Origin of the sequence: Acinetobacter sp. UBA1496, from assembly GCF_002324975.1 — a bacterium.
In the GTDB taxonomy this organism is placed as follows: Bacteria; Pseudomonadota; Gammaproteobacteria; order Pseudomonadales; family Moraxellaceae; genus Acinetobacter; species Acinetobacter variabilis.
Genome location: NZ_DCRI01000019.1, coordinates 1 through 57671, shown reverse-complemented (window position 1 = coordinate 57671; position 57671 = coordinate 1). Strand labels below are relative to the sequence as shown.

General features: G+C 42.5%; 54 protein-coding genes and 2 pseudogenes (1 of these 56 running past the window's edge). 11 read left to right on the top strand and 45 right to left on the bottom strand.

The window, feature by feature from the left end:
- On the bottom strand, positions 1–662 hold the 5' portion of the coding sequence (locus B3143_RS01910; RefSeq protein ID WP_034702321.1) for a TerC family protein. The gene continues 862 nt to the left of window position 1, outside the view; 662 of the gene's 1524 nt are visible here — the first part of the coding sequence; it begins with the start codon at positions 660–662; the stop codon falls past the left edge of the window.
- 961 nt (positions 663–1623) lie between these two features.
- Between B3143_RS01910 and B3143_RS01905 the strand changes: the two genes are divergently transcribed.
- A complete protein-coding gene (locus tag B3143_RS01905; RefSeq protein ID WP_005236095.1) occupies positions 1624–2088 on the top strand; it encodes a MarR family winged helix-turn-helix transcriptional regulator in 465 nt (154 codons plus the stop codon).
- Between the two features lie 82 nt (positions 2089–2170).
- Here the strand turns inward: B3143_RS01905 and B3143_RS01900 are convergent, their stop codons facing one another.
- The 5 genes from B3143_RS01900 to B3143_RS01880 all read right to left on the bottom strand — a co-directional run bounded on the left by B3143_RS01900 (position 2171) and on the right by B3143_RS01880 (position 9615).
- Positions 2171–2833, bottom strand: a complete 663-nt coding sequence (locus B3143_RS01900; RefSeq protein WP_034702319.1) for an SOS response-associated peptidase family protein — start codon at positions 2831–2833, stop codon at positions 2171–2173.
- Between the two features lie 92 nt (positions 2834–2925).
- Positions 2926–4368: an aldehyde dehydrogenase family protein gene (locus B3143_RS01895; protein WP_034702316.1), complete on the bottom strand. Its 1443-nt coding sequence runs from the start codon at positions 4366–4368 to the stop codon at positions 2926–2928.
- 475 nt (positions 4369–4843) lie between these two features.
- Entirely contained in the window at positions 4844–7009 is a 2166-nt protein-coding gene (locus tag B3143_RS01890) for a malate synthase G (protein ID WP_286739310.1), read from the bottom strand.
- A gap of 363 nt (positions 7010–7372) precedes the next feature.
- Positions 7373–8524, bottom strand: coding sequence for a cell division protein ZapE (gene zapE / locus B3143_RS01885; RefSeq protein WP_034702312.1), 1152 nt, complete (start codon positions 8522–8524; stop codon positions 7373–7375).
- Between the two features lie 83 nt (positions 8525–8607).
- Positions 8608–9615, bottom strand: a complete 1008-nt coding sequence (locus B3143_RS01880) for a helix-turn-helix domain-containing protein (RefSeq protein ID WP_034702310.1) — start codon at positions 9613–9615, stop codon at positions 8608–8610.
- 144 nt (positions 9616–9759) lie between these two features.
- Here B3143_RS01880 and B3143_RS01875 point away from each other — a divergent pair.
- Both B3143_RS01875 and B3143_RS01870 read left to right on the top strand, forming a co-directional pair.
- Positions 9760–11256 (top strand): annotated as a pseudogene (locus B3143_RS01875) (flavin-containing monooxygenase).
- Between the two features lie 65 nt (positions 11257–11321).
- Entirely contained in the window at positions 11322–12230 is a 909-nt protein-coding gene (locus B3143_RS01870) for a lysine exporter LysO family protein (protein WP_004783979.1), read from the top strand.
- Between the two features lie 75 nt (positions 12231–12305).
- Here B3143_RS01870 and B3143_RS01865 read toward each other — a convergent pair whose 3' ends face one another.
- From B3143_RS01865 to B3143_RS01725, 29 genes are all read right to left on the bottom strand, one after another.
- Positions 12306–12527 (bottom strand): hypothetical protein, encoded by a 222-nt coding sequence (locus tag B3143_RS01865; RefSeq protein WP_034702308.1) that lies wholly within the window; start codon positions 12525–12527, stop codon positions 12306–12308.
- A gap of 87 nt (positions 12528–12614) precedes the next feature.
- Positions 12615–13295, bottom strand: coding sequence for an orotidine-5'-phosphate decarboxylase (gene pyrF / locus B3143_RS01860; RefSeq protein WP_004783982.1), 681 nt, complete (start codon positions 13293–13295; stop codon positions 12615–12617).
- 241 nt (positions 13296–13536) lie between these two features.
- On the bottom strand, positions 13537–13902 hold the full coding sequence (locus tag B3143_RS01855; protein WP_004783984.1) for a lipopolysaccharide assembly protein LapA domain-containing protein: 366 nt from the start codon (positions 13900–13902) through the stop codon (positions 13537–13539).
- 22 nt (positions 13903–13924) lie between these two features.
- Positions 13925–14230: an integration host factor subunit beta gene (locus B3143_RS01850; RefSeq protein WP_004783986.1), complete on the bottom strand. Its 306-nt coding sequence runs from the start codon at positions 14228–14230 to the stop codon at positions 13925–13927.
- 164 nt (positions 14231–14394) lie between these two features.
- A complete protein-coding gene (rpsA, locus tag B3143_RS01845; protein WP_004783987.1) occupies positions 14395–16071 on the bottom strand; it encodes a 30S ribosomal protein S1 in 1677 nt (558 codons plus the stop codon).
- Between the two features lie 110 nt (positions 16072–16181).
- A complete protein-coding gene (gene cmk, locus B3143_RS01840) occupies positions 16182–16865 on the bottom strand; it encodes a (d)CMP kinase (protein ID WP_034702305.1) in 684 nt (227 codons plus the stop codon).
- A gap of 14 nt (positions 16866–16879) precedes the next feature.
- Positions 16880–17314, bottom strand: coding sequence for an SRPBCC family protein (locus tag B3143_RS01835; protein WP_004783989.1), 435 nt, complete (start codon positions 17312–17314; stop codon positions 16880–16882).
- Positions 17315–17376: 62 nt separating this feature from the next.
- Complete coding sequence (gene tadA / locus B3143_RS01830) at positions 17377–17892, bottom strand: tRNA adenosine(34) deaminase TadA (RefSeq protein WP_004783990.1); 516 nt, start codon at positions 17890–17892, stop codon at positions 17377–17379.
- Positions 17893–17898: 6 nt separating this feature from the next.
- Complete coding sequence (locus B3143_RS01825; RefSeq protein ID WP_004783991.1) at positions 17899–19020, bottom strand: enoyl-CoA hydratase/isomerase family protein; 1122 nt, start codon at positions 19018–19020, stop codon at positions 17899–17901.
- Positions 19017–19730 carry a uracil-DNA glycosylase gene (ung, locus tag B3143_RS01820; protein ID WP_004783992.1) on the bottom strand — a complete coding sequence of 238 codons (714 nt, stop codon included), beginning with the start codon at positions 19728–19730 and terminating at the stop codon, positions 19017–19019. Before ung ends, B3143_RS01825 begins: the two co-directional genes overlap by 4 nt.
- 45 nt (positions 19731–19775) lie before the next feature.
- A complete protein-coding gene (locus B3143_RS01815; RefSeq protein ID WP_034702303.1) occupies positions 19776–20372 on the bottom strand; it encodes a 6-pyruvoyl trahydropterin synthase family protein in 597 nt (198 codons plus the stop codon).
- Positions 20373–20530: 158 nt separating this feature from the next.
- Positions 20531–21502: a type II secretion system minor pseudopilin GspK gene (gene gspK, locus B3143_RS01810; RefSeq protein ID WP_079281007.1), complete on the bottom strand. Its 972-nt coding sequence runs from the start codon at positions 21500–21502 to the stop codon at positions 20531–20533.
- A 14-nt stretch (positions 21503–21516) separates the two neighbouring features.
- Complete coding sequence (gene gspJ, locus B3143_RS01805) at positions 21517–22143, bottom strand: type II secretion system minor pseudopilin GspJ (RefSeq protein WP_034702301.1); 627 nt, start codon at positions 22141–22143, stop codon at positions 21517–21519.
- The gene (gene gspI / locus B3143_RS01800; RefSeq protein ID WP_171064816.1) at positions 22140–22616 is read right to left on the bottom strand and encodes a type II secretion system minor pseudopilin GspI; all 477 of its coding nucleotides are present in this window, start codon (positions 22614–22616) and stop codon (positions 22140–22142) included. Before gspI ends, gspJ begins: the two co-directional genes overlap by 4 nt.
- 97 nt (positions 22617–22713) lie before the next feature.
- Positions 22714–23262, bottom strand: coding sequence for a type II secretion system protein (locus tag B3143_RS01795; RefSeq protein WP_004783997.1), 549 nt, complete (start codon positions 23260–23262; stop codon positions 22714–22716).
- A gap of 9 nt (positions 23263–23271) precedes the next feature.
- Positions 23272–23886 (bottom strand): TetR/AcrR family transcriptional regulator, encoded by a 615-nt coding sequence (locus B3143_RS01790; protein WP_004783998.1) that lies wholly within the window; start codon positions 23884–23886, stop codon positions 23272–23274.
- Between the two features lie 40 nt (positions 23887–23926).
- Positions 23927–24700 carry a TatD family hydrolase gene (locus B3143_RS01785; RefSeq protein ID WP_034702299.1) on the bottom strand — a complete coding sequence of 258 codons (774 nt, stop codon included), beginning with the start codon at positions 24698–24700 and terminating at the stop codon, positions 23927–23929.
- 27 nt (positions 24701–24727) lie between these two features.
- Positions 24728–25069, bottom strand: a complete 342-nt coding sequence (locus B3143_RS01780; protein WP_005236142.1) for a PilZ domain-containing protein — start codon at positions 25067–25069, stop codon at positions 24728–24730.
- Positions 25070–25086: 17 nt separating this feature from the next.
- Positions 25087–26067, bottom strand: coding sequence for a hypothetical protein (locus tag B3143_RS01775; protein ID WP_004784001.1), 981 nt, complete (start codon positions 26065–26067; stop codon positions 25087–25089).
- Positions 26068–26081: 14 nt separating this feature from the next.
- Positions 26082–26843, bottom strand: a complete 762-nt coding sequence (kdsB, locus tag B3143_RS01770; protein ID WP_004784006.1) for a 3-deoxy-manno-octulosonate cytidylyltransferase — start codon at positions 26841–26843, stop codon at positions 26082–26084.
- A gap of 12 nt (positions 26844–26855) precedes the next feature.
- Positions 26856–27860: a tetraacyldisaccharide 4'-kinase gene (gene lpxK, locus B3143_RS01765; protein ID WP_286712813.1), complete on the bottom strand. Its 1005-nt coding sequence runs from the start codon at positions 27858–27860 to the stop codon at positions 26856–26858.
- Positions 27861–27863: 3 nt separating this feature from the next.
- Positions 27864–29591 (bottom strand): lipid A export permease/ATP-binding protein MsbA, encoded by a 1728-nt coding sequence (gene msbA / locus B3143_RS01760; protein WP_004784013.1) that lies wholly within the window; start codon positions 29589–29591, stop codon positions 27864–27866.
- Positions 29591–30013 carry an ExbD/TolR family protein gene (locus tag B3143_RS01755; RefSeq protein WP_004784014.1) on the bottom strand — a complete coding sequence of 141 codons (423 nt, stop codon included), beginning with the start codon at positions 30011–30013 and terminating at the stop codon, positions 29591–29593. The genes msbA and B3143_RS01755 overlap by 1 nt, the downstream gene beginning before the upstream one ends.
- A gap of 10 nt (positions 30014–30023) precedes the next feature.
- Entirely contained in the window at positions 30024–30665 is a 642-nt protein-coding gene (locus B3143_RS01750) for a MotA/TolQ/ExbB proton channel family protein (RefSeq protein WP_004784016.1), read from the bottom strand.
- Between the two features lie 37 nt (positions 30666–30702).
- The gene (locus B3143_RS01745) at positions 30703–31590 is read right to left on the bottom strand and encodes a ParB/RepB/Spo0J family partition protein (protein ID WP_004784018.1); all 888 of its coding nucleotides are present in this window, start codon (positions 31588–31590) and stop codon (positions 30703–30705) included.
- Positions 31587–32369, bottom strand: a complete 783-nt coding sequence (locus B3143_RS01740; protein WP_004784019.1) for a ParA family protein — start codon at positions 32367–32369, stop codon at positions 31587–31589. The genes B3143_RS01745 and B3143_RS01740 overlap by 4 nt, the downstream gene beginning before the upstream one ends.
- 24 nt (positions 32370–32393) lie before the next feature.
- Entirely contained in the window at positions 32394–33026 is a 633-nt protein-coding gene (gene rsmG / locus B3143_RS01735; protein WP_004784021.1) for a 16S rRNA (guanine(527)-N(7))-methyltransferase RsmG, read from the bottom strand.
- 85 nt (positions 33027–33111) lie between these two features.
- The gene (murU, locus tag B3143_RS01730) at positions 33112–33801 is read right to left on the bottom strand and encodes an N-acetylmuramate alpha-1-phosphate uridylyltransferase MurU (RefSeq protein WP_034702293.1); all 690 of its coding nucleotides are present in this window, start codon (positions 33799–33801) and stop codon (positions 33112–33114) included.
- A complete protein-coding gene (locus tag B3143_RS01725) occupies positions 33802–34815 on the bottom strand; it encodes an aminoglycoside phosphotransferase family protein (RefSeq protein ID WP_004784023.1) in 1014 nt (337 codons plus the stop codon).
- Positions 34816–34936: 121 nt separating this feature from the next.
- On the opposite strand from B3143_RS01725, the gene lptC reads away from it, so the two are divergent.
- Both lptC and B3143_RS01715 read left to right on the top strand, forming a co-directional pair.
- Positions 34937–37408, top strand: a complete 2472-nt coding sequence (lptC, locus tag B3143_RS01720; protein ID WP_004784024.1) for an LPS export ABC transporter periplasmic protein LptC — start codon at positions 34937–34939, stop codon at positions 37406–37408.
- Complete coding sequence (locus B3143_RS01715) at positions 37408–38715, top strand: peptidylprolyl isomerase (protein ID WP_004784026.1); 1308 nt, start codon at positions 37408–37410, stop codon at positions 38713–38715. The genes lptC and B3143_RS01715 overlap by 1 nt, the downstream gene beginning before the upstream one ends.
- A 101-nt stretch (positions 38716–38816) precedes the next feature.
- Here the strand turns inward: B3143_RS01715 and hfq are convergent, their stop codons facing one another.
- The 4 genes from hfq to tsaE form a co-directional block, all read right to left on the bottom strand.
- On the bottom strand, positions 38817–39341 hold the full coding sequence (hfq, locus tag B3143_RS01710; protein ID WP_004784027.1) for an RNA chaperone Hfq: 525 nt from the start codon (positions 39339–39341) through the stop codon (positions 38817–38819).
- Positions 39342–39432: 91 nt separating this feature from the next.
- A complete protein-coding gene (gene miaA / locus B3143_RS01705) occupies positions 39433–40377 on the bottom strand; it encodes a tRNA (adenosine(37)-N6)-dimethylallyltransferase MiaA (protein WP_004784028.1) in 945 nt (314 codons plus the stop codon).
- 6 nt (positions 40378–40383) lie between these two features.
- Positions 40384–42354 (bottom strand): DNA mismatch repair endonuclease MutL, encoded by a 1971-nt coding sequence (mutL, locus tag B3143_RS01700; protein ID WP_004784029.1) that lies wholly within the window; start codon positions 42352–42354, stop codon positions 40384–40386.
- Entirely contained in the window at positions 42347–42823 is a 477-nt protein-coding gene (gene tsaE, locus B3143_RS01695) for a tRNA (adenosine(37)-N6)-threonylcarbamoyltransferase complex ATPase subunit type 1 TsaE (protein WP_034590094.1), read from the bottom strand. The genes mutL and tsaE overlap by 8 nt, the downstream gene beginning before the upstream one ends.
- A 129-nt stretch (positions 42824–42952) precedes the next feature.
- Here tsaE and B3143_RS01690 point away from each other — a divergent pair, with 129 nt between their 5' ends.
- The 3 genes from B3143_RS01690 to B3143_RS01680 all read left to right on the top strand — a co-directional run bounded on the left by B3143_RS01690 (position 42953) and on the right by B3143_RS01680 (position 44865).
- Positions 42953–43861, top strand: coding sequence for a pseudouridine synthase (locus B3143_RS01690; protein ID WP_004784031.1), 909 nt, complete (start codon positions 42953–42955; stop codon positions 43859–43861).
- 113 nt (positions 43862–43974) lie between these two features.
- Positions 43975–44322 (top strand): type II toxin-antitoxin system RelB/DinJ family antitoxin, encoded by a 348-nt coding sequence (locus B3143_RS01685; protein WP_004784032.1) that lies wholly within the window; start codon positions 43975–43977, stop codon positions 44320–44322.
- A gap of 99 nt (positions 44323–44421) precedes the next feature.
- On the top strand, positions 44422–44865 hold the full coding sequence (locus tag B3143_RS01680; RefSeq protein ID WP_004784033.1) for a GNAT family N-acetyltransferase: 444 nt from the start codon (positions 44422–44424) through the stop codon (positions 44863–44865).
- 10 nt (positions 44866–44875) lie between these two features.
- Here B3143_RS01680 and B3143_RS01675 read toward each other — a convergent pair whose 3' ends face one another.
- Entirely contained in the window at positions 44876–45583 is a 708-nt protein-coding gene (locus B3143_RS01675; RefSeq protein WP_034702289.1) for a pseudouridine synthase, read from the bottom strand.
- 137 nt (positions 45584–45720) lie between these two features.
- Between B3143_RS01675 and B3143_RS01670 the strand changes: the two genes are divergently transcribed.
- Positions 45721–46173 (top strand): DUF441 domain-containing protein, encoded by a 453-nt coding sequence (locus B3143_RS01670; protein ID WP_034702287.1) that lies wholly within the window; start codon positions 45721–45723, stop codon positions 46171–46173.
- A 209-nt stretch (positions 46174–46382) separates the two neighbouring features.
- On the opposite strand, the gene B3143_RS01665 is transcribed toward B3143_RS01670, so the two are convergent.
- From B3143_RS01665 to hrpA, 5 genes and pseudogenes are all read right to left on the bottom strand, one after another.
- Positions 46383–48098 carry an AAA family ATPase gene (locus B3143_RS01665; RefSeq protein WP_004784036.1) on the bottom strand — a complete coding sequence of 572 codons (1716 nt, stop codon included), beginning with the start codon at positions 48096–48098 and terminating at the stop codon, positions 46383–46385.
- A gap of 87 nt (positions 48099–48185) precedes the next feature.
- On the bottom strand, positions 48186–50192 hold the full coding sequence (locus B3143_RS01660) for a hypothetical protein (RefSeq protein WP_034702285.1): 2007 nt from the start codon (positions 50190–50192) through the stop codon (positions 48186–48188).
- A 154-nt stretch (positions 50193–50346) separates the two neighbouring features.
- Positions 50347–51105 (bottom strand): annotated as a pseudogene (locus B3143_RS01655) (lysophospholipid acyltransferase family protein).
- Between the two features lie 14 nt (positions 51106–51119).
- On the bottom strand, positions 51120–52229 hold the full coding sequence (locus tag B3143_RS01650; RefSeq protein WP_004784039.1) for a beta-ketoacyl-ACP synthase III: 1110 nt from the start codon (positions 52227–52229) through the stop codon (positions 51120–51122).
- Positions 52230–52259: 30 nt separating this feature from the next.
- Positions 52260–56204 carry an ATP-dependent RNA helicase HrpA gene (gene hrpA, locus B3143_RS01645; protein ID WP_034702283.1) on the bottom strand — a complete coding sequence of 1315 codons (3945 nt, stop codon included), beginning with the start codon at positions 56202–56204 and terminating at the stop codon, positions 52260–52262.
- A gap of 362 nt (positions 56205–56566) precedes the next feature.
- On the opposite strand from hrpA, the gene ahpC reads away from it, so the two are divergent.
- Positions 56567–57130: an alkyl hydroperoxide reductase subunit C gene (gene ahpC / locus B3143_RS01640; RefSeq protein ID WP_004784041.1), complete on the top strand. Its 564-nt coding sequence runs from the start codon at positions 56567–56569 to the stop codon at positions 57128–57130.
- Positions 57131–57424: 294 nt separating this feature from the next.
- Positions 57425–57631: a KTSC domain-containing protein gene (locus B3143_RS01635; RefSeq protein WP_004784043.1), complete on the top strand. Its 207-nt coding sequence runs from the start codon at positions 57425–57427 to the stop codon at positions 57629–57631.
- The last annotated feature ends 40 nt before the right edge of the window (positions 57632–57671 follow it).

Below are 57671 nucleotides of genomic sequence, written 5' to 3'. Positions count from 1 at the left end.
ACACCAATACCAGAGTAGATATAGCCTTTCGGAATATGGAAACCGAAACCTTCTGCCATCAGGCTGATCCCGATCAGTAACAGGAAGCTCAAACATAGAATCACAACTGTCGGATGACGATTCACAAAGTTAGTCAATGGCTTAGACGCCAGTAACATCACGGCCATCGCGATAATCATGGCTGCCATCATGACATAGATATTATTGACCATACCTACGGCAGTAATCACTGAGTCTAATGAGAATACAGCATCCAAAATGACAATCTGAACCACAACGGCTGTAAAGCCCGCATATGCCACCTTGGTCGTGACCTGTATTTCAGGCTTGCCTTCAATTTTTTCATGAAGTTCGGTAACGGCTTTATAGAGCAGGAATAAACCACCAAAGAGCAGAATCAAATCCCGTCCGGAGAAGGTCCAGTTAAATAATTGAATAATCGGTTGAGTCAAGGTGACTAACCAAGAGATTGCGAACAGTAGGCCTAAACGCATCAACAAGGCTAAGGATAGACCAATCACACGGGCCTTATCACGCTGTTCAGGAGGAAGTTTCTCAGCCAGAATGGCAATAAAGACTAGGTTATCAATACCTAAAACGATTTCGAGAATAATAAGAGTAATTAAACCAACCCAAATTCCGGGGTCTAATAAAAATTCCATTAGAACACCATCCCGTTTGAGTATGTAAGCAACGAATATGGAAGATCAACGCACGGCGAGGGATCCATTTAATTTAACCTTTTCGACTTAAGATGTATCTATTATGCATAAACTTATGATTTTTGAACAATAAAATTTATGAAAAACTGTTGCACCGCTTTGCCTCTCCTCATTCTAAAATCTTTTAATTTTCAAATCATTGGCCTGAATCTGTTATGTTCTACATAACTCATTACAAATTAAAGAAAATTTAGGCTTCTTTTTGACCCTAAGCGCATTAAATCTATCTGATAGAAGCCTGAGATATAAATTACTGTTTCTCTTAATATTCATATCTAATCATGCATCATAAAATATTGAATCATCCACTATCCTGCTACGTCCCTTAAATCCACTTATCTAAAGACATATTTTAAATATGGATTTTTTTATTAAAATAGTTCATATACGTTATAAATAGTTAGTCGTGGGATCAAAAGATGCATAAGTTTCTCATCCAAAACGGTTTTATTAGATGGGTGACCAACTTAAATGTACTCGCTCTAGCTTTCGATCAGATTTGAGAAATCCGAATCTGCATCGTGCTACAGATTATAAAATCTATCAGAGCATTCATTTAAACAGCATCGATTTTGAATTGTATTTCCGCATACTCACCAAAAGTAAGATATGCGCAGGTCGGCCATTTATCCATATGGTTTGCCAATCTAGTTCTTATTCAGACTCTAAATTTAATCTGGAGTCTTAAGATTTGCATGTCATATCAATGCCATTCATCTGGATAAAGACAGTTACAATTTGCCCCGATTGATCTACAACACATAAATCACCTGATTTTTTTGATGTTAAGAAGATCTAACAAATGCAATCTCGTTAACATTTTAAAAATAAAGGTTGAAATATGTATAAACTTTTACATAAAATGTCAGTGCCCTAGAAAAATAAATAAAAGGAACATTTCATGACTAAAAAATATGCAAAATTTTTACCTTGTGCAGAACACTTTAATTTAGAAAACTTTCCATACTACTGGGTGACTCAAGTTCATGCCCAATATGTCCTAAATGTAGATCATGCACTTAAAAAGTATGGTGTCGATAATTCACGTCGCCGTATCTTGCTTGCTCTTAAAGCCAAACCACATGCCAGCGTTTCTGACCTGTCAGAAATGGTCGTATCTAAAATGTCGACAACCACCAAGATCGTTTATCGCTTAAAAGATGAAGGTCTGGTTGAGACCTATTCCTGTGAAGACGATGCTCGTATTACCCGTGTCGTGCTGACTGAAAAAGGAATGGAAATGACACATAAAATTAATGACCTGACCAATGTTGTACTGGAACAATCATTTGAAGGGCTAACCCCATTACAAATTGAAAAAACTATGGAAAGCTTACGCCATATCTTTAAAAATTTGGCTCGTTAAGTATTTTTCAATTTTGTATTTAGCTGGCGAGATCAATAACACCTTTTATAATAATTAACGATCCGCCATTGCTTTCTAGGCTTTAGGAATCAAAAAAGTTCAGCTGTGGACTGGCTTTTTTGATTCTTTCTTTTGGTACATGTGAACATTCGAACTCCTCTACTGGAAATCCTTGTACAAAGCTGCGAATATCCGGTTGCGTTAGATTCAGCCATTCATGTAAACGTTCATGTGGAATCACAATGACTGAACGTTTAATATTTCCCGGCTCATGAAACTCTTTCATCATGAGATGGTCTATTGCATCCATCGTAATCATACTGGCTGAACGTACGATTTCATCCTGCACCCGTGCAATTTCATACAGTGCCGCAATAAAGGTCGCCTTTCCATCTTTACGTCTGACGCCCCAGCGCTGTGGTTTATTATCAAAATACTTTGACTCATAAAATTCCGAGACGGGAATCACCCCAAACTTGCATTTGGCTGTCGCTTCTGCAAAGGTTGGTTTTTGCAGCAAAGTTTCATTTCTGGCATTGTAGGTTTTTGTCCCAATCGTTTTATCCTCTGCCCATTTGGGAATAAAGCCAAAGTTAACCAAGCGCCATTCCAGACCTTGATCAGATTGAAATAACAAGGGGGTAGCATAATTCGGATAGACTTCTTCCGGATATTCAAAGGGAATTTCCGGCAAGCCCAGATCATGTATTTGCTGCGAAGTTAAAGGCTTAAAGTTGGCACACATGCTTAATCAGACAGATCACTTGATGTTCTGATTATAGCTTGATGCCAAGCTTAAACCTGTATGGATTATGGATAAGTTTCTATCATTTAATATTATTCACTAGGTACAGTCAGCCAGTGAGTACGGGTGAATTCCTTAAAAATCCAGCGTCCATTGAAACGCCCAAGTCCAGAGTTTTTCTCTCCCCCAAACGGAGCATTGGCTTGATCTGCCACACTAATACTATTGATATGGGTCATACCGATATCAAGCTGTTCTGTAAAATGAACACCACGTTCAATATTCGAGGTACAAACCGCACTGGATAAGCCAAAACGGGTATCATTGGCCAGCTTTAAGGCATGTGTTTCATCACGAGCTTTCAGTATTGGTAGAATCGGTCCAAAACTTTCTTCCTGAGCCAGTGGAGATTCAGGTGCTACCCCAGTAAAGATATGTGGATAGACCAGATTACCTTCTATACCCCCTTCATATACTAGCTCTGCACCCTGCTCTTTTGCACTTTGAATAATCTGCTGATGTTTTTTGACCTGACTCTGATTGATGATCGGACCAATAATGGTTTCTTCTAAATTTGGATCACCTACAGCAACAGTTTTTACCCGTTCTAAAAGCTTTTCCACATAGGCATCATAGACGGACGCATCGACAATGACGCGATTAGTGCTCATACAGATTTGCCCCTGATGCATAAAGCGTCCCATAATTGTCAACTCTACTGCCAGATCAAGGTCTGCATCATCCAGAATCACCAGTGGCGCATTTCCGCCCAGTTCCAGCGCCAGACGTTTAATCCGAGGGCTGGCTAAGGCTTTGCTTCCTACATTTTGTCCAATTTCAGTAGAACCTGTGAATGAGATCATTTTTGGAATTGGGTGCTCGACAAAATAGTCACCGATTTCACTGCCTGCACCCGATACCACATTGAGCACACCTGCAGGTAAGCCAGCTTCTTCAAACAATTTGCCTAATAAGGTTCCACCTGTCACTGGTGTATCACTTGCTGGCTTGAGTGCCACACTATTTCCACAGGCAATCGCTGTTGCTACAGAACGCATGGATAAATGAAATGGAAAATTCCAGGGGCTAATGACACCAATCACACCCAAGGGTTTACGCAGTACCAGACTTTTACGTTGTGGATCTTTACTCTCCAGCTGTTCAGTCTTGATCTGCTCCGGAAATTTTTGGCTTTCCTGAATAATAGATAGAGCAGCGCCAACTTCCAGACCAGCCTTAAAACGGGTACTTCCAGACTCAAGAATTAACCAGTCAATAATTTCATCCTGACGTGCCTGAATTACCTGTTGTAGTTTTTGCAGGATTTGCTGTCTGAACTCTACTGATTTAATGACACCCTGCTGGAAGGCTTTATCAGCTGCCGCATATGCCGCATCAACATCTGCAGTACTAGCCGCCTGTAAAGTAAAGATCGTATCTTGGGTGTAGGGATTCAAATTCTGAATCATTTTCTGGGAACGACCGGGTTGCCACTGACCCGCAATAAATTGCTGATCCAAATTTTGATATGCCATGCTGTTCTTCCCTGCAATTTATTGATTTGCTTTTACTTTAGCAGAGCCATTTCAGGATGGAAGTGACAGCGACGAATTGTTACGCTTTTATCTTGAGCTTTCTAAGTGAATGGAAATTATTGATCCATGAATCTCATTCTTTGCTGTCTAAATCTTCCAGTACGTCAGCCCAAATACGATTCTTATAAGTTAAAAATTGAGAATTAAATTGAGTCTTAAATGCCATTATCCAAAGCTCTACAGCTATCCAGCATGAGGAGCTGTAAACGCTCATAGGAATTGCGATTGGTATATATAAAGCTAATATTCAACAGATAATTATTATTAAAGTTCTCTCCCTTAACCTTGCTCTGCTCTGTTTTAGGTGTTCAATCAGTTAATTTACATTCCAAAAATACATTTTTAACCTTAGATCTTATTTAAGATTTAAGAGCAATAAAAAAAGCCTCCGAAGAGGCTTTTTCAAGTTACAGGATTAGTCACCTGTATAACCTTTAAGTTTTAAACGTGCTGCATGTAGAAGCGGCTCTGTATAACCTGATGGCTGTTCACCACCTTTAAAGATCAGGTCAGAAGCAGCCTGGAATGCAATGCTGTTGTCAAAGTCAGCAGCCATTGGCTTGTACAGTGGATCATTCGCATTTTGCTCATCCACGATTTTCGCCATGCGTTGCATTACTTCTTCAACCTGTTCACGCGTTACAATTCCGTGACGTAACCAGTTGGCAACGTGCTGAGAAGAAATACGTAAAGTTGCACGGTCTTCCATCAAGCCCACATCATTGATGTCTGGAACTTTAGAACAACCTACACCCAGATCAACCCAACGAACGACATAACCCAAGATACCTTGGCAGTTATTTTCCAGTTCTTTTAGTTTCTCTTCTTCAGACCAGTTGGTATCAGTTGCAAGAGGTGGAGTTAACAAATCATCTAAAGGCAATGCTTCAGTTGCAAGCAATTCTTGCTGACGGTTTGCTACATTAATTTGATGGTAGTGAATCGCGTGAATCACTGCACCTGTTGGAGACGGAACCCATGCACAGCTTGCGCCTGCTTCAGGATGTTCAGTCTTGGTTTTGTACATGTCTAACAGCATGTCTGGTTTTGGCCACATGCCTTTACCAATCTGTGCTTTACCACGTAGACCCGTTTGCAGACCTACCATCACGTTACGGTTCTCATAAGCTGGGAACCATTTTTGGCCTTTGATTTCGCCTTTACGAACGAATGGCCCTGCTTCCATGAAGGTATGGATTTCATCACCTGTACGGTCCATGAAACCAGTATTAATAAAGATGGTACGGTCTTTTGCCTGAGCAATACCGTTTTTCAGGTTAACCGAAGTACGGCGTTCTTCATCCATGATACCGATTTTCAGGGTTTTCGCAGGTAAGCCAAGCGCCTGTTCAGCACGTTCAAACAGCTCAACCGCAAATGCAACTTCTTCTGGACCGTGCATTTTTGGCTTAACGATATACATAGAACCGGTACGTGAGTTCTTGATCGTATTCTCACCACGGATATCAGCCACAGAAAGCAATGGAGTTACCAATGCATCCATGATGCCTTCATAAATTTCTTCGCCATCTACAAGGATCGCTGGGTTTGTCATCAAGTGACCAACGTTACGAAGCAGCATCAATGAACGACCATGAACCTTGGTCTCACCGCCTTCAACATTTTTGAAAGTACGGTCAGCATTGAGTTTACGGGTAATGGTCTTGCCATTTTTCTCGATAGACTCTTCAAGCGTACCCTTCATCAAGCCTAACCAATTACGGTAGCCTTCTACTTTTTCTTCAGCATCAACTGCTGCAACAGAGTCTTCCAAGTCCTGAATCGTCGTTACAGCTGCTTCAAGCACAACGTCTTTTACGCCTGCTGCATCTGTTTGGCCAATTGGGCTGTTTGCATCAATCTGGATGATTGCATGCAGGCCGTTATTTTTTAGTACGATTTCAGTCGGCGCAGAAGCTTCGCCATTGTAACCAACGAATTTAGAGCTATCCGCAACAGTTGTGGTAGAACCGTCTTTCAGCGTTACAACCAGCGCATTACCTTCAACTGCATATTTGGTTGCATCAGCATGTGAACCTTGTGCCAGAGGGAATGTTTCATTTAAGAAGTTTTTCGCGAATGCAATTACTTTCTCACCACGTTTCGGGTTATAGCCTTTACCTTTTTCAGCACCATCTTCTTCAGAGATCACGTCGAAGCCGTATAAAGCGTCGTATAAAGAACCCCAGCGTGCATTCGCTGCGTTCAGGCAGTAACGCGCATTACGTACTGGAACTACCAACTGTGGGCCAGCCAATAGTGCAATCTCTTCGTCTACATTTTCAGTGCTGATCTGGAAATCTTCTACTTCTGGTAATAAGTAGCCAATTTCAGTCAAGAAAGCTTTGTAAGCTTGTAATTCAAATGTGTTATTGCGATGCCATTCATCAATTTTAGCTTGAATATCATCACGCTTAGCCAAAAGTGCTTTGTTTTTAGGGCTAAGATCAACAACGACTTGTTCAAAGTTCTTCCAGTATGTTTCGCTGTCCAAACCAGAACCTGGTAGTGCTTCATTTTCGATAAAATCGTAAAGTTCTTTAGCAATCGCTAACTTGCCTTTTTGAATACGTGCAGTCATTGTCTTTCCTGATATTGCTACTTTTTATACAAGAGATTCTAGTATACCGATTAAAATCTAGCTGAATAGTACTATCACACCGCAAAATAATGAGCATTTTTCTAATAAGAATACCCTCATATCCTTATTAAATGATGTCTCACACGATGCAATATCACCCTGCTAAATACCCTCATGACAGTGTATAAAGTTTTTGAAATGTAGAAATTAGACTTAAGTTCAGAATTTTGAATAAAAGTTGTCCGTTCTTTTTATACAAGGTCATATTTAGATCAAGATTAAGCCATGTTTGGCTGAACTTGTCGATCTTTGATGCAATGAAATGCATAAAAAAGCGCCGGTCATGACCAGCGCTTGTTGTATTTATTCAGGCTCGCTCGAAGCTATTTTCTCGATCTGGCGATGTTCAGAATGCAGGTATTCATCTGACTGCATTTCCAATAAGCGTGAACGAGTCCGTTCAATTTCGAAAGCCAGTCGCTCACCTTTATAAAGATCAACGATATTATCTTCTGAGGTCAATAGTAATTTGACTCCACGGTCATAAAATTCATCGACCAGATAAATGAAACGGCGTGTGGCATCATTCAGGAAATCGGTTAAATGCGGCACATTGCTGACTAATACCGTATTGTAAATATTCGCAATTTCAATGAAGTCAGCTGGGCTACGCGGTTTTAGACACAGTTCAGAGAACTCACACCACAAGACATCTTCAGTATGGGCTACAGTTTCCACAATACGGTTATTGATGATGATTGACTCTTGAGAAGAGATTTGGGTTTGAGTCAGTGCAGTATAGCGATGTGCCAACCAGTTTTTATTGTCATGCGTTAGTGGATATTTGAATAACTGTGCCTGCTTTAAGACACGTAAACGGTAATCCACACCGGCATCTACATTCAGAATGACACAGTTTTTCTTGACCATTTCAATGGTTGGCAGAAAACGGTCACGGTGAATCCCATTTTTATATAAACCATCTGGCGCAATATTCGAAGTCGCCACCAGCGTAATGCCACGCTCAAACAGCTTCTGGAACAGATCACTCAGGATCATGGCATCTGTCACATTAGATACAAAAAATTCATCAAAGCAGATCACCACAGCATCTTTATAAATCTGATCCGCTACCAGATCTAGCGGATTGCGCTGACCTGAAAGCTTGTTTAACTCACGATGCACATGCTGCATGAAATGGTGAAAGTGCATACGGGTTTTACGGCGAAATGGAATCGACTCATAGAACTGATCCATGAGCCAGGTCTTTCCACGACCGACTCCGCCCCACATATATACGCCTTTTGGCGAAGTCTGACGACGGAAGCGACGAAAGGCTTTTTTAGAAGCTTTGAAGCGCTGAATTAATTCCAGCCAGGTACGATTCAGCTCATGTACTGCCATGGCCTGTGCATCATCAGGCATAAACTGTCCTGAAGACAAAGCCTGTGCATAACGTTCTGCAGGAGAGATCGGACTAAAAGCGGTGCTGTGCTGTGAATTAAAATCGGACATAGGTTTCGTACTATTCAGGATCTGTTTAATTATAGCGGAGTTTAGAACGCACACTATAACACTTTGGCATTAACTAACTTAGGCTATTTTATATATTGCCGAGGACTTTGTCCAAACCAGCGCTTAAAGGCATGGTTAAAAGCAGCCGGTTCGGAATAACCCAATAACTCTGCAATCATTTCAATCGAATACTGTTTATATTCAATGAGTCGTAAAGCTTTATCTTTAATAATCTCTTCGCGAATCTGTTTATAACTGGTATCGAACTGCTGTAATTGATGGCGTAAAGTACGTTCTGGAATATTCAGAGCCTGAGCCGTTTCAGCCATACTCGGCATCAAACCGGTTTGCAACTCCAGATAATCCTGTACTCGCTGTACCACAGTTGGGACATCAGCATCTTCTGCCAGACGTTCCAGTTCAGCCAGACACTTTGCCTCATAAACTGCAAAGGTCTCCGCATCTGCTGAAGGAATCCGGATATCCAGAATGGCCTCATCAAACCAGAATGCAGCTCTTGCAACACCAAACTGTACCTGTGTTCCATAATAATCACGATAGATTTTCTGGGTAGCAGATTGTTCCGGTGCGGCGAAAGGCAGTTCAATCTGCAGGTCAGGTTTGGACAGGCCCATCATCTTGTAAATATCGCGAATGAACTTGAATGTACCTGAAATCTCAGCTTGCGCGACCAGCATTCCCAGATGGTCTTCCGTTTTCTTGGGATAATAGCAAAGCGCACTGTGGTACTCACTTTGCTCCAGTCCCAACTGGCCGGTAAGATGCGTCAATTGCTGAAAACGAATTACCTGATGCATCGCATCCCGTACGGTTGGACTGGTCACCAGCAACATCAGCAAAGGCCCATAACCTGCCAATGCATAATGCTGGCCGATCGATAAACCCTGTTCTGGCTGGATATCCTGACCCACCACCTTGAGCACATCATATTCCACGCTTGGGTGAATGATTGAAGTCGGATCAAGCGCATCAACACGCAAGCCGATATTTTGCAGTTTTTGATCGACCTCTATACCAGCCTTGCGCATGCCCTGGATCAGATACATCAGACTGAGAACAGAACGTTTCATAACTATACGAATACAATGTGATAGCTCTAGTTGTACTATAAAAATAAACCGTCGGCTATTGCCGTTTAGATCAATTTTATATCTAATAGCCAGTTAATAAATCAAGATAATTATCCATTATTAAAATAAGCAAGGAATGCGAAGATGCTGGACAATACACGCCTTACCCACACTCATCCTTATACCAAAGTGGCCATTATCGGTGCCGGTTTTGGCGGGATAGCGATGGCAATACGTTTACAACAGTAAGGCATCCATGATTTTATTATTTTAGAAAAAGATAGCGATTTTGGGGGAACCTGGCGCGATAATCAGTATCTGGGAGCGGCCTGTGATGTGCAATCACATATGTATTCCCTTTCCTTTGCACCCAAAACTGACTGGTCAAAACGCTATGCCGAAGCACCGGAAATTTTCAGCTATATTCAAGATTTAGTCAGTCATTATAATCTTCGGGCTTTTGCTCGGCTGAATACCGAAGTACTTGGGGTTCATTACCAGTAAGACCGATGCTTATGGTAAATCCATCTGCAGGATCAAAGCATTCTGGAAGCTCAGTTTGTAGTATTTGCCTCTGGTCCTTTACATGTTCCTCAAATTCCCCATATTACGGGCATTGAAAAATTTAAGGGTAAAATCTTTCACTCTTCTCACTGGGATCATCATTATGATCTCAAGGGAAAAAATGTTGCATCGATTGGGGCTTGTGGCAGTGCAATTCAATATATCCCTAAAATTGCACCCAAATGCAAACAGCTCTATGTCTTTCAACGTACTGCGGCTTGGGTTATTCCACGGGATGAGCGCCTATATCATGACCTGGAAAAAAAGCTGTTTTCCAAATATGAATGGTTCCGCAAGTTACACCGGATTCGTCTGTACTGGTCTAATGAGTCGCGTGTAGTGCCTATCGTTAAACCAACTGTCATGAAATATGCTCAGAAACTCGCAGAAGCTTATATTCGCTATCAGGTCAAGGACAAGGAAACTGCCAAGAAATTGACCCCAGATTACATCATGGGCTGCAAACGGATTCTGGTGTCTAACCAATACTTCCCTACCTTTAACCGTAAAAATGCGGAACTAGTGACTGAAGGTATTCGTGAAGTGACCGAAAACAGTACTATTACTGTAGATGGTAAAGTACGTCCGATTGAGTGCCTGATCTACGGTACCGGATTTATTACCGATCCAAGAATTTATCTGAAAAATTTCGATTGCACTGGCCTGAATGACATTCACTTAACTGATGTCTGGAAAGATGGTGCCGAAAGCTATTATGGAATCTGTGTTAAAGGTTTTCCGAATCTGTTCCAGCTATTAGGACCGAATACTGTGTTGGCACATAACTCAGTGCTTTTTATGATTGAAGCGCAAGTAAGTTATATCCTGCAAATGATCGCCCTAGTAGATCAATCACATAGTAATGCGATTGTGGCCAAAGATCAGGTACAGGAAAAATTCAATCAGGATGTCCAACATATGCTGGACAATACGGTCTGGCAATCTGGCTGTATCAGCTGGTATCAACAAGAAGGTGGGAAAAATTTTGCCTTATGGCCCACCTATACCTGGAAATACTGGCTCAAAACCAAAACCCTTAATGCAGCAGATTATTATTTTTTAAATAAAGCCAGTTAAAAGTCCCTCACATTCATAGGGCTAGCGATGGCATAATAAAGACTGATTTATCATACTTTTTTATTATGCAATCGCTTTGGTTAGTATCCCAGCTTCTGGTCTGTTTAGCGCTTGGTTTTGTTTTTGCAAAACGGCTTCCTGCTTCACTCACGAAAATATGCTTTAAGGTTCTTCCATATTTCAGTTATATTTTGCTGATTGCCATCGCTTTTGAGTTTTCTGAGCTTCTGACGGAATTACCTTACCCTGCCCAGATTCTAAATACCTCTATTACAATTGCTTTTCTCACCTCTATTGGGGCATTTGGCTGTTGTTATCTGCTATTTAAATGGGCAGATTTCCAGCCTTCTTCTGGACGAGTCTCGACTGAGCTAGTGATTAAATCACTAATCAATATCAGTTATGCATTCTTTGCCTTAGCTGCTGGCTATCTACTACATTATAGTTTCACTCAAATGGGGCTTTCTGTTCAAATCAGCACTTGGCATTTATTACTGGTCTTTATGTTTCTGATTGGACTGGATCTTGCCTACTCACCACTTGACCGCTCATGGTTAAACTGGAAAATCCTGCTGGTTCCGGCAGGTTGTATTGCTGGTTCATGCGTGGCTGCAATTGCCTATTCTTTCTGGAATCCGGATATTCATTTAAAAGACCTGATTATGCTGTCGCAAGGTTATGGTTTTTATTCCATGTCGGGTGTTGTCATCACGGAACTGAGAAATGCAGAACTGGGTAGTATTGCCCTGATGAATGACCTGTTTCGGGAAATTTTTGCGATTTTACTGATGTATTGTGCCGGCTGGCGTTACCCAAGATCAGCAATTTCTGCTGCAGGTGCGACTGCGATGGATGTGACTTTACCCATGGTCAAACAGGCTTGTGGCAATGATTTTATTCCACATGCCATGGTGAGCGGTTTTATTTTATCTATATTGGCGCCAGTAGCGGTAAGTGTGTTGGCGGTAATTTAAAAATACCTCCCGACCTCCCTTTCATAAAGGGGGATTTAGGGGGATTCAATTAGAAATAAAATAAACTACGGAATATTAAAAATTCAAATCAACCCTACTCAATGAATCCGCTACTGTCTCCATCATCTCTGAAGCGAGTTCTACAATATCTATGCTATCAAGGCCTGACATCCAGTCCCATGAACCCGACTGTGCCTGTTGTTTATATTTTTCCTGCTGTTCGAACTGTTCTGCTATTTTTTCCATTTCCAGCCTTTGTTCTAGCATTTTTTGTTCTGGTGTCTTTATTATTCTCATTTGAAATTCCTTTTTATTTTTATACAGCTTTTCTCAATGTATAAAAAAAGCCTTTCATATGAAAGGCTTTTCAGCGGGTAGCCGGAATTACAATGTTGCCAAAATATCTTTTAGAGTTTGACGAGGATTTTCCGACTTGGTAATTGGTCGACCAATGACCAGATGTGTTGAGCCATCCAGCATTGCCTGTTTTGGTGTCACAATACGTTTTTGATCGTCTGCATTTGAACCTTCAGGACGAATCCCAGGAGTGACCAGTGCAAAGTCTTGTCCAATGCTTTCACGCAGCATTTTCGCTTCTTGTGCGGAACAGACCACTCCATCTAAGCCACTGTCTTTAGTCAGTTGAGCCAGACGTTTTACATGTTCATTAGGTTCAATATCCAAACCAATGTCTTTCAGGTCTTCGCGTCCCATAGACGTTAATACAGTTACTGCAATAAGTTGAGTTTTATAGTTGCCTGCTTTTAAACGCTCAACACAGGTCTCCATCATTTTACGACCACCTGAAGCGTGGACGTTGACCATCCACACACCCAAGTCTGCCGCGGCACATACCGCTTGTGCAGTGGTATTTGGAATATCATGGAACTTCAGATCTAGAAATACATCAAAACCTTTATCCTGAAGTGCTTTTACAATGATAGGACCTTCATGAGTAAATAACTCTTTGCCCACTTTTACTCGGCATAAGGCAGGATCGAGCTGCTCTGCAATCCTTAAGGCATCAAATTGACTTTTAGCATCCAGTGCAACGATGATACTCATGAGAAGACCCTTCAAATTGACAAAATTAAACCATTATACGGATTAGCCCTATAACAACCAAGAATATTTTCGCAAAAATGATTTTTTTAATTCAAATTAAGTCATTTATTTATATAATTTTTATATAATTTTCTAAATACCATTAAACAATAAAAAACGCCTTAGAAGCTAAGCTAAAAGGCGTTCGATCAAAACAGGCGAAGTAAAGATTCGGTAGATTACTTCTACTTGTCATTTTCGTTTAAAGCGGTGCCGATGGCCTGTCATTAGAATTAATATCTAATACTGTTTTCTCATGTCGTGTATGAGCCGCCGCTTCTGCTGCCATCATCTTGGCAGTATTCAACTGTTCTTTACGTAGATGCTCAATATCTTTACGTAGTCGTTTAATTTCCCAATTGTTCTGAAAAACGCGGAAAACCTGCACACCGAGTAACAAGCCAACCACTATTCCTAAGGAAAGAGTCAAAAGGAGCAATAACCCTAAACGCATTGCAGGAACTTGAGTAAATAACAAGTCCACTGAGACCTCAGTCCCGTTTTGCAACACCAAAGCTAATGAATAGCCAAAGACGAGCAATAAAAGAATGACCAGAACGTAACGCATGAACACCCCGTAAATATCTTGTTTATTTGCTTGCGGATTCGTTTACTGCATCACGAAGTGCTTTACCTGGCTTAAAGTGTGGAACAGCTTTTGCTGCAACTTCAACAGATTTACCAGTTTTAGGATTACGACCCACGCGAGGCTCACGATGATGTAATGCAAAGCTGCCAAACCCGCGAATCTCAATACGGTTATCAGATGATAAAGCTTCAATCATTTGATCAATCATAATTTTAACTGCTTCTTCCACTAAAGGTTCAGCCAAATGCGGATTCTTTAGCGCGATGCGCTCTATTAAGTCAGACTTATTAAGTGCTTCAGTAGTCATCTGCGACCTCTTTAATTATCAAGCTACTCGGGATCTATTTTCCGATAATAACCTGTTTAAATACAAAACGGTAGCGCAATAATTAAATACTACGCTACCGTTTATAGTATTTGTGTAAAAAGTATTACTTAATTTACATTAACAATACAATTCACCATCTACTCTTAGTGATTCATTTGCGCTTTGATCAAGTCACCAATAGTTTTAGGACCATTGTCTTGACCAGCAGCAGCTGTTTTCAGATTTGCAACAGCTTCTTTCTCTTCAGCTTCGTCTTTCGCTTTGATAGACAAGTTGATAGAGCGAGATTTACGATCTACATTAATGATCTTAGCTTCAACTTCTTGACCAACTTCAAGGAATTTAGTCGCATCTTCAACGCGGTCGCGGTTGATTTCAGATGCTTTAAGAGTTGCTTCAACTTCATCAGCTAACTTAACAGTAGCGCCTTTAGCGTCAACTGCAGTTACAGTACCTTTAACAAGCGCACCGCGTTCGTTAGCAGCTAAGAAATCGTTGAACGGATCGCTGTTCAATTGTTTGATGCCAAGGCTGATACGGTTGCCTTCAGCATCTACAGACAGGATAACTGCTTCAACAGTGTCACCTTTCTTGTAACGACGGATAGCTTCTTCGCCTTGTTCGTTCCAAGAGATGTCAGACAAGTGAACTAGACCATCGATACCACCTGGTAATCCGATGAAGATACCGAAGTCAGTGATTGACTTGATAGTACCAGATACTTTTTCACCTTTATCGTGGTTCTTAGCAAACTCTTCCCATGGGTTAGCACGAGTTTGTTTGATACCAAGAGAAATACGACGACGTTCTTCGTCCACTTCAAGAACCATAACGTCAACTTCGTCACCGATCTGAACAACTTTAGATGGGTGGATGTTTTTGTTAGTGTGGTCCATTTCTGAAACGTGTACTAGACCTTCAACGCCTTCAGCGATTTCTGCGAAACAGCCGTAGTCAGTCAGGTTAGTTACGCGAGCTTTAACGATAGAACCTTTAGGATAACGGCTCATGATCGCTAACCATGGATCTTCACCTAATTGTTTAAGGCCTAAAGATACGCGGTTACGTTCGCGGTCGAATTTAAGTACTTTAACAGTAACTTCTTGACCCACTTCAACAACTTCTGATGGGTGCTTGATACGTTTCCAAGCCATGTCAGTGATGTGAAGAAGACCGTCGATACCGCCAAGGTCAACGAACGCGCCGTAATCAGTAAGGTTCTTAATAGTACCAGTAACTGTTTGACCTTCTTCAAGCTGAGCAAGAAGAGCTTCACGGTCAGCTGAAGATTCAGCTTCCATAACAGCACGACGTGAAACAACAACGTTGTTACGTTTAGCGTCAAGTTTGATTACTTTAAATTCTAACTCTTTGCCTTCTAAGTGAGTAGTATCACGAATAGGACGAGTGTCAACTAAAGAACCTGGAAGGAACGCACGAACTGGACCGATGTCAACAGTGAAACCGCCTTTAACTTTACCAGAGATAACACCAGTAACGATTTCGCCGTCTTCAAAGATTTTTTCAAGTTTAGTCCAAGTCTCAGCGCGTTTAGCTTTTTCGCGAGAAAGAACTGTTTGACCCATACCATTGTCAAGTGCTTCAACAACTACGTCTACAGTGTCGCCAACTTGAACTTCAAGTTCGCGCTGTTCATTTAAGAACTCAGCACGGTCAACAACGCCTTCAGATTTAAGGCCAGTGTCAACAGTTACCCAATCAGAGTCGATGCTTACTACAACGCCTTGGATGACTGCACCCTTTTCAACGTTGAGGTTTAATTCGCTTTCTTCAAAGAGGGCTGCAAAAGATTCGGTCATGATATATCCGATAAAGTCAGCGGTCTTGGATCAGACAAGGCCGGTTTAATTAAGCGTCTACATAGTCCATATAAAACTGATCAAGCTATGCATCTGCTGAAATAATAGGGTTATTGAGCTAATTGCTGATCCACATACGTGGTCATCAGCTTAAATACTTCATCGATATTCAAATCTGAACTGTCGATGATGTAGGCATCAGCAGCAGGTTTGAGCGGAGCGACAGTGCGTTCCATATCTCGTTTATCCCGCGCTTCGATATTAGCTAAAATGTCGTTTATTTTAACATCCAGCCCCATACCCTGCAACTGCTTTACACGTCTTTGCGCACGGGATTCAGCCGAAGCTGTCAAATAAATCTTAGCTTGTGCATCTGGGAAGATACTGGTCGCCATATCGCGGCCATCTGCCACTAGACCAGGAGCTTGAGCAAAAGCATGTTGACGGGCCACCATAGCAGTTCTAAGTTCAGGAATTGCAGCAACTTTTGAAGCATACTCACCCACCCGTTCGGTACGGATAGTTTGGGAGACATCTTCACCATTCAGCCATACCTGAACACCTGATTCAGTGCTGAAAAATTGGATATCCAAATTTGTTGCAATTTGTACGCATTCAGCCAGTTGAGTATCCAGTTCATCGAGTAAATTATGGTGATGCAATGACAGTCCTAATAAACGATACAAAGCCCCTGAATCCAGTAAATGAAAATGGTAGTGTGCTGCCAGTTTTGCAGCCAGTGTGCCTTTGCCAGATCCACTTGGACCATCAATGGTAATAATTTGAACTGTCATTACTTTCCCGTTATTTATACAGATTTTGCAAGTTTTGCGAGGCCTAGTTTAATCCCTGTCTTGAGCTGTGCAAGAATTAATTTACTGACAAATGGAAGACGTGCCTGCAATTCTATCGTATAAGTCACCAGACTTTTGTTATCGTCCAATGCTTCAAATTCAATAATACCCAAATGATGTTTAATCAAAGGATTCTTTACGATCTTGTATTCAATACGGGAGTTCGGCTCTAGCAAGGTAATTTGCTCTTTTAGCGGCTTGACTGGACCTAAACCCATACTACGCACAGAACCCACACCATCTGGGCGCTCAGGGTCTGCCGAATCCTTAATCCGTTCCACCTGCATTGGTGCAAAAGCCACGTTATAAGCATCGTGTTTAGACAGCAATTCAAAAACCTTATCAATCGCTGCTGGGAATTCTTTTTTTACCTGAATCGCATTTTTCATTTTTCTTTTTCCTGAAAATAAATGATTTTAAAGTGAGCAAAGTTTAACGAATTAGATTCGATTTATTTATGAGCATTCAGTAATTTTTCTTGCAATTTCAGCTGACGTTTTTGTTCACGACGCAACTTGAAAAATGCACTGAGCTGTTCAGCACACTGCTGCTGCATACAGCCCGAGTCAAATGGAAATACATGATTATAGTAGCCGGTCTCAAAAAGCTTGCGTGCACTCACCAAAGAACCTGCTTTAGGCTCAGTTGTACCAAAAACGACCCGCGAAATACGCGAATGCACCAATGCCCCTACACACATGGTGCACGGTTCCAGAGTTACATAGAGGACAGCATCTTCAGGCAGGCGGTAGTTTTTTAGGCTCTGACAGGCTTCACGTAATGCTACGATTTCAGCATGTGCAGTCGGATCATTTAAAGAAATTGGCGCATTGTAGCCACGGCCAATAACCTGATTTTGGCTGACAATCACAGCACCTACAGGAATTTCACCCTGCTCAGCAGCAAGTGCAGCCTGCTCATAAGCAAGCTGCATCCAGTATTCATCGGTAAATTGTGTTTCGGACATTCAGACTTAAATCACACCATAGTGTTTGAGTAGCTCATTCCAGCTTTCAATAGTGGTTACCGGTGGATTCTGAGACAGAATGCCTTTCAAGCTTAAATCACTGCCTTTTTGCCATTCTGGAGACAGGTCTTTATCAACCAGACGTGCACGCACGCCTTCAACAAAGTCAGGATGACGGATTTTCCAGTCTGAAATCTGGGTTTCCAGTTCGAAAATTTCATTCCAGGAATGAACCTGTTTACCCCATTGCCATAATAACCAGCTTAGAGCAGCGGTTGCAGGTGAACCTTTTTGCAGGTTTTCGCTGGCCTGACGCAACCAGTCACTGCGCGCATCACTTAAACCAATAATCGATTCATAATCGTGCTCGAAGTTTACGCCACGACATACACTGTGGATTACATCCAGTGAGTTTTGCAAAGGACCCGGGCCTACCGGACGGTGCATGCTATTCAAGGTGTCATCAATCGCACGGAAATCCCCAGCTGGATAATGTTCCCAGTCTATATTTACGACCTTATCTAATACTGAATCACGCTGTGCATCACAGATATGAGTCGCCCAGCCAATACCGTAAGCACCCGCAGCAGTCATAATGGAACCCGTTAAACCTGTAAACAGGCCAATCGCTCCACGGTCTGCTAGGAAGCGGGTCGCACCCACATCTGGATATAAACCAATATTAATCTCAGGCATGGCCAGACGTGAATACGGCGTCACCAAACGGAATGGAGCCGCCATAAACAGGCCTAAACCACCACCCATAACATAACCTTCACCCCACACCAATACCGGCTTGGCATAGTTATGCAGTAATAAATCTAGCGCATATTCCTGTTCAAAAAACTTATTGGCGGTTGCCACTTCATCATTAATTACTAACTGACGCAGCTTACGTACATCGCCACCGGCACAAAATGCTTTCGGGGTAGTTGAATCCAGCCAGATCGCTTTTACGCTGTCATCTGTATGAAAGTCCTGAAAGACTTCTAGCAATGCTGAAACCAGAGATTCATCTAAAGCGTGTAATGATTTTGGACGATTCAGGCGAACAATGCGCCAGCCATTATTGGCTTGTTCAACAATCAGGTCCGGATGGTAAGGTGTAGTTACAGGAGAATAAGTCATGCGTCCAGCTGCCAATCTATAGGCTCAATGCCATGTTGTTTGAGATAATTATTCGTTTTCGAAAAAACTTTACAACCAAAAAAACCACCCCGGTTTGCTGACAAAGGCGAAGGATGTGCTGCCTTTAAGACCAGGTGTTTATTTTGATCAATGCGCTGTCCTTTACGCTGTGCGTATGCGCCCCAAAGAATAAAAACGATATGTTCACGTTGTTCATTCAATACATCAATGACGTGATCTGTGAATTCTTCCCAGCCACGTTTCTGATGTGAAGTTGGCTGTGCTGCCTCTACAGTCAGTACAGCGTTGAGCAGAAGTACACCCTGTTCCGCCCAATGAGTTAAATCACCATGTTTAGGGATTTTTACGCCTAAATCATTATGTAACTCATGAAAAATATTACGTAAAGATGGAGGTAATGCAACCCCTTTTTGCACCGAGAAGCTTAAACCATGCGCCTGATTCGGGCCATGATAAGGGTCCTGACCAATGATGACCACTTTGACCCGGTCTAATGGCGTTGTATTCAAAGCATTAAAAATCAGGTGATTCGGTGGATAAATCACCTTGTCTGCTTTTTTTTCTTCAATTAAAAATGTTTTTAACGCATCCATTTTCGGGCTCAGTAAAAACTCACTGAGTCCATATTTCCAGCTGTCATCTAACTGAACTTTATTCAGTTTCGCAATTTGCTGTTCATTTAAAGACATGCTTCAATCCTAAATCTATGTCAGTCTGCGTTTATATTTGAATTTTTAAGGCTGGACTTGCAGATCCACAGCCGGGTTATGAAATGGAAGACCCTGTTTCAGTTTCGTAAACATCTCTGAATCTGTCCATTCTGCCCGGACCTGCTCCGAGAATTCAATCTGTTCCAGGCTAAGTGAACCCATCTGTTCATTCTGGATATCTTCCAGGAAGCTTTGCGCATAGCCCGTATCAGTTTCATGGACAATCACAGAGTAAACTTCAACATCCCCTTCACCATTCTGAGTAATGGTGGATGCCAATACCTGCTGAGCCAAGAAGAAGAAAATACGTGAAAACTGTTCTGCAGACGGTGAAACTGGCAAAGATACCCAGCGTGCACTAAAGTTTTTACATGCCTGAATATATTCAGGATCATCTTTTTGCCAGAAGCAGATCGCATGGTCAAAAGAATCAAAGAAATCCTTAATCACCCCTTTGAGCAGACCAAAATCATATACCATCTGGCCATGATCCAACTTCGACGCTTTCAGCAATAACTCAACTTTATAACTGTGACCGTGGATCGAACGTTTACACCGATCCGAGGTGCAGTTACGCACAATATGAGCATTTTCAAACTTAAATAACTTACGAATTAACATATGCCGTAATGTCGTCAAAAAATAGGTGAATTAATTTCAATTATAAAGCAAAAGTAAACCTATGAGGATTAATTTTGCAGTTCATCATGATAGGGAAAAGGGATTAAGGCTACGCGAATTAAATTCAAGAAATGAGAGCATTCTAAAATGATGATATTTTAAAAAGGCGCCATGCTTCGATAGGCAACATAAACCTTCTTGTCCTGCCGCACCAGATCACTACTAAACTGACGTTTACGTTCACTCAGCATCACTTCGATACGTGCTTTAAAGTGATTAGATTGCACTCCAAGCAGGTTATTAAACAGGTTATGTTTGGCTGCATCCACCTGAGCAAAGGGTTCTAGTGTCCAGAGATCAGCCACATTGGAAAAATATTCCAGATTCGCCTGACGGTGATCCAGCAATTGCTGCACAGCATTCACATCCAGCTTTTCATCCATGCTCGCCAAAAGAAATGCAGATGCGGTATTAATATTGACCTTAGTATCTGCTACAGACGCAGTACTTAGATAAGGTGCAATTAATTTGTACTTGTTTTCTTCAAAGCCTCGTACCAATTTCAGCTCTTCAACGCTATGAAATTTGGCATTCGGAGGCAGAGAACCATTCGGCAATCCCTGATAATAAATGGACTCTGCACCCATTGGTCCACTCGGCATTTCATCTTCATCCTGCCAGTCGATCACGGCTTCACTCAACTGCTCTGGCAAACCAGCACGTTTTAATATCAACTCAAACCAGGCTTTAGCATTTTCATTCACTGTGCCTTCTGCTGTAATCAGGCTATTTAAATTAAACTTACCCGACTCATCTTGCAATATTCCCGAGACATAGCCATCTTCAACCGGAAAAGCCGGCATCGGCTGCGCCCAGGTTTCATTTAAATGATCAACTTCTGCTGCATTCTCGGCGTCATCGACCAGCAATTCAGAAAAAAACGCTTCAGCACTTTTGGCATACATCAAAGACTGGTTTTGTCGCATTAAATAAGCGGTACTTTCAGCAGTTGCAGCCTGACGTTTAGCAATAGTCGCAGCCAAAATAGTTGCAAGAGCCACCATCACTAGAATGGTAATCAGAGCAATCCCCTTCTGCTGTTTGATCATCATTGCTTTGTTCTTCTGCATTTTATTATTCTTTGTCAGGTTAACTTTTGGGCTTCAAGCAGGAAATCTGTATTCAATAAACTGAAAATCCACTCATAACTGACCCCATTAACCATTAAGTTGATTTTAATGCCTTTAGGCAGACGTTGTTTTTGCTCAACCTGATTTAAATCAAAAGATGAGTCTGGCCATTGGATCAATTCGTTCGGATTAAGCACTACGATCTGAAACTGCTCAACATCGGACAACAACACACTGGATTCAGGTTGATCACGACCGGTCTGGTTTAAATTTCGGTATTTCAAGCGATATAGTTTTTGTTCATCTGCCCGGTACTGATATTCAACCCGTTCATCTGGAGAAGTCCCCTCTTCCAAAGGATCGGTAACTCCAGTCTTACTAAAGTTAAAACGCCCGTTTTGCAAAACCAGTGCCGGCTGAATATCACCATTAATATTGGCCGTTAAAGGCACCGCCTGTACCGTATCACGCAAGATCTGCTGATAAGTATCTTGCAACTGACTTAAGCGCTGTTCATGCACCGCATTACGGTCTTTGGTTTGTATAATATAATCAAATACTTTCCAGCCTAGAGCAGACAGTACGGCGAAAATAGCAATAGCAACCAGTAGTTCGACCAGCGTAAATCCCTTTGACTTCATGGCGCTTCATTCATCCGGTGATTAAAGAACATCAAGCTGCTAATTCCATTTTCTGCCTGACCAGTTTCAGTGTTGACCAGACTCACCTGTAATTCAATACGTTGTACATTAGGACTTACAGTAGGCTCACTGCGCTTATCAATTTGCCAGGTTTCGCCCTGCTGGGTGAGTTGTTTAGATTCAGTACCAGTGAGCCACTGCTGATTGATTTCCATCAGTGCCGCTTCATTCAAGGCAACAAACTGGGCTTGGGTTCTCAAAATGGCATTCGAAGTCGATTGGGTATATTGCATGGCAACTTTAGTCAGGGTCATGGCTGCTGTGGCAAAGATCGCCAGCGCCACCATCACTTCCAGCAAGGTAAATCCTGAGGCACGCTTAAGTCGAGTAATCCTCGACCTGAGCGGCATTGTCGCGCAAGAAAGTCCAAAAGCTATGCTTGAGGAGCCGCGATGAGTGAAATGCTGTTTCATCGCTGCGCAAGACGAAGAGCTATACTCGGAGTGCGCACGATCAGCATTTGACTTAAATGGCTTGATTACATCAGCTCCGGCACTCTGCTTGAAAACCCTAGCTTTCATGGACTTTACCCAAGTGATCAATTTCAATCGGATTGCCCACTTCACGATCTTCCAGATAGAACTGGATTCTGACCGGTTTAACTTCACCATTACCCAACCAGATCAGCTGGGGTGCATTGGCTTCAGTGAGATCCCGATTTTGGGCATTATTATAACGCTGCTCTAAAGGCTGAATCCGGAAAGAGACCTGCTCCGGTAAACTGCGCAGATTAAACTCCGCATAATTTTGCCATTTCTGCTGATTTAAAGTTGATTCTGCCTGATTAGGTGAACGATATTCCACGACCCCGTAGCGAAATGGTGAAACATCAGTGACAGCCTGAACATCAAGCGCAAGAATACGGGATTGATCATTAGCTTCCCGCAAGATCCGCTGCAAATCCAGTAACAGGACTTCCCGCGCCTGCATTGCCTTGCGCTGATCTACCCCACCAATATTCAATACAACTAGTGATGCCATAATACTCATAATCACAATCACCACCATCACTTCGATTAGAGTGAATCCACGAATGGAGGCATGATGTGATCTGATCATAGGCAACTCTTAGGCGAACTGCTCGGCAGGATGGACCTGTTTCGGTAAAGCTAAAGCTTGATCAATAAGGGCAACGCGCAAGGTATCGCGTGAACCAAGATAGCGCTGGTAGAAACTGGAGTTAAGAATAGCAGCTGCACCATGGGTCAATGACCAGATTGAGGCCAGATAATCACGCACCGACATGTTGCTATTGATCGAAGCCAGATAGCTTTCAGTCATACGGATAATCAGACGTAAGCGCTGTTTTCGAACCTGATAAAGTTCGCTAAACAGGTGCTGAATTCCAACACCTGTTGTAGAAAGACGTTCTTCAATCTGATGAAAAAGGACAGTACGTTCAGGGTGATGCAGATGGTGCAACATAAAGAAAGCCAGATGTTCAGGAAAAGCCTTGTCACTATCCTGAATCATTTCCAGCAACATGCGCTCATTACGGATAATCAGCAGCATGTACAATTCATCTTTACTCTGAAAATGCTTGTAAAGAGTGCCTTTGGCCAGATCCAATTCTGCTGCCAGTGCATCCAGGGTCATCCCGGCTTCACCATTTTCTAGCAGTAATTGTTCTGCGACTTGAAAAATCAAGGTTTCTCTTGCTCGAAACTGAGCCTGACGATCCATCTTCACCCTATAACTCTCTTGTACTCTTATCTAACTTTATTTACTTCGAATTCAGAAGATTCTCAAAGTTCTGCTTTGTGATATAAGCCATTTCTTCTAGCGACTTATCATATACATCGCAAAGGGCTTTGGCTACATAAGGAACGTATTTTGGTTCATTAGATTTGCCACGATATGGCATTGGAGCAAGGTAAGGACTATCCGTTTCGATTAAAACACGATCAAGTGGAACCTGTTTGGCAACGTCACGCAAATCCTGGGCATTTTTAAAAGAAACAATACCGGAGAAAGACACATAGTAACCGCAGTCTAAAACAGCTTTAGCGGTTTCCCAGTCTTCGGTAAAACAGTGCAAAATGCCATGGGTAGATTTCTCTGCACGAATAATATCAACCGTGTCATGCTTGGCAGAACGGGTATGCACGACGACAGGTTTTTTCACGATTTGTGAGGCATGGATATGGCGTGCAAAACAGTCTTTCTGCTCGGCAATAAAATCAGTACTGTGATAATAATCGAGTCCTGTTTCACCCAACGCCCAGACTTTTTCTGGCTGTGCCAGTTCAACCAGATATTCAGTAGTCGCACGTGCCATTGTCGCGACATCTTCGCAAGGATGTACACCGACGGTATAACCGACATCAGGATGACGGGCCGCGATTTTAGCCAGCTCGATATGATCATCCAGATCCACCGAGATACTCATAAACTTGGATACGCCTGCTTCACGGGCCTGAACAAGCGCCTGATCCAGATCACCATTATAAGGTGTTAAATCGAGCAGTGTTAAATGACAATGAGTATCTACAAACACAATGAGTTCCTACCGAAGGTAAATTAACTACATAGTGTAACTTTTACGTCCATCAGATTTAAGACCTGCAACCAGACGATCTGCTTCATTTTTGAAGAAAACGCCTTTTTCACCGGTGAGCTGAATCCCAAAACCTTGTGGCTTGATGCCATTCTGCTTTTGAGATATCCAGATTACTTTTCCGGTTAATGGAATTTTCTGCGTCTGTTCAGGTAAAGTCGTCAAAACAAATACTTCTTCACCCAGCTTGACTGGTTGCTTGGAAGGAATAAAAAGTCCACCACCTACAACATATGGCATATAACTGGCAAATAACGTTTCAATATCCGGAATATTGGCCTGAATAATACCGCCCATACGTGGTTGCATCTTGTTTTCCCCTTAAGCTAAAGATTCATCAGCTTGATACACAATTCATCGAGCACCAGATTACTTTGTACGTTCTGCTCAAGATATTGTTTGGCTCGCTGAAAATCCTCATAAATTTCAAAAAGTGTTTCCAATGAATATTGTTCGGCCAATACATTAAAGTCCAGATCAATGTTTTTTACGGCCTGATTTAGCTTGACACAAATTAAATCGGACAACAAGTATTCAAACATTTGACCAAATTCACCAAAACTCAGGCTTTTATTCCATTTAGTCGCAATTGCCATGGGCATATTTTTTTGAATAGCCAGTTTTTTCCAGTCTTCTATGAATTCCTGACGTAGTGGCAGCCATGAACTTTGTGCAACCTCAACCGCTTGCAAAGGCATCTGATTGGATAAATTCATCAATAACTGCTGCTGGCTCGAACCTGCTTCAGGTAATTGCACTTCTACATATTCACTGAATTGCACTGATGAAATCCGGTCCAAAGCAAAATGCTGTAAACGGCTGCGAATAGTTGCAGGCAATTTCAGATAATGATCCGCAAGTAAAATGATGACAATATTTTCACCCGGTTCTTCCAGAGTTTTCAGCAAGGCATTAGAAGAGGCAATATTTAATGCTTCAGCGGGTTCAATGACAATGACGCGCCAGCCATCCACGGTCTGCTGTACAAAAGGCAGAAGATCACGGATTTTTTCAATTTTAATTTTGGCATTCTGTTTTTTATTATCTTCATCAGTACTGATATAGACGTAATTCGGATGGGTATCCGCTTTCAGCCACTGACAACTACCACACTCACCGCATGGGCCATCAGGCTGACGATTTAGGCATAAAACCCAGGCTAGAAACTGTTGGGCAAAGGCTTCTTTACCACAGCCTTTTTTTCCATAGAACAATAAACCATGCCCAAGCTTAGGAAAACGCCCGGTTAGCGTATCCCAAACCTGTTGCTGCCATGGATAAATCTGTGCATTGACATCAAGCGGCATGGAGAATTCTCAAATTAAGCAAAAGAAGATGGATCCATCTGGTTCAAGCGGTCCAGATCTTCCTGCGTATCGACACCTGGCGGTAAATTGGCTTCTGCCACAGCAATGGCAATACGGTGACCATTTTCCAGTACACGTAACTGTTCTAAAGATTCCAGTTTTTCCAGCACACCTATTTCCCAGGTTACATATTCCTGTAGCAGTTTTACTCGGTAAGCATATAAACCCAAATGACGATAAGCCCGATCATGCAGTTTTTGTTCAGTCAGCTTTGCACCATCACGGTCATAAGGAATCGTAGCACGACTAAAATACAATGCCTGATTGTGCTTAGACATCACAACCTTAACGATACTGTCACGCTTAAATTCCTCTAAATGATGAATTGGCTCACATAGAGTCGACATTGAGCAAGCTGGCTGATCTTCTAAGAGTTGCGCGACCTGTTTAACTAACTGGGCTGGCAATAAAGGTTCATCACCCTGTACATTCACGATAATGTCATCACTCGCCCAGCCCTTGATTCGAGCTACTTCACTTAGACGATCCGTACCTGATGGATGATCTGCTGAAGTCAGGACCACATCAACGCCTTCAGTACGGCAGACTTCAGCAATACGCTCATCATCTGTCGCCACACACAGGTCATCAAAGCCTTGTACTTTTTTAGCCTGATCCACGACACGCAGAATCATTGGACGACCATGGATTTCCAGCAAAGGTTTACCCGGCAAACGTGAACTGGAGAAGCGTGCAGGAATAACTATATGTTTCATCGTAAATAAACCTTAGGAAATAGAAATACCCTGTTGCTCTAATTGCTGCTGCAAAATTGCATAACAGGCAGGTGACAAGACTGCATCGACCGGCACCACCCAGATATCGCGCTGATAATCTGGATACTGTTTAAGTAATGCCATAATTTTAACTGCATCTTTTTCAGTAGTAATAATCGGACTATTGTCATCGAATTGCAGATCTTCAATTTCATAATCATGATGGTCTGGAAATTCGTGACACTGAAATTGCTGCAGCCCCAGATGTTCTAGCGTTTGATAAAAACGCTGCGGAAAACCGATGCCGACTACTGCATAAAAAGCCGCAGTTGGATCAAAGCTTTTGATGACATCCTGATTTAATAGATAGGGCTGAGAGGCTGCAAGATGCATATGCAAAGGCGAAACTGGATTTGCTGCATGTTCAATCACGGTACCTTTTTCCAACCGGGTAACGGGTTCACGCAGATAACCTTCAGGTAAAAGTTTCTGGTTACCCAAGCCTCGGTTATTATCCAGCACAATCCATTCAATCTGCCGATTTAAAGCCCAGTGCTGCAAACCGTCATCACAAATAATTAAATCCAGTGCATGCTTTTCTAGCAGAAGCTCAATGCTCTTCTGGCGATTTGGCCCCACAGCCATCGGCACACCAGTCGCTTGGACAATTAAGGCTGGTTCATCCCCTACCACTTCAGGCAAGGTATTTAAATCGACATAAGCAGGAAAAGGACCTTTACCACCATAACCTCGGCTGATCACACCAATCCGTAAGCCTTTTTCATTAAGGTAATCCACCAGATGAATCAGTAAAGGTGTTTTACCACTCCCACCTACGGTAATATTTCCAATCACCATTACTGGAATAGGTGCGGTATAACTTTTCTTGATCCCTTTACGGTAAAGCCAGTGATTGCAGACAAAGCCCAAACGGTAAAGCCATGACAAAGGACGCAGCACAACCAGCCACTTTGCCTGTGTATTCCAAGCATCCTGAATGATCTGTGCCAAAGCCATGACTTAATGTTCCTCGAAATTACGTTGGTGCAGCTGATAATAAGCACCTTGGCGTGCAATCAGCTCAGCATGATTGCCCTGCTCTATAATACGACCTTGATCCATCACGACAATGCGATCGGCATTTTCAATTGTTGATAGACGGTGCGCAATCACAATCGTAGTCCGATCTTGCATCGCCTGATCAAAGGCACGCTGAATAAAGTATTCTGACTCATTATCCAGCGCACTGGTCGCTTCATCCAGAATCAGAATCGGTGCATTTTTCAAAATGGCACGGGCGATGGCAATACGCTGACGCTGACCACCTGACAGATTCAGACCTTGAGCACCCAGTGGCGTATCATAACCTTGTGGCAAGGCCATAATAAAATCATGGGCATAAGCTGCTTTTGCCGCTGCAATGATTTCTTCATCACTCGCATTTTCTAGCTGGCCATAAGCAATATTTTCACGAACAGTACGGTTAAACAGCACTACCTGCTGGTTTACCATCGCGATCTGGGTACGTAAAGCAGTCAATTCATAATCAGTAATCGGTTTTTGATCCAGCAAAATTTGCCCGGATGTAGCTTCCTGATAACGTACCAACAGATTCACTAGAGAGGTTTTGCCTGCTCCTGAACGTCCAACCAATGCGACAGTCTCGCCCGCTCTCACTTCCAGGTTAAAGTCATGAATCGCATGGTGACCATCGCCATAAACCAGATTGACATCTTTAAATTGAATATTGCCTTTTAAGGCATCATTGAGTTTGCCAGTATTATGCTCTTCAGGCATATCTAGCAATTCAAACACAGAATGTGCGGCCGCCATACCACGCTGAATTTTTTCATTCACATCAGTTAATGTCTTGATTGGGCGTGCCAACATGCCTGCAGCTGTAATATAAGCAACAAATTCACCCGCAGTAGTATCTCCCAGAATTTGTGGGCGCAACGCAATATACATCACGATACTGAGTGAAACTGACATGATCAGCTGTACCACTGGACTGTTCAGCTGCTGCACTGCCACCATCTTTAAGCCACGGCGTAGATTTTCCAAAGAATTCTGTTTAAAGCGTTCCTGCTCATAAATCTGACCACCAAAACCTTTGACAATCAGATTGGCATTTACAGTTTCCTGAACCACATGGTTCACATCACCCATGGTGTCCTGAACCTGTTGTGATAGCTTGCGCATCCGTTTTGAGGCTTTACTGATCACAAAACCAATCACAGGTCCAAAGATCAGAATACACATGGTTAAACGCCAGTTGGTATATAAAAGATATCCCAATAAGGCAATTGTGATCAGACCTTGCTGAATGATCGTTCTAAGTGCTTCAGTTGAGGCTGCGGTGAGCTGCTCAACGTTATACATAATTTTGGCCGTAATATGACCGCTGGTATTGTCCAGAAAATATTGCGCAGGCAAACGCAATATTTTGGCAAAGACTTCCTGACGAATATTAAATACCAGATTACGGGAGATGACCGCCGTATAATACCCACCGAGGAATAGGCCTAAGCCCCGGAAGAACATCAGTACTACCACTAAGAATGGGAAAAGTAAGGTGAAACCCTGGTCTCTGTTTTGTATCGCCTCAATGATATATTCCAGTAATTTGGCTACAGAAACTTCTGTCGCCGCATTCATAGAGAAACCAAGCAGGACAATTAAGGCTGTGCCCCAAAATGGTTTTAAATAGTTTAAAAGGCGAAGATAGACCTTAAAATCGTGCTTCACTAATAACCTCGAGTTGGTACTTTCGTACTGATGTTGACATTAACAAAGCCAAGTTGCCCTGCAACGTCCATGACACGAATAACATCCTGATGTGTCGCTTTTGCATCAGCGGCAATGACAAACATTAAATCACGACGTTCATTCGAAATCTGTTTAATTGCCGTATTTAAATCTGCTGCATCTTTACTGGCAATAGACTGACCATTCACGGCATAGTGACCATTGGCATCCACAATCACTTCAATTTTCTGGTCAAAATTCTTGGGCGGCACACCTTGCGCATCTGGAAGCGTCAGGTTCATCCGGCTCATCTGGTTAAACGTGGTTGAAAGCAACAGAAAGACCAAAATAAATAGCAGGCAATCAATCATGGGCGTCAGATTGATATGTACATCTTCCACCTGGTTACGTTTAAATTTCATGCCCCTGCTCCTAGCTTGCTTTCTTGATGCGTTCTTCTACATCATCTGAAGCATTCAAATAGAACAGGTTGGCATGAAATAAGGTTGCCTGCTGTTCAAGTTCCGCCACATATTCCTGAACCAGACGCTGGAAATAACGATGTGCAAATAAAGCAGGAATAGCAATCAACATACCCGCTGCTGTTGTGATCAGTGCTTTGGAAATACCCGGCATCATTAACACCGGGTCACTATTAGTACCGACATCAATCATTAAAAATGATTCGATAATCCCAATGACTGTACCCAACAAACCAAGTAAAGGCGCTACTGCGCTCAAAGTACCCAGAAAATTAATATTTTTTTCCAGATAGCCAATTTCCTGTGAAGCTATCACTTCCATCTGAGCACGAGCATATTGCTCAGACTGGTGACGCGCTCCAAAACCAGCAGTAAATACACGACCCAAAGTACTGTTTTTCAAAGCTGAACTCTGTTGCAGCTTTTGCATGGCTTGGTCTGCATTTTGTGCAGGACCTATCAGAAGTGAGTTGGGCAGTACCAGACTCTTTTTTAAACGAATGAAGCGCTCAACCGAGATCGCCAGCATAAATATCGAACACAATACTAGCGGCAGCATCAACCAGCCGCCTGCTTTAACCAATTCCCACATCTGATTTATTCCCCAATAAAAACAAATTTTAAATTAATTATTCATCGCCTAGGATCGAAAGAATCCCGTCCAGCTCTTCTAAAGAATGATAGCTAATGACCAGCTTGCCTTTTCCTTGCTTGTTGTAGTCAATTTTAACATCCGCACTAAAGCGCTCAGACAGACGCTGAGTCAACTGCTGAATGTCTGGCGCAATCGCTGCTTTTGGTTTTTCTGTTTTTGGTGCATTGTAGTCGCGTACCAACTGTTCGGTTTGGCGTACTGACAGGCTTTTTTCAATGACCATCTCAGCAACTTTAAGCTGATCTTTAGCCTTCAAAGTCAGGATGGCACGTGCATGTCCCATATCCAGCAAGCCCTGCTGCATAAAGTCTTTTACTTCTTCAGCCAGAGTTAGCAGACGCAGCAGATTGCTCACTGTGGTACGCGCCTTACCGACAGTATCGGCAATTTCCTGATGGCTTAAACCAAACTCGTCATGGAAACGCTGCAAAGCCATCGCCTGATCAATCGGGTTCAGGTCCTGGCGCTGAATGTTTTCGATTAAAGCTAATGCAATTGCGACCTGATCATTCAGCTCACGCACAATCGCAGGAACTTCAGTCAGGCCTGCCAGTTGTGCCGCACGCCAACGACGCTCACCCGCAATAATCTCGTATGGATAGCGTTCATCATCGACCGGACGGATCACGATCGGTTGCATGATACCATGCTTTTCAATCGATGCTGCCAGTTCCTGCAGATCCTGCTCATTGATATAGCGACGTGGCTGATATTCACCACGTTTCAGCAGATTGACATCAATCTGTTTCAACTGACCATGATCAAGACCTTGTGCTTCGAGTTGTAATTTTTCTTTTTGAATTGATCCTAGCAAGGCATCTAAACCACGACCTTTGGCGAGTCCACGTTTCTTGACGGTCATGCTTTACTTCCTTTTTTCACTTTGCTTTTCTTTAATACTTCAGCTGCCAGATTTAAGTAAGCAACTGCACCCTTTGAACTTTTTTCAAAATAAATCACTGGTAGACCATGTGCCGGCGCTTCAGCCAGACGGATATTACGTGGAATCACGGTTTCATAAAGTTTTTTACCAAAATATTGTTCCAACTCTTCCGAGACATCACGGGTCAAGGCATTTCGAGCATCATACATGGTACGCAATACACCCACGATCTGTAGGTCTGGATTAAGTGCCTGCTGAATGCGGTCAATGGTTTGTGTCAGATCAGCCAGACCTTCCAATGCATAATATTCGCATTGCATCGGGATGATGACACCATCCACCGCTGCCAATGCATTCACGGTGATCAAGCTTAAGCTTGGTGCACAATCAACAATGATATAGTCGAATGAGGATTCAATTTCCTGCAAAGCTTCACGCAAAATGAATTCACGGCCTTTTTGCTCGGCAATCGCCAGCTCCACACCAGCCAGATCACGGTTTGCCCCTAAAACCTTATATCCGACTTCAGCTTTAGTAATCGCAGTTTCAATCGGCACTTCACCTAGCAATACATCAGTCACTGAATACAGCAGGTCATTTTTCTGAATCCCCGACCCCATGGTCGCGTTACCTTGAGAATCCATATCCACAAGCAAAACGCGTTTTTTTAACACAGCGAGAGATGCCGCCAAATTTACTGCGGTTGTGGTTTTACCGACACCACCTTTCTGGTTGGCAATCGCAATAATTTGTGCCATGTTGACCCCGATCCTTCAAAAATTTTAAATACGTTTTAATAGAAGTAAATGACGTTGTTCGTCCAAGCGCGGAACCTTCAGTTCAATAATCTGACAGCTAAATTCATCTTTTAACGCTGCCACTTCCTCTTCAGGAATCAAACCTTTCATGGAAGCAATAATACTCTGCTCATGCATATACGGTTTAGATGCATTCACAAAATCTGTCAATGAAGCAAATGCACGACTGGTAATCACATCAAACTGACCCAGCTCATTGATACTGTCTTCATTTTCCACACGGGTTTGTACTGCAATGACATTTTTTAATTTTAGGTCTGCAATAAACTGCTTCAGGAAACGAATTTTTTTACCGTTTGAATCCAGTAGTACACATTCACGCTCAGGCTGACATAAAGCAATGATCATGCCCGGCATACCACCACCAGTCCCGATGTCGAGCAAACGACCTGCAGGCAAATCCTTTAGAATACTCAAACTGTCAAGCAGATGCTTAACTAGCATTTCCTTAGGATCACGAATTGCAGTCAAATTGTATGCTTTATTCCACAGCACCAAAGCGTCCTGATACTTGAGTAATAAATTTAAAGCTTCATCAGACAGCTCTAAACCTAAAGCCTGGCTACCCTGCTTTAGTTCTTGAAAAAACGTGTGCATAAACAATCAATGCTCGAAAAAGTTAAGTGGAAGTATACCGTTTTCTCTATATTGGCACAGTAGGGAGTGCCTAGTGAATATTCACTTAAGCAGACTTCCCTTCTCGGATCATTAAATCCAATGCATTCAAACGCTCAGGTGTTCCCACATCCATCCAAATACCTGTCAATTTAGAAGCAGCAATCTTTTTTTCCAGCATTGCTGCTTTTAATAGTGGTGCTAAAGGACGTTTTCCAGCCTCTAAGCCTTCAAACATTTTCGGATGAATCACTGATACACCACTAAAAGTCAGGTTTTCACCCGCCAGCTGCTGGTCAAAGGTATAAGCCTTGCCGTCTGCAAGTGTAAAATCACCGTTAGGGTGCTGCTCCGGGTTTTGTACCAAAACCAGATGTGCCAGATTTTCACCCAGCTCAACATTCAATAAAGGTGCAAAGTCCATGGTTGTCCAGACATCACCATTGACCAGAATAAAAGGCTCATCACCCAGGAGTGGTAAAGCATTAATAATGCCACCGGCTGTTTCCAGCCCTTCACCTTCATGTGACCATAAAATCTTGATACCGAACTGTGAACCGTCACCCAAGGCCTGAGCCAGTTTTTCACCCAACCAAGCCGTATTGATGACAATTTCATTCACGCCCATCGCGGCTAGTTTTTCAATATGCCAGACAATTAATGGTTTGCCGCCCACTTCCAGCAAAGGTTTTGGCGTATACAAAGTTAAAGGACGCATGCGGTTGCCCAAGCCAGCCGCGAGAATCATCGCTTTCATTTAGGCCGCTACCTCGTATGAACCATATTTTGCTTCAAAAGCTGGCATCACTTTTTCATGAATAAACCGCATAAATGGCTGTAATTCTGGATAGTCTTTGGTTTCTTCGAGCAGATACCACATCACACGTGGCAGGTCTTTTAGATAGCCAGATTTCCCATCTCGCTCAAATAGACGTACGAAAATACCTAAAATCTTGATATGACGCTGAATCGCCATCATATCCGCATCTTTTTTAAACTGTTCGAAATCACGGTCCTGTTTTGCCGCTGCTGGTAACAGGTCATAGAACACTTTAAACCAGCGATACACGCGATCTGCATTCCACTGCACATAGGCATCACGGGTAATAGAGATCAGGTCATAGGTATCAGCACCAATCACTGCATCCTGAAAATCAATCACACCCAGTTCGGTTTCATTTTCAATTTTCATCAGGTTACGGCTATGGAAGTCACGATGCACAATGACTTGTGGTTGTGCCAAAGCAGCATTCGCCAGTATCGCAAATGTGCGCTTGATCAAAGCAGATTCCGTTTCAGTAGGCTGGATTTTTAAAGCAGGCAGCATCCAGTCAGTCAGCAACTCCATTTCAGAAATAAGCTTCTCATAAGAATAAGCAGGAAACTGACCTTCTCCAGGAATGGACTGCAGCTGAATCAGCTGTTTAAAACTTTGCTCATAATAGGCATCAACCGTCTGATCATTCAGCAGATTTGATAACAGCACATCACCAAAATCTTCGAGCAGCAAAAAACCATTTTCCAGGTCTTTGGCCACGATGTGTGGAACACGTACGTCATGGGCATCAAAAAATTCATCAATCGTCACAAAAGGCACACAATCTTCTTTTTCTGGTGGTGCATCCATGAGCATAAATGTTTTATTATTCAGTTTGATTCGTGCATAACGACGAAAACTTGCATCGCCTGCTAAAAAATGTGTTTCAAATTGATCTGAACCGAGTACAGAAGCAATCCAAGATTGTATCAATTGTTCGCGTTGAGTATTCATTTGCAATAAATTCTAGTACAGGCTGAGTTTTTAAAGTGCTAAGTGTAGCTACTTATCAACTTTTTCTCTATGATGCGACAATAATTAATTGCGATAAAAGCATGATTGGTTAATGAGACAAATGAAGCATCACTTTAAAATAAACCCTCTAGCGACTGCGATCTTAACCCTTTTATGTAGTAGCTCGGTCTCAAGCTATGCTGCATCAAATGACTCATCCAATGTAAATGCGGAACAACTCAAACAGCGCATTAATGAGACCTATCCCGGTGAAGCATTCTTCTCACAATATTATGTGGATAAATCTTCACCAGAAGCACAGCAGCGTCAAGGTAAATACCTCAGTTCAGTCTATTGTGAAGGCGCCTGGGTCACTCCAATTGCACCTGATGCACCAACGATTGACCCTGAACAGGCAACTTCAACCATTACTGCAGACTATGGTCATTATAATCCGGCCGGTGATTCCTACTTAGAAGGCAATGTGGTCATTGATCAGGAAGGTCGTCAGATTCGTGCGGAACGCGTGACGATTGATCAGACTCAAACCTATGCTAAGGCAGAAGGTCAAGTCCAATTGGCCCAAGGCGGCTTGATTTCGCAAAGCGATGATATCAATTACAACCTGAAAACCCAGCAAGGTGACTTAAACAACAGTTTCTTCATTGCCGAAGAACAGCATGCGCATGGTCGTGCTGAAAAGATTGCCAAAACCTCTGACGATACGCTTGAACTGGAAAATGCCACCTATTCCACCTGTCCACCTGAACAAAAGCCGACCTGGAAAATTCAGGCAGATCAAATCAAGCTGAATCAGGAAACCGGTCGTGGTGAAACCCGTAATACCAAGCTCTATGTGAAAGATGTTCCGGTACTGGCTGTTCCTTATTTTAACTTCCCAATCGATGATCGCCGTACCACAGGGATTCTGACGCCAACTTTCGGATTTACCAATGATGGGGGTCTGGAATTGGGTATGCCGGTTTATCTTAACCTGGCACCACAATATGATGCGACTATTACGCCACGTTATATTAGTGACCGTGGTGCGATGCTGGATGGCGAGTTTCGTTATCTAACAGAAAACTATGGTGAAGGCCGGATTTGGGGTGGCTACCTGCCATCTGATGAAAGTTATAGCAATAAAGACCGTAAAGACCTGCACTTCCTGCATAACTGGCAAATCAACGATCAGTTCTCAACAAATCTTGAATATAATTACGCATCAGACAAGGACTTTTTTGCCGATCTGGATAATAACCCAGATTCAAAAACAGACCTGAACTTGCGCCGTGCTTGGGAAGTTAATTATAAAAATGGTATCCCCGGCTTAAAAGCTCAATTTAAAGTTGAAGATTTCCAGACGCTTGATCCTACCGTTCTGGATGAAGACCGTCCTTATGCGCGTTTGCCGCAGCTTTTGGTGAATTATAAGACCGGTAACCCACTGGGTTTACAATACGAATTTAATAACGATACGGCTTATTTCCAGAAAGACATCAGAAATACTGAAAATATTGATACCGGTGATGAAGCCATCTATCAACCAAGTGGTACACGCATCTATAATGATTTCTCGGTACGCTATAATCACTTTACCCCTTGGTCATTCTTCATTCCTCAGGCGACATTACGCAATATCAATACTTTCTATGATCAAGATACTATTGATCGTATTAATAATAATCAAACCAGCTCATCAAGTGAAAATCATTCTATCGTAGTGCCACAATTTACGCTGGACACCGGTTTAATTTTTGAAAAAGATGGTCGCTATTTACAGACCTTGACGCCTCGCCTGTTTTACGCTTATTCACCATATGAAAATCAGCGCAATCAGCCAAACTTTGACTCTGTCGTAGCCTCAATTAATTATGACCAATTATTTAGTGCACGCCGCTTCTATGGTAATGACCGCTTAGAAGACAATAACTTCGCTTCTTTAGGTCTTAGTTACAGTTTATTTAATGAAGAAGGTTTAGAGCGATTACGCGCCAGTGTGGGACAAAGTTTCTTCTTTGAAGATCGCCGTGTCACATTAGATCGTGAAGCAGATAAATTTGATCGTGAAAGCCATACTGGTCCAGTTATTCAGCTTAGAAGTCAGTTAAACCAAAACGTGCATGTCAACCTAAATTCTAGCTGGATGTCGAATGGCTCCAATGCCCAGCGTGATGTACAGGTTTATTATACGGGCGATCAGGGCAATCTATATAACGTAGGCTATTTCTATCGTAAAGATATTCCAAACCGCCAGGAAAGTTATGATCAGGTGGTTGGCTCATTTATCCAGCCAATTGCCAATAACTGGCGTCTAGTCGGCCATGCGCAATTTGACCTGGACAATAGTGTCGCACGTGAATATTTACTTGGCGTAAACTATGAGTCATGCTGTTGGGGAGTATCTGTCTATGGCCGCTCATACTACAATGACCTAGACGATATCAATGACCCGGATGTGAAAGCGAAACGTGCAGTGATGGCTGAAGTAACGCTTAAAGGTCTTGGCGGGTTAAGCAACAAGCTAACCTCATTACTAGAAAATCGTATTCTAGGTTTTAACAATATCAATCAAACTTGGACAGAACGTTAATGAAGACAAAACAGTTAAAACAAATTTTTAAAGCGACCGCACTTGCGCTATGTCTTTCTTCAGCGATGACGACTTTTGCTGTTGCCCAACCTAAAGATGAAGTTGTAGCTGTTGTCGACAATAGCGCTATTCTGCGTAGTGATCTGGCACAAAGCGTTGCTGAAATTTCTCACCAGTTGCAAAAACAAAACAAGCCTGTTCCACCGCAACCTTATCTTGAACAACAAGCACTTGAACAGCTAATTGTACGTCAGGCTCAACTTGAACAGGTTAAACGCTACAATATTCGTCCAGATGAAAAATCTTTAAATGAAGCAGTGCTTAAAGTAGCACGTGATTCAGGCTCCCCTAGCTTGGAAGCTTTCCAGCAAAAACTGGATGCTATCGCGCCGAATACGTATGCCTCTTTACGTAACCGTATTGCAGAAGATCTAGCACTTAGCCGTTTACGTCAGCAAGCCGTAAATTCACGTATTCAAATCAGTGATCAAGATGTTAAAAACTTCCTGAATACACCACAAGGTCAAGCTTTGTTAGGTAGCCAGGTACATGTTCTGCATTTACGTATAACTGGAGAAAATGCACAACAGGTTGCAGCACAAGTAAGAAATGACTTGAGTAGTAGCAATGATATTCAGGCGATCAGCAAAAAATATTCAACTGGCGATATTAAAGTAGATGCATCTGATATGGGTGTTCGAAACCTATCAGAAATTCCAGGAGAACTCGCTGCACGCGTTTCTACCCTGCAAGCAGGTCAAACATCAGAACTGATTCCTGCGGCAGATGGCGTGCATGTCCTGAAACTTTTAGAGCGTAAAGGTGGTGAACAAAAAGCACTGGTACCTCAATACCAGACTCGTCATATTCTGATTCAAACATCAGAAGTGGTTAGCCCGGAAAATGCCAAGCAGATGATTGATAGCTTGTATACGCGTCTTAAGCAAGGTGAAGATTTTGCAGTATTGGCGTCTACTTTCTCTAATGACACAGGTTCAGCGCGTGATGGCGGAAGTTTAGGCTGGGTCAGCCCAGGTGTCATGGTACCTGAATTTGAACAGCGTATGAAAAGTACGCCAGTGGGTCAGATAAGTGAACCATTCCAGTCACAATTTGGCTGGCATATCCTGCAAGTGACCGATACACGTCAACAGGATATGACTCAGGAATATCAGGAACGTATGGCCCGCCAGATTCTGGGTGAACGCCAGTTTGATGCTGAGCTAGATAGCTGGTTACGTGAAACCCGTAGCAATGCCTATGTAGAAATTAAAGATCCACAGCTAGATCCTAAACGCGCTCGTTAATTTAAGAGAAGAAAAGCCAGCATTATGCTGGCTTTTTTAATGACTTAATTCTTTAAATAATAAAAAGCCTCTTATTAAGAGGCTTTTTATTTCAGATCCGATTAACGATTGTTTTCGTCGTCAGAAGAATCTTCAAATTTTGAATCGTTGTCAAAACCAGCGCCTTGACCACCGAAACCAGCGCCTTGACCACCAAAGCCAGTACCTTGACCACCGAAGCCACCTTGACCACCGAAGCCGCCAGCAGCGCCTTGAGCACCGAAGCCGCCTTGACCACCGAAGCCACCTTGACCACCGAAGCCAGCACCTTGACCGCCGAAGCCACCTTGACCGCCAAAGCCACCAGCAGCGCCTTGACCACCGAAGCCACCTTGACCACCGAAGCCAGCACCTTGTGAACCAGCAGGAGCACCAGCTGGACGAGGATTACGTGCAGGTACTACTGTAGAAATCGCGTGTTTGTAAACCATTTGGCTTACTGTATTTTTTAATAATACAACGTATTGGTCAAAAGACTCGATGTGACCTTGTAATTTGATACCGTTTACCAGGAAGATAGAAACTGGAATACGTTCCTTACGGAGAGAATTCAAGAATGGATCTTGTAAAGTTTGACCTTTAGACATGTTATAACTCCAAAAATTTAAAAATCAGCGCAAAAAACTATCTCTATTTTTCAATTAAAAATTATAAAAAAGATAGTACTCAAATTTTGCTTTATCCGTGACAGTTTCGCAAGTCTTCTTGGGCCTGCTCGAGCGTAAAATATGTTGTAAATTTATGCTTTTCTTGCAAAGATCTCAACCAGGTATATTGACGTTTGGCAAGTTGTCGTGTCGCAAATAAAGCCTTATCCTCCATTTCCTGTTGTTTTTCATGACTTAGGTCACCTTTTTTTAAGAATTCTATGGCTTGGCGGTAACCTACTGAACGCATTGAGGGTAAATTTTCGTCAAAATCGTATTTTCCCATTAATCCTTTAACTTCATTTAAAAATCCGTTTTTCCACATAATTTCAAGACGTTTTTCAATACGTTTGTGCAATTCTAACCGATCAGGCATTAAGGCATAGTTATGGAAACTGTAACGATATGGTAAATTTTTTGGTTGTTCTGCTTGTAGTTTTGTAATCGGCTCACCTGTTAGCTTAAAAACTTCTAATGCGCGGATAATTCTCTGTTTATCACTGACTTTAAATTTCTGGCCCGCCAAGGGATCTACCTGACATAATTCAGCATACACCGCTTCCCACCCTTCACGAGCAGCTTTCTCTTCAATCTGGGCACGCATCGCATAATCTGCACTTGGTAAATTATCAGACAAGCCTTCAAGTAAGGCCTTAAAATACAGCATGGTGCCACCCACCAGAATTGGAGTTTTACCACGTGCATGAATATCATCAATCAGACGACAAGCATCTTCGACAAAGTTTGCTGCAGAATAGACTTCGAGCGGGCTAATAATATCGATCAAATGATGCGGATAGCGCTCTAATTCGTCTTTAGAAGGTTTCGCTGTACCAATGTCCATTTCCCGATAGACTAGCGCAGAATCGACAGAAATCAGCTCAAACCGACCTTGCTCGTATAGTTCACATGCCAAAGCAGTTTTACCGCTTGCAGTTGGTCCCATTAAATTGATGACCGGCAGTTGATTGGACATGTAACGCTACTCTCCCCGAGCAAAAAGTTTATCAAGTTGAGACAATGGAAATGCTCGCCAGGTTGGACGACCATGATTACATTGGCTCGCAAATTCAGTTTGTTCCATTTGACGCAGCAAAGCATTCATTTCAGATAGACTTAACATTCGATGCGCACGTACCGCACCATGACAGGCCATACCTGCAAGAATCTGGTCACGTTTTTGCATTAACCCCTGTCCCTGATCATTAGGATCCAGATCATTCAATAATTCAGGGATCAAGGCATCAAAATCAGCCTTATGTAAAATGGCCGGTACGCCTCGTACAATGACCTGTTCATCACCATACTGGTCAATTTCCAGACCTAAACGAGCAAGTTGATCTTTGAGTTCGTCAACACGCATGGCTTGCATACGACTAATGCTCACCACTTTAGGAATCAGCAATTGCTGGGATATCCAGAATTCCGGTTTATCCCAAGCCATTTTCATCTGTTGCAGCAGAATACGCTCATGCGCCGCATGCATATCTACGATGATTAAGCCTTCGGTATTTTGCGCCAGAATATAAATCCCATGCAGCTGGGCGATCGCAATCCCCAAAGGATGCTCATCCACTTTACTATGTAAATGTGACTGAAATGCATCCGATGCTGAAGTATTGGTTTCCGGTTCAGTTTCTCTTAAAGGCGCGAGATAACTTTTCAAGGCATTATTCAGCTGCTGTGAACCCGAATATGACTTATTGTAATCCTGCGCATAATGCACAGTTTGTGGACCAGATGATTCAAAATCCGTTAACACATCAGAAGCTTCTTCTTCACGCTGATGATATAGATATGTGGCGGGAATAACTGGTTGAGTGGCTACGGGCTGATGCAGGCTAAACTGCTCCTGATAGCGTGGCTGTGGTGTAATCGCAACAGCTTCAGACTCAGTTTTCATGGCCTCAGCCAGATCAGCGCTCGCAGTCTGGAATTGTGCCAGGGTTTCCTTGGCATAGTGACGTACAAATTCATGTACTTCACGCTGGTTCAGGAAACGAATTTCATGTTTGGTCGGATGCACATTGACATCAATACTTTCTGGATCGATTTCCAGAAATAGTAAATAAGCGGCATGCTGATGGCCATGCAGGATACCATCATAGGCCATGCGCAAGGCATGAGAAATGGTCTTGTCTTTAACGATCCGGCCATTCACATAGACATATTGCAGATCGGCTTGAGCCCGTGCATCTGAAGGATGTCCGAGCCAGCCTGATAAACGCATATTGATACTGTCTGCATCAATCCAGTAAGCATTTTCAGTAAACTGACGGCCAAGTAATTGTTGCACACGTTGAAAACGCAAAGCACCACTATCTGCGACCGGCAAATTCAGCTTGATGGTTTGGTTATGTTCCAATACAAAGCGAATATCGAAATGCGTTAAAGCCATACGGCGGACAATTTCTTCGATATGTCCAAATTCAGTGCCGGGCTTTTTTAGAAATTTGCGCCGCGCCGGAACATTGAAGAATAAATCCTGCACCCGGATCTGAGTTCCTTTGGATGCTGCAACCGGTTGAATATCCTGATGATCAAAAGCCGTGCCGTTTACTTCGACCTGATAGCCAATACCATCTTCATTCTGGCTACTCGTTAGAGTCAAACGAGACACTGCAGCAATTGAGGCCAATGCTTCACCACGAAAGCCCAAGCTGGTAATCGCATGCAGCTCTTCAGTCGTTTGAATCTTACTGGTCGCATGACGCATTACGGCCAGTGGCAAATCCTCATAATGAATGCCTCGGCCATTATCAATGATTTCAATCAGCGTACTGCCGCCCTGTTCCACCCGGATGATCAGCTCGGTCGCACCTGCATCAATCGAGTTTTCCAGTAACTCCTTGACCACAGATGCAGGACGTTCAATCACTTCACCTGCGGCAATCTGGTTCGCCAGCGCTGGATCAAGTGCACGGATACGGCGTATGCTTAAATCATCAACCATTTGGGAATTCACGCTCCAAAGCTTGCTGTAAGGCCAGATTAGAAGAAATCAGACTTGCAGTACGGGTCAGCTCATCTTCTGATTTTAAAATTTCAATAATTAAATCGGCTTGCGGGATTTCATCGCCACCCTTAGAAGGCCATTCAAATAAAAATAGCGCATTGGGAGTTTCTAAATAATCCCGAATTCCCATCAATTCAAGTTCATAAGGGTCATTAAGGCGATATAAATCAAAATGAAAGATATCCTGACCATTCACCTGATAGGGCTCCACCAGCGTATAAGTCGGACTTTTTACTGAGCCTTTATGACCGAGTTGTTGTAAGTAATAACGCGTCAGCGTGGTTTTCCCCGCACCCAAGTCACCAATCAGATATATAACGCCCGAAGAAAAATTATTTGCCAGAACTTTGGCCAGATTTTGGGTGTCATCTTCATGTTTTAAAGTGACATTAAATGAATAAGGCATATTACTCACGACATGATGAAAAAGAATAATTATGATAGCATCGCAACGCTTTAAAAGCCTATTCACCTCTGTGAGAAACTGTATTTTTTCACAGCATCCGTTCCAGACCAGAGATAGATCCACGTTGTGATGACTCCGACTGTTGAATTTAGCCCACCCATGCTGAATGGGGTTACGGCAAGTAAAGTATTCCTGCAAGCGACCTCAGATTCACCCAAGACAGTCTATGCCTATCTCTGTGCACAATTTCCACATATTGAGTCAAGCGAATGGCAATCCCGTTTCAATAATGGTCTGGTTTATGATGCTCAGGGTAATACCTTAAGCATCGAAAGTTCTTTTCAAGCGAATACTCATTGTTTTTATTATCGTTTTTTGGCACACGAAGTGCATGTTCCTTTTCAGCATCAGATTCTGTTTGAGAATGAGCATCTACTGGTCGTAGATAAACCGCATTTTCTGACCATAAGTCCTACTGGACAATATGTACAGGAAACCTTGCTGGTACGCCTAAAACGGCAAACTGGAAATGAACATCTCACTCCGATTCATCGCTTAGATCGTGAAACGGCAGGTGCGGTGCTGATTTCAAAATGTGTGCAATCGCGTGGGGTTTATCAGCAAATGTTTGCGACTCGGCAAGTACAGAAAACCTATCATGCGATTGCGGCTTATCGTGATGATTTAAGTTTTCCTCTCATCACAAAGCTGAAAATGGAAAAAGGCCAGCCCTTTTATATCATGCAGGTGGTAGAAGGAGAACCTAATAGCGAAACCGAAATTCAACTGCTGCAACATGATCAACAATGGGGCAAATATGAGCTAAAACCGCATACAGGAAAGCAGCATCAGTTAAGGGTACATTTAAGTCATTTGGGGATTCCGATCCAGAATGATCCTTTTTATCCCCAGGTTTGCCATAAGGCGGATGATGATTTTTCTGCACCGTTACAGCTACTGGCCAAACACATTCAGTTTAGGGATCCAGTTACTCAAAAGCAGATGCAATTTAGCTCTGAACTTGAATTGACACTGTAAATCTCTTGTCATTACAGATTATTTTCTAAAAACGGCAACTTGAGGATTGAAATCCCGAAGTTATCGATTAGAATAAGGCGAAAAGTTAAGTAATTTAAAGCTTTGAAAATATTATGAGAAAAACTGAAGTTTATCAAATTCGCCTGGATTCCCAAGAAAAGAAACAGGCATTTGCAGTATTTAAACAATTGGGGATTACGCCGGCTCAGGCAGTTCGTCTTTTTTTTAAACAGGTGGTTCTGACCAAATCAATCCCCTTCTCGATTGAAAATCAGAATATTAATCTGGAACAGCTGATCAAGTTACGCAAGCAGAAACAGAATGAACTTAAGGCAGAACAAACCTCAAGTCCAAGTACTACAGCGATTCCAGCAGATCATCAGGAAATGAATCTGGATGATGATCATTTTGATTTATTTGAAGAGCTGAATGCCATTTTAGGTGAAAGCGACAAAATTTAACATTGTTGCATTTACGAACAATTCTTAAGTTTCTCTCCTTTCAAACTTCGCTATGCTTGATGTTAATGATAAATAATAAAATTAACATGGAGTAAGCCGATGATCGTGCGACGCGCCCAGTCAGAAGATCTACCTAACCTGGCCGTTTTATTTGATGAGTACCGTCAATTTTATGGTACTTCTTCCAATCTGGATTTATCTTACGAGTTTCTGAAACAGCGTTTTGAAGATGGTCAAACTGTCATTTTTATCAACACTAAGGATGATATTTTTACCGGATTTATTCTGCTGTATTTAAGATTTTCCTCAGTCGCATGTTCTACTTATTATGTGCTGGACGATGTCTATATTAGCCCGCCTTATCGACGGCATGGTGCAGCCAAGCAACTGATTGACACTGCCATCTTGTTTGCCCGACATGAGAATGCGCTTCGAATCAGCCTGGAAACGCAAAAAACCAATTATCAGTCACATAAACTTTATGAGTCACTTGGATTTATTCAGGATAATGAATTCGTGACTTTCCATTGTTTCCTGAAATAAATCCCAGACTTTATTCGGTACGGAATTTTGCCTGTGCCACTTGTTCTGCGTCCAGATAGGTCCATTCCCCTATTGGCAGTTCATTCAAGGCCAATGCACCAATCTGGGCACGATGCAGCTGCTCCACTTTATTGCCAACAGCTGCCAGCATACGTTTCACCTGATGATAAACCCCTTGATGAATGGTCATTTGCAGACGATTTTCATCTAGACGAACAATATCTGTAGCAGCAAAGGTGCCTTTTTCATTTCTCAATTCCACACCCTGTTCAAGCTGTTGAATCTGCTCATCTGTCACGGGATCGGCAGTAGTCATCTGATAGACTTTCGCCACATGTTTTTTAGGATGGGTCAACGCTTGTAAAAACTGACCATCATCCGTCAGCAATAACAGTCCGGTGGTGTCCTGATCGAGACGACCTACACATTGAATTCCACGGTTTAACAGGATGTCATCAAACAGATCAAATACACTGAAATGATGTGTGGCCTGATGTGAGCACTCATAATCTTGTGGCTTGTTGAGCGCAATATATACTTTTTCCCGATAGCGATACTCATGACCATAGACGCTAAAAGTCAGATCTTGCAGATTCAGCTTATGCTTGGGGTTATCGATGAGTTCGCCTTGAATCGAAATAGCACCATTTTTAATCAGTTGCTGACAATGTTTTCGTGAGCCGAAACCTTGTGATTGCAACATTTTTTCCAATAGCATCTGTCTGAACCTGTTTAAACGAACAATAGGCGCATTCTATACCGAAAACCAACTAGATTCAGTTCTTATAAGGCTTTCTCCCTTTAAATGGGTAAAAAGCCTATAATCCTGTGACTTTTCATTTTTCCTATCTCCTTATGTCCCAATTTGATCTGAATCTGCTTGTTCTTCTGGTTCTACTGGCTTGCGGTATTTTTAGTCATAATACTGCTGTGACCATTGCCGCGGCCGTGTTGATCGTATTAAAAATCACGCCTCTCAATGAACTCTTACCTTATATACAGCAACATGGCCTAAATATCGGGATTATTATTTTAACCATTGGAGTATTGGCTCCGATTGCTAGCGGAAAAATTCCCGGTGACAGTATTCTGAAATCTTTTCTTAGCTGGAAATCTTTACTGGCAATTGCAATCGGTCTATTTGTTGCCTGGCTTGGTGGACGCGGGGTGAAACTGATGTCAAGTCAGCCTGATGTCGTTGCAGGTCTATTAATTGGTACGGTGGCAGGCGTCGCGGTACTTCGTGGTGTCCCAGTCGGGCCATTAATTGCAGCCGGGATTTTATCGTTATTGATTGGAACGCAATAAGTCTTTAACCATGATTGTGCAATATTCTTAAAAATTAATATTCTAAAATTAAGAACTGCATAGTATTAAATCACATGATCAGCGACATGGATGTCGCTCGTTGGATTGAGGTACAGGATGTACCTTCAATCCAACAAAAGATTTTTGTTACTTTTGATCTTTCAAAAGTAAAAGCTCAGGTTAAATACTAAAATTTAAAAACCCAAATTTTATTCCACAAACAGCAAGGCCAAACGCACCTGATCATAACCCATACGCGGGCTGGTCAGTTCCACGATTGGGCGTAATTTAATACTGCCATCATCATTAAAATGATCTGAATTTTGACGTTTGGTTAGACGTTTATAAATCTTACGGACTTGTTCAACAACTTCCTCACCCGGATGAGCTATTGAGATATCAAGACCTTGCTCTTTATGCAAACGTCCGAGATGGTTAATAATGGTTGCTGGTGTCAAGCCACGTTCAGTTGCAATATCGGAAATCTCATACCCTTCTTCAAACAGTTCACGGGTTTCATCCAAGGTTGCAGTCGCGTAGTTTTGCTTACCACCATTTTTGGCAATTTTCTTCTCATTACGCTGGATCTCAACTTCGTTCAAAGTGCCACCACAATGGCGGATAAAGGCCTTATGCTGTACAGTCAAATCCACGTTTTCAAAATTCGCTTCTGCTTCATCTGACAGTTCCTGAAAACGGCGATCAGCCTTAATGGCAAGACTATCAAGTTCCAGAGCCTGTTCATTAAAGCCTTTCAAGCGTAGACCATTTAAGCTTTTTAAACGGGATAATGCTACATAGCCCTGACCTTTTTCAAAGGTATGGCTCAAGTCAATCTCAGCAGCTTCTAGCGTCATGCCTTGAGACTTATGAATGGTAATCGCCCAAGCCAAACGTAGTGGAATCTGCTGGAAACTGGCAATGGTTTTACCTGCTTCATTATCTACCGACCAAGTTTCAGGCTCTACAATTAATGTAGTTCCATCTGTCAGTTTAACTTTTGGCAGAATGCCATGCTCATCATCATCTTCAAAGCCGATCACTTCACCCAAGCTGCCGTTGATATAACCCATATCAAAGTTATTTTTCACGAACATGACCTTGGCATGTTTTTTCAGGGTTAAGGCTTCGGGTGCTCGGACTGAAGACTTTAAGGTTTCAATCAGTTTTTCATTGCCATCACATTGCGCATCAAACTGGCGGGGATCCTGATCAATTTCATTCAGATGCTTAAAGTTAATGCTGTCGACATCCATATTGTGGGTATAGAGACGTGTATAGGTATCGCCAATGTCCTGCTGACGTGTACCTTGTAGCGCTGAACGATGTTCAGGTGAAATGGCCTGTGCACGAATGGCATTCAGAATATCATTCAGATAGTCATTGCCCTGACGGTGCTGTTCAGTCAAGTAACAGACGCGGAACTTGGCTTCAACCCAGGCATCCGACATAAAGCAGAATTTATCGCGGTTACGTTCATCATTTTTTCCAACGGGCGGCAACTGGAAAAAATCCCCTGCTACAATGACCTGAATCCCACCAAAAGCTTCATCACTTTCCTTGAAATATTTCAGCACCTGATTGACCAGATTAAGCTGCTTGGCATGCAGCATGGAAATTTCATCAATAATCAGGACTTGCGCATTTTCCAAGTGTTCTTTCAGGTATTTACGCTCTTTCATCCGCTTCAGGTCTTCTTCAGACAAAAAGTCTTTGATCCCAATTCCTGCCCAGGTATGTATGGTCATGCCATTCATATGCGTTGCTGCAATGCCAGTCGACGCAGTAATGGCGACCGACACCTTACGGGCTTTCAGATAATTGATATATTGATTGAGCGTATAAGTTTTCCCTGCACCCGCAGAACCGGTTAAAAAGACATTTTCCCCTGCTTTTAAGAGCTTAAGTGCAGTTTCCTGTTTCATAAAAGAGATACCGTAAAAGAACGGCTATAGCCTAACGATTTTTGCCGGAAAAGTTAAGCTTCACGGACAGAAAAGCACTGAATCAGGTCAAGCCTGCAGGTTTAACCAGTTAATAAAATGCTGGGCAATATTGATATATTCAACTTCCGCTTTTTGATTATTTGGATACTCAAGCTGGTCAAAGATGACTTGGTCATTCTGCAACTGACAGCCTAAAATCAAAGGTAATTTAATGGCAGGATGTGACATGCGAAAGGCCACATATTCACCTTCGACTATACGCTGTGCATAACTTGCAGCCAGACAGTTCCGGAATATTCTAGCCTCTTCAATAATCCGCTCTAGTGTTTTCAATTCCTCAAACCGCCAATTAAAATACAGTAGAAAATGTGCTTGTGTGAGCGGCCTCCAGCTGGTTAGAGCAAAGTCTTTTTTGAGCTTGGCAATAATTTCTTGCTTCTGAATTTGCTCATGCCAGACAACTGCCTGCGTAAATAAACTGGTCCAGCTTAAATTTTTAGGCACTTCCGGTTGAGTAGAAAAATACTCCGGCAGATAATCACGGATATAACCATCAAAACAGGATTCCCGCACATGCCTTGCATGTAAATAAAAGCGCTTCCTGAACTCTACAAATGGAATCTGGTTACGTTGTAGCACGTTATAAAAATCACGGTCTTGCTGAGTTTGGGGCCGAATATAAGCCAGCACATCCTCAGGCAAATCACGGGTGACCTTATACAGATGCTGCATATAAGCCTGCATCACCCGACTTAAGTTGGCGTAAACTCTTTTAGTCATCTGATCATCCATTGCCACTACATCCCGCAATAATCCGATCCATTCATCCAGATATAGAATCGATGGACTAATCGCAATACGATGATCCTCAATAGCCTGACGCGTCCCTTTGAGAACAACTGTTCGATTTAGCTCATGCTCAAACCAGTGATGCTGAATGGCATATTGATGAACATCATCAATAAACAGACGTGCTGCGATATATTGAAAATATTGCAAGGTAGCTAAAACAATCTGCGGATGAATATGATGCGTATCGATAAAGCTTAAAGCTGTTGCTGCTACCCGCACACTGCTATGTTGAATATTGCTGCTCAGCCAATCCAAGATTTCCGCAGGCTGTTTAAATAGCCAGTTCACTACGCGATGACAGTCAAATAAAGGAAGTTTGGCGACTTTTTTTTGCCATAAATAAGGATTATTTTCCAGAAAATTGCGTTTGGATAGCAGATCACTCCGATGCCAGCTATCACAATTCATCAACCGGACAAAGCCCAGTAGATGACTTTGCTCTTCTGCATGCCGATACAACAAACGAATATCGTCAATATGGTCATTCAGTTCGTGCAGATTGAACCGGTTTTCAAAGGATAAAGAAATAATCCGGAAGGTTGCTGGGTGCAGAAACTCAGGCGCACTAAAACAAAATGCATCCAGACTATCCATAACTGACTGAATCGATAGAAACTCATCTGGCTGCAAATATTGCAAGGAAAAGATTTGCTGTAGCTGTTTTAAGACATGCGCAGGAATCTCATGCCCACTTTGAATCCAATTACTGATACAAGACTGAGTATAAACTTCGGCTTTAATCATAAAGGAGTCGATGATTTCAGCCTGCACAAGCGACATCTGTTTTAAGCAATTAGCAACTCGGTCAGGCGCATTAACCCATATATAGACTTGATCAATAATGAGCTGACGGAGCTGTTTGGCTTTATCACGTAAAAACAGGGAATGCTGGGGCTTTAAATCGCCAGTCAGAAAGTAAATATCCTGAAAGAAAAACTCTTCCAAAGCCTCTGCTTTAGCCAGACTGGAATCAATGTGCATTTCTGCTAAGGCATGAGGACTTTCCGGATTTAAATCTTGAGGTGTATATAGCTGGATATTTAATAAGCCATTAAGCAGGTCAATGCGATGTTCGTCCTGATGAATCCTGAACAAATTCTGGGCATTCACATGACCAACAAAAGCCATTTGATCCAAATACAGCTGATTTAACTCAGGAAAAATACTGAGGCATTGTTGAGCGAGCTGTCTGAATGGCAGTAGCAAACACTCCTGTTCCATATTTCCCCCTTCGTTTTAACCCTATTGAGTTACAGACCTACTGAATTTCAATCCTTTAAAATCGCTTTTTCCTTTCTATTACAGAAATTGAAGCATGGTGATTTTTTAGACGATTCGATCTCAATGTAAAGCAAAGCAGGAATGATGAAAAGACCTAGACTTCATCTTGCCGACGTCTGTCAGCCAACAGTTCTAGCCCCTGATAGATCTTTTGTTGTAAATGCTCACGAAAATCAATCAGATCATTCTCGTGCTGCACATGATGAATTGGCTGCCGCGGCATAAACTGAAAATAAAAAGGCAAGCGTTTGGGAAACAGATTTTTAGGTAAGGAAGGAATCACGTCACCATGACGTAATAATTTATTGAGTTGGGGAATTTTTAATAATTTTTGAAAATACTTATGTTGAATGATCTTATTGGCATCAAATCCAATCTCATAGATTTCATCACCGCCGAGTGCAGCAAAAGGGACAATATCGTATTGAAACTCTTGTGCTAATTTCAGGAAACCGTAACGCTCTTTCCAGATCAGCTAATACTGCTCACCTTCCCGTTTCAGCACTTCACGGCCACCACCCGGAAAGACCAGAATCGAGTAGCCTTGCTGCATAGCTGAGCGCACATAGTCCTGTATACCATCAATAGCACCAAATTTCTTCACTGCTTCACGCCATAGCGGCACATAAAAATGGCTATGATCAGCAATACTAACCACAGCCACTTGATGTTCATTGTACAGGTAATCAATCAGCATTGGCGCATCAAAGATGCCATACATGGAATGATTACCGACATACATTGCAGGTCGACTGGCATCAATATTTTCAGCCCCTAAAAAAGTAGGCGTGAAATACAGTTTGGATAAGGCACTTAAGCGCCTGATCCATGCTCCGTCATGCTTGACCTGCAAAATATACTCCCGGCTTACGCCACGCGTTTTTGTACCAGGATTGAACCCACTGAATAGCCTGCACCAAATGAACACAGTACGCCATATTCGCCGTCTTCAACTTCATTTGCAGTACGATGTAAGGCAATAATGACACCTGCGGAAGAAGTATTGGCAAACTCATTCAGAATGATAGGTACCAGACCTGGTTTGGCATTTTCTTTACCCACTACCAGTTTCAGAATTAATTCATTCATGCTGGCATTAGCCTGGTGCAACCAGAAGCGTTTCACATCTGTAGGGGCAATATGATTTTTCTCAAGTTGAGCAGTAATCATCTTGGCAACCAGTGGACACACTTCTTTAAATACTTTACGACCATCCTGACGGAAACGTTTGTCGTCGATATCCGCATTTTCTGACGTATTCAGGAAACCAAAGTTATTGCGGATATTGTTTGAGAACTGGGTAAATAATGAAGTATCTAGAATCTCAAAACCGGTTTTAGTTTCAGTATCTTCAATGATCGATGCAGTTGCGACATCACCGAAAATAAAGTGACAGTCACGTGAACGGAAATCGGTATGTGCAGAGGTGATTTCAACATTCACCAGCAATACGCGACGTGCACCTGCCTTGATGGCATCAGCAGCCTGTTTTAAACCGAAAGTGGCTGCTGAACATGCAACGTTCATGTCATAAGCATAACCTTGAATACCCAGAGCAGTCTGGATTTCAATCGCAACCGCAGGATAAGCACGTTGTAGGTTTGAACATGACAGGATCACGACATCGATATCTTCAGCAGTGACACCGGCATTTTCCATCGCCTGTTTTGCTGCGATCACGCCCCATTCTGCCTGAAGGGAAATTTCATCATCTGAACGTTCACGTAGATTTGGACGTAAACGTTTTGGATCGAGGATGCCAGTTTTTTCTGACACATAACGGCGTTGTACGCCTGACGCTTTTTCAATAAATTCTGCGCTAGAACCACGACGTGCATCTAATTCGCCTGCAGCGATTTTATCTGCATTTTCGTGATTATACAGTTCCACATAAGCATTTAAACTTTCAACTAACTCTTCATTGGTAATGACATCTTCCGGATGGAACAAGCCAGTACCCGTAATACGAATGCCCATGTAAAACTCCTTCTCAAAATGACCTATATCTTAACTGATTCCAAGACGTTCCCATACTTTTTGCAGACGAGTTGGAGAAACGGGTGTTTTCGTTTTCATCGGTTGAGAAAACAATGAGATCCTTAACTCCTCAACCATAAAATACAATTCTTTAAGGCGAGCGTCATTTTTAAACTGAAATAATTTTTCCATCCACGGATCAATTTGGTCAATGGCGGAATCATCCCTCTGTAGGTTATTTGGCAAGCGCTCTAAACGCAAGATCAGGGCTTTCAAATAACGTGGAAATTCTGACCATACGTCGGAAGGTTTCCGATAAACAAAGTCAGAAAGACTCATCAAATCAAGCTGATCCTCAATATCATCAATATTTTTTCCAAATATAGATGGGTCTAAAACCAGTAATTTACGACGGATTTCCTGCCACTGGATATAAATATCCGTGATTTCTTTCAGTGCAGTCTGGCCATGAGTCAGGAAAGATTTTTTTACATCCTCCACCAACTTTTGGAACTCTTGCATATTGACAGGCAGCTCGTTAATTGACAGGTGCAGTGTGGCATAAACTAGCATTTGCTCCAGTTGAGCCTTATCACCAAGCGGTGAATATGCCAGTGCCAGCGGTTTGGAAATCTGTTTTTTCAGCTGGCGCACCAGATCTCCGAGCTGCATATGCACCAGTCGAATAATCCCTTCACGGTGCTGTTTGACGGCTTCAGCCTGATCATTAAAGGTCTGAATCACGACACCAGATTCATCTTTCTGTTCCAGTGCAGCGAAGTCTTTGGTCGGAACCAGTGCCTGATATTGCTTGACCACTACACCCGTCACTTTTTGTGACGCTTCAAAGACAAAGTTTTCTGGGAAAGTTTTAAATTCACCTTTTAACTGTTTCACCGGACTATGAGTTTCAGTACGGCAACGGGCTTTCAGTTCGGCAAGATCACGGCCTTGTTCAATCACACGACCTTTTTCATCAATCACCTTGATCAAAGGCAAGAGATATTGCTCAACCCGATCCAGGCTAAAATCTTTTTCTGTAATCTGCTCGCCACGCAACTGGAAAGCCAGAAAACTGAAAATATGCTCACGTAAATTGACTGCATCAATACGGGCTGCCAGCTTTTTCGCAGTGTCTGGAATCGGCACCAGACTACGGCGTTTATCTTTAGGTAAACTCTTTAATAAAGCTTCGATCAACTCCAGACGCCAGCCCGGAATCCCCCATGACCAGATATTTTCATCGACCTGCGGCAAAGCCTGCAGCGGGATTTTAACCGTTGCACCATCTTCATCATGACTTGGGTCAAAACGGTAACTGGTCGCCAGACGCAATTCACCATTACGTAAATAATCCGGAAACTGTTGTGTGGTCGGACGATCATTCAGCCAAAGCGCATCATCATCAATAAACAGATAACGTGGATCATGTGGCTCTACTGTCGCACGCCAGTCCTCAAAACTGCGGCGACTGGCTACTTCTGGTGGCACTTTGGAGGCATAAAACTGGTAAATGGTTTCTTCATCCACGACCAAGTCACGACGGCGTAGCTTATCTTCTACCCGCTCCACTTCTTCCAGTTTCAGCAAATTATGCTTCAAGAAGGGTGGATTAATGCCGAGATTACCAGTAGTCAGTGCATCACGCAGGAAGATTTCATGCGCAGCCGGCTGATCCACTTTCTCATAATTGACCGGACGTTTCGGCTCGATGATTAGACCAAACAGAGAAATCTGATCATACGCATTGACCACACCCGCCTTTTTCGACCAATGTGGTTCGAAATAATGATGTTTCAGTAAGTCACGCGCAGCCAGCAAAATCCATTCCGGCTCAATTTTCGCTAGAGTTCGTAAATACACCTGCGAGGTTTCAACCATTTCAAAAGCCATTACCCATGGGGTATTGGTTTTGTGCAGCGTTGATGCCGGGAAAATCCGTGCTTTCTGCTGACGAACTGCCATAAACACATTACGTTCATCAGTCTTGTTGGCAATAAAAGACAGTAGGCCGGTCAATAAAGCGCGATGGAGATTTTCATAACTAGCTTTCTTTTCATTAAAGGACAGTTTTAAGCCTTTAGCCAGATCCACTAGCTGCTCATGAGTTTTCTTCCATTCACGCAGACGCAACCAGCTCAGGAAATGATTCCGTGCAAAAGTACGGCGTTTGTTTTCACTCATACTTTCACGGTTATTATGCAGGGTATCCCAGAGCTTGATATAAAACAGGAAATCTGAATCTGTTTCACGGAATAAGGCATGTTTTTGATCGGCCTGCATCTGCTTATCCGCAGGACGTTCACGTGGGTCTTGTACAGCTAGTGCCGCCACAATTACCAAAGCTTCATTCAATGCACCAAAATGCGCACCGCCAAGAATCATTCGCGCCAGACGTGGATCGATTGGCATTTTTGCCATTTGCTGACCGATTTTGGTTAGAGAATCTCCCTTGCCTTGAAGTCCTCCTCTCGTAAAGGAGGATTTAGGAGGATTAGTAGAATCTCCCCCAACCCCTCTTTCAGAAAGAGGGGCTTTACTCTTCTCCACCATCGCCCCAAGCTCAATCAAGAGCTTGCGACCATCATTGACCAGACGATGATCTGGCGGCTCAATGAAATCGAAATCTTCCAGTGAACCTAGGCCCAGACTTTGCATCTGTAAAATAACGGATGCCAGATTGGTCCGTTTAATCTCTGGTTCGGTAAATTCAGGACGACTTAAAAAGTCTTCTTCACTATACAGACGAATACAGACACCTGGCGCAATACGGCCACAACGACCTTTACGCTGATTGGCAGCAGCTTGAGAAACCGCTTCGATCGGTAAGCGCTGCACCCGTGAACGATAGTTATAACGGGAAATACGGGCAAAACCGCTATCAATCACATAACGGATATTCGGAACAGTTAATGCTGTTTCTGCTACATTGGTGGCGATAATAATCCGTCGACCGCCGCCCGAAGGATTAAAGATTTTTTGCTGTTCTGCTAATGCTAATCGTGCGTAGAGTGGTAACACTTCAGTATGGCGTGGACCATGCTTTATCAGGGTTTCCTGCAGTTCACGAATTTCCTGTTCGGTACTGGCAAAAATCAGGATATCGGCATGTTCCGGATGTCCCTTTTCCTGTGCATCCTGAAAACATTCTTCTACAGCTGCAACCACTGCACGTGGCAGATTTTCTTCAAAATCATCAAACTCGTCATCATCACTGCCGACAATGCTCATTTCAGAAATTGGACGATAACGCACTTCTACCGGATAGCTACGCCCTTCCACTTCATAGATCGGCGCGCCATTAAAGTAGTTACTGAAACGATTTACGTCCAGTGTTGCCGAAGTAATGATCACTTTTAGATCTTTACGACGCGGCAAGAGCTGCTTGAGATACCCCATGATGAAATCGATATTCAGCGAGCGTTCATGCGCTTCATCGATAATAATGGTGTCGTATTTGGTCAGGAACCGGTCATTGGCCAGCTCTGCCAATAAAATACCATCCGTCATCAAACGGACAATCGAATCCTGCGAGCCCTGTTCATTAAAACGAACCTTAAAGGAAATTGATTCACCCAGTTTCTCGCCAACTTCTTCCGCAATACGCTGTGATACGCTACGCGCAGCCAGACGACGTGGCTGGGTATGGCCAATCAGACCAGTCAGGCCGCGACCTGCCAGCATGGCGATTTGTGGTAATTGCGTGGTTTTACCGGAACCGGTTTCACCAGCCACAATAATAACCTGATGCTGCTGAATCGCTTCAATCAGCTTGTCTGCATACTGGGTAACAGGCAGATCCTGATTCAGCTTGATATTGGGAATGCGTTCGATACGCTGCATGACTTTGGCATGCGATTTTTCAAATAATTCTTGATATTGCTTTTGGTTGGCATCTTTACCTTTTTGGAGTCGATTTAAACGATGACGGTCACGCGCCATAACGAGCTGATCTACATTTAAAGGACTCTGCACTGAGAAAACACCTGATATAAAAAAAGACAATAGGCAGCTATTTTACGCTGTATTGCCCCTAAGCGAAAGAACGGCCATTTTGAATATTTTTATAATTTTTTAATTTTTACCCTTGAATTTTACTGCTTGCGGCATCATGTCTGAAGAGGCATTAAACCGGGGTGAGTCTTGTCATGATGTATTCACCATTCTACGGTTGAATCATTTATATCAAGAGCAATGCTGTTTGCGCTAATGGTGTTTTATTTTTAGCTTAATTCGGTTTTTCCGATGTATGTTATGTAAAAATACTGTTTCAGCAAGAAAAATAATTTCTGTACCCTATTGGAAATTAAATACAAACCTCAATCATGGAGACAATGATGAGCTTAATTAATACTGAAGTTAAACCGTTCAAAACAACTGCGTTCCAAAATGGTAAATTCATCGAAGTAACAGAAGCTGACCTTAAAGGTAAATGGTCTGTAGTATTCTTCTACCCAGCTGACTTCACTTTCGTTTGCCCAACTGAACTTGGCGACCTTGCTGACAACTACGAAGAATTCAAAAAATTAGGCGTTGAAATCTACTCAGTTTCTACTGACACTCACTTCACTCACAAAGCTTGGCACGATTCTTCTGAAGAAATCAAAAAAATCCAATACGTAATGGTTGGCGATCCTACTTGGACTCTTGCTAAAAACTTCGACGTACTAATTGAAGCTGACGGCCTTGCTGACCGTGGTACTTTCGTGATCGATCCAGAAGGTAAAATCCAAATCGTTGAAATCAACGCTGGCGGTATCGGTCGTGATGCTCAAGAACTTCTTCGTAAAGTTAAAGCAGCTCAATACGTACACGCTCACCCAGGCGAAGTTTGCCCAGCTAAATGGAAAGAAGGCGACGCAACTCTTGCTCCTTCAATCGACCTAGTTGGTAAAATCTAATCTGTATTAGATTGAACTGATTCAAAAAAAACCACGCTTTTAGCGTGGTTTTTTATTTGAACATTTATTTGATTGCTCTATTGGCCAACCGTTTTATTTTCCTTTTTCTTCTATCTAAAGCCATCCTGCCAAATCTTTATTTTTCATCTTAAAGATCATATAAAAATCAGGCATGCATATTGCATCCTCTTCATAACAATCCCCTACTTATGCTTACAATTCAGTTATACATCTTCAATGTCAGTTGGCATAAGTTCAAGACATAAGATAATAATATTCAGTGGAGGAAAACGTATGCAAAAACTGCTAACCGTGATCTCATGGGCTTATAGTCCTTCTAGCCGCCACCTGAAAATCATTTATAGCAATGGCGATATAGAGCTCTACCATCCTGTTCCCGAATTTGTTTATGACAACCTGTTAAGACGACAAGATAAAATGGCCTTTGTACAGAAGTATCTTGAATACAACTTACATTTTGACCGGGTTTGCCTGTTTTAATTTAACTAATTTCTACTTAACTAGGACTTACGCACTATTA

What these genes read in the sequence shown, in the direction of transcription:
- tadA (WP_004783990.1), bottom strand. Translation starts at nt 17,892, where the DNA reads ATGTCCGAAACACAATTTACCGATGAATACTGGATGCAGCTTGCTTAT.
- gspJ (WP_034702301.1), bottom strand. Translation starts at nt 22,143, where the DNA reads ATGAAGTCAAAGGGATTTACGCTGGTCGAACTACTGGTTGCTATTGCT.
- lptC (WP_004784024.1), top strand. Translation starts at nt 34,937, where the DNA reads ATGAAGCATCACTTTAAAATAAACCCTCTAGCGACTGCGATCTTAACC.
- B3143_RS01670 (WP_034702287.1), top strand. Translation starts at nt 45,721, where the DNA reads ATGTCCCAATTTGATCTGAATCTGCTTGTTCTTCTGGTTCTACTGGCT.
- B3143_RS01895 (WP_034702316.1), bottom strand. Translation starts at nt 4,368, where the DNA reads ATGGCATATCAAAATTTGGATCAGCAATTTATTGCGGGTCAGTGGCAA.
- B3143_RS01750 (WP_004784016.1), bottom strand. Translation starts at nt 30,665, where the DNA reads ATGTGGGAATTGGTTAAAGCAGGCGGCTGGTTGATGCTGCCGCTAGTA.
- B3143_RS01660 (WP_034702285.1), bottom strand. Translation starts at nt 50,192, where the DNA reads ATGGAACAGGAGTGTTTGCTACTGCCATTCAGACAGCTCGCTCAACAA.
- B3143_RS01725 (WP_004784023.1), bottom strand. Translation starts at nt 34,815, where the DNA reads ATGAATACTCAACGCGAACAATTGATACAATCTTGGATTGCTTCTGTA.
- B3143_RS01890 (WP_286739310.1), bottom strand. Translation starts at nt 7,009, where the DNA reads ATGACTGCACGTATTCAAAAAGGCAAGTTAGCGATTGCTAAAGAACTT.
- mutL (WP_004784029.1), bottom strand. Translation starts at nt 42,354, where the DNA reads ATGGTTGATGATTTAAGCATACGCCGTATCCGTGCACTTGATCCAGCG.
- rpsA (WP_004783987.1), bottom strand. Translation starts at nt 16,071, where the DNA reads ATGACCGAATCTTTTGCAGCCCTCTTTGAAGAAAGCGAATTAAACCTC.
- B3143_RS01650 (WP_004784039.1), bottom strand. Translation starts at nt 52,229, where the DNA reads ATGGGCATTCGTATTACGGGTACTGGCTTGTTCCATCCGGAAGATGTC.
- ahpC (WP_004784041.1), top strand. Translation starts at nt 56,567, where the DNA reads ATGAGCTTAATTAATACTGAAGTTAAACCGTTCAAAACAACTGCGTTC.
- B3143_RS01905 (WP_005236095.1), top strand. Translation starts at nt 1,624, where the DNA reads ATGACTAAAAAATATGCAAAATTTTTACCTTGTGCAGAACACTTTAAT.
- B3143_RS01685 (WP_004784032.1), top strand. Translation starts at nt 43,975, where the DNA reads ATGAGAAAAACTGAAGTTTATCAAATTCGCCTGGATTCCCAAGAAAAG.
- gspK (WP_079281007.1), bottom strand. Translation starts at nt 21,502, where the DNA reads ATGCAGAAGAACAAAGCAATGATGATCAAACAGCAGAAGGGGATTGCT.
- rsmG (WP_004784021.1), bottom strand. Translation starts at nt 33,026, where the DNA reads ATGCACACGTTTTTTCAAGAACTAAAGCAGGGTAGCCAGGCTTTAGGT.
- B3143_RS01780 (WP_005236142.1), bottom strand. Translation starts at nt 25,069, where the DNA reads ATGCAACCACGTATGGGCGGTATTATTCAGGCCAATATTCCGGATATT.
- B3143_RS01715 (WP_004784026.1), top strand. Translation starts at nt 37,408, where the DNA reads ATGAAGACAAAACAGTTAAAACAAATTTTTAAAGCGACCGCACTTGCG.
- zapE (WP_034702312.1), bottom strand. Translation starts at nt 8,524, where the DNA reads ATGTCCGATTTTAATTCACAGCACAGCACCGCTTTTAGTCCGATCTCT.
- B3143_RS01815 (WP_034702303.1), bottom strand. Translation starts at nt 20,372, where the DNA reads ATGTTAATTCGTAAGTTATTTAAGTTTGAAAATGCTCATATTGTGCGT.
- B3143_RS01635 (WP_004784043.1), top strand. Translation starts at nt 57,425, where the DNA reads ATGCAAAAACTGCTAACCGTGATCTCATGGGCTTATAGTCCTTCTAGC.
- B3143_RS01855 (WP_004783984.1), bottom strand. Translation starts at nt 13,902, where the DNA reads ATGCGTTACGTTCTGGTCATTCTTTTATTGCTCGTCTTTGGCTATTCA.
- gspI (WP_171064816.1), bottom strand. Translation starts at nt 22,616, where the DNA reads ATGAAACAGCATTTCACTCATCGCGGCTCCTCAAGCATAGCTTTTGGA.
- hfq (WP_004784027.1), bottom strand. Translation starts at nt 39,341, where the DNA reads ATGTCTAAAGGTCAAACTTTACAAGATCCATTCTTGAATTCTCTCCGT.
- B3143_RS01900 (WP_034702319.1), bottom strand. Translation starts at nt 2,833, where the DNA reads ATGTGTGCCAACTTTAAGCCTTTAACTTCGCAGCAAATACATGATCTG.
- tsaE (WP_034590094.1), bottom strand. Translation starts at nt 42,823, where the DNA reads ATGCCTTATTCATTTAATGTCACTTTAAAACATGAAGATGACACCCAA.
- pyrF (WP_004783982.1), bottom strand. Translation starts at nt 13,295, where the DNA reads ATGAGTATCATCGTTGCACTGGATGCTAAAAGTCAATTTGATGCCTTA.
- B3143_RS01865 (WP_034702308.1), bottom strand. Translation starts at nt 12,527, where the DNA reads ATGAGAATAATAAAGACACCAGAACAAAAAATGCTAGAACAAAGGCTG.
- B3143_RS01850 (WP_004783986.1), bottom strand. Translation starts at nt 14,230, where the DNA reads ATGACTACTGAAGCACTTAATAAGTCTGACTTAATAGAGCGCATCGCG.
- B3143_RS01795 (WP_004783997.1), bottom strand. Translation starts at nt 23,262, where the DNA reads ATGATCAGATCACATCATGCCTCCATTCGTGGATTCACTCTAATCGAA.
- miaA (WP_004784028.1), bottom strand. Translation starts at nt 40,377, where the DNA reads ATGTCCAATCAACTGCCGGTCATCAATTTAATGGGACCAACTGCAAGC.
- B3143_RS01775 (WP_004784001.1), bottom strand. Translation starts at nt 26,067, where the DNA reads ATGCCGCTTGATGTCAATGCACAGATTTATCCATGGCAGCAACAGGTT.
- kdsB (WP_004784006.1), bottom strand. Translation starts at nt 26,843, where the DNA reads ATGAAACATATAGTTATTCCTGCACGCTTCTCCAGTTCACGTTTGCCG.
- B3143_RS01745 (WP_004784018.1), bottom strand. Translation starts at nt 31,590, where the DNA reads ATGACCGTCAAGAAACGTGGACTCGCCAAAGGTCGTGGTTTAGATGCC.
- B3143_RS01790 (WP_004783998.1), bottom strand. Translation starts at nt 23,886, where the DNA reads ATGGATCGTCAGGCTCAGTTTCGAGCAAGAGAAACCTTGATTTTTCAA.
- lpxK (WP_286712813.1), bottom strand. Translation starts at nt 27,860, where the DNA reads ATGGCTTTGGCACAGATCATTCAGGATGCTTGGAATACACAGGCAAAG.
- B3143_RS01675 (WP_034702289.1), bottom strand. Translation starts at nt 45,583, where the DNA reads ATGCTATTGGAAAAAATGTTGCAATCACAAGGTTTCGGCTCACGAAAA.
- B3143_RS01825 (WP_004783991.1), bottom strand. Translation starts at nt 19,020, where the DNA reads ATGACTTATTCTCCTGTAACTACACCTTACCATCCGGACCTGATTGTT.
- B3143_RS01835 (WP_004783989.1), bottom strand. Translation starts at nt 17,314, where the DNA reads ATGAAAAATGCGATTCAGGTAAAAAAAGAATTCCCAGCAGCGATTGAT.
- B3143_RS01680 (WP_004784033.1), top strand. Translation starts at nt 44,422, where the DNA reads ATGATCGTGCGACGCGCCCAGTCAGAAGATCTACCTAACCTGGCCGTT.
- cmk (WP_034702305.1), bottom strand. Translation starts at nt 16,865, where the DNA reads ATGACAGTTCAAATTATTACCATTGATGGTCCAAGTGGATCTGGCAAA.
- ung (WP_004783992.1), bottom strand. Translation starts at nt 19,730, where the DNA reads ATGTCTTTAAATGAACAGCAAATTGCGAAACTGAATAAAGTTCAGTTA.
- B3143_RS01740 (WP_004784019.1), bottom strand. Translation starts at nt 32,369, where the DNA reads ATGGCACAAATTATTGCGATTGCCAACCAGAAAGGTGGTGTCGGTAAA.
- B3143_RS01880 (WP_034702310.1), bottom strand. Translation starts at nt 9,615, where the DNA reads ATGAAACGTTCTGTTCTCAGTCTGATGTATCTGATCCAGGGCATGCGC.
- B3143_RS01690 (WP_004784031.1), top strand. Translation starts at nt 42,953, where the DNA reads ATGACTCCGACTGTTGAATTTAGCCCACCCATGCTGAATGGGGTTACG.
- murU (WP_034702293.1), bottom strand. Translation starts at nt 33,801, where the DNA reads ATGAAAGCGATGATTCTCGCGGCTGGCTTGGGCAACCGCATGCGTCCT.
- B3143_RS01755 (WP_004784014.1), bottom strand. Translation starts at nt 30,013, where the DNA reads ATGAAATTTAAACGTAACCAGGTGGAAGATGTACATATCAATCTGACG.
- B3143_RS01665 (WP_004784036.1), bottom strand. Translation starts at nt 48,098, where the DNA reads ATGAAACAGGAAACTGCACTTAAGCTCTTAAAAGCAGGGGAAAATGTC.
- B3143_RS01870 (WP_004783979.1), top strand. Translation starts at nt 11,322, where the DNA reads ATGCAATCGCTTTGGTTAGTATCCCAGCTTCTGGTCTGTTTAGCGCTT.